The 57,671-nt window shown below is 63.5% G+C and carries 48 protein-coding genes and 1 pseudogene (2 of these 49 running past the window's edge); 18 read left to right on the top strand and 31 right to left on the bottom strand.

Translation table 11 applies throughout. The annotated features are described in order from the left end of the window. Window positions 1–832: the 3' portion of a porin gene (locus tag RMET_RS24810; RefSeq protein ID WP_011519260.1), read on the top strand. 230 nt of this gene lie to the left of the window's left edge; 832 of the gene's 1,062 nt are visible here — the last part of the coding sequence; the start codon falls outside the window, past its left edge; its stop codon occupies window positions 830–832. Between the two features lie 126 nt (window positions 833–958). Here RMET_RS24810 and RMET_RS24805 read toward each other — a convergent pair whose 3' ends face one another. Further along, a complete protein-coding gene (locus RMET_RS24805; protein ID WP_008641381.1) occupies window positions 959–1,273 on the bottom strand; it encodes a hypothetical protein in 315 nt (104 codons plus the stop codon). 519 nt (window positions 1,274–1,792) lie between these two features. Between RMET_RS24805 and RMET_RS33740 the strand changes: the two genes are divergently transcribed. Further along, window positions 1,793–1,945 carry a hypothetical protein gene (locus RMET_RS33740; RefSeq protein ID WP_155714383.1) on the top strand — a complete coding sequence of 51 codons (153 nt, stop codon included), beginning with the start codon at window positions 1,793–1,795 and terminating at the stop codon, window positions 1,943–1,945. Between the two features lie 4 nt (window positions 1,946–1,949). On the opposite strand, the gene RMET_RS24800 is transcribed toward RMET_RS33740, so the two are convergent. From RMET_RS24800 to RMET_RS24785, 4 genes are read right to left on the bottom strand one after another with little or no spacing between them, the layout of a single operon-like run. Further along, complete coding sequence (locus RMET_RS24800) at window positions 1,950–2,603, bottom strand: DUF2459 domain-containing protein (protein ID WP_035822426.1); 654 nt, start codon at window positions 2,601–2,603, stop codon at window positions 1,950–1,952. 4 nt (window positions 2,604–2,607) lie between these two features. Next, a complete protein-coding gene (gene chrA, locus RMET_RS24795) occupies window positions 2,608–3,834 on the bottom strand; it encodes a chromate efflux transporter (RefSeq protein ID WP_011519256.1) in 1,227 nt (408 codons plus the stop codon). Window positions 3,835–3,882: 48 nt separating this feature from the next. After that, window positions 3,883–5,256, bottom strand: a complete 1,374-nt coding sequence (locus tag RMET_RS24790) for an ATP-binding protein (RefSeq protein ID WP_011519255.1) — start codon at window positions 5,254–5,256, stop codon at window positions 3,883–3,885. Next, on the bottom strand, window positions 5,253–5,960 hold the full coding sequence (locus RMET_RS24785; RefSeq protein WP_011519254.1) for a response regulator: 708 nt from the start codon (window positions 5,958–5,960) through the stop codon (window positions 5,253–5,255). The genes RMET_RS24790 and RMET_RS24785 overlap by 4 nt, the downstream gene beginning before the upstream one ends. 238 nt (window positions 5,961–6,198) lie before the next feature. On the opposite strand from RMET_RS24785, the gene RMET_RS24780 reads away from it, so the two are divergent. From RMET_RS24780 to mdtD, 3 genes are all read left to right on the top strand, one after another. Further along, a complete protein-coding gene (locus RMET_RS24780; protein ID WP_011519253.1) occupies window positions 6,199–7,926 on the top strand; it encodes a glycosyltransferase family 39 protein in 1,728 nt (575 codons plus the stop codon). Window positions 7,927–7,994: 68 nt separating this feature from the next. Next, window positions 7,995–9,053, top strand: a complete 1,059-nt coding sequence (locus RMET_RS24775; RefSeq protein WP_011519252.1) for a bifunctional UDP-4-keto-pentose/UDP-xylose synthase — start codon at window positions 7,995–7,997, stop codon at window positions 9,051–9,053. Window positions 9,054–9,221: 168 nt separating this feature from the next. Then, window positions 9,222–10,676, top strand: coding sequence for a multidrug transporter subunit MdtD (gene mdtD / locus RMET_RS24770; RefSeq protein ID WP_011519251.1), 1,455 nt, complete (start codon window positions 9,222–9,224; stop codon window positions 10,674–10,676). Between the two features lie 62 nt (window positions 10,677–10,738). Here the strand turns inward: mdtD and RMET_RS24765 are convergent, their stop codons facing one another. Genes RMET_RS24765 through RMET_RS24755 form a run of 3 tightly spaced genes read right to left on the bottom strand, consistent with a single transcriptional unit; the run spans window position 10,739 to window position 13,327 of the window. After that, window positions 10,739–11,707: a threo-3-hydroxy-L-aspartate ammonia-lyase gene (locus RMET_RS24765; protein WP_011519250.1), complete on the bottom strand. Its 969-nt coding sequence runs from the start codon at window positions 11,705–11,707 to the stop codon at window positions 10,739–10,741. 23 nt (window positions 11,708–11,730) lie between these two features. Further along, window positions 11,731–12,711 carry an ornithine cyclodeaminase family protein gene (locus tag RMET_RS24760; RefSeq protein WP_011519249.1) on the bottom strand — a complete coding sequence of 327 codons (981 nt, stop codon included), beginning with the start codon at window positions 12,709–12,711 and terminating at the stop codon, window positions 11,731–11,733. After that, on the bottom strand, window positions 12,701–13,327 hold the full coding sequence (locus tag RMET_RS24755; RefSeq protein ID WP_011519248.1) for a helix-turn-helix transcriptional regulator: 627 nt from the start codon (window positions 13,325–13,327) through the stop codon (window positions 12,701–12,703). Before RMET_RS24755 ends, RMET_RS24760 begins: the two co-directional genes overlap by 11 nt. Window positions 13,328–13,870: 543 nt before the next feature. On the opposite strand from RMET_RS24755, the gene RMET_RS24750 reads away from it, so the two are divergent. Then, window positions 13,871–16,075, top strand: coding sequence for an OsmC domain/YcaO domain-containing protein (locus tag RMET_RS24750; protein WP_011519247.1), 2,205 nt, complete (start codon window positions 13,871–13,873; stop codon window positions 16,073–16,075). A 200-nt stretch (window positions 16,076–16,275) separates the two neighbouring features. Here RMET_RS24750 and RMET_RS24745 read toward each other — a convergent pair whose 3' ends face one another. The 6 genes from RMET_RS24745 to RMET_RS24720 all read right to left on the bottom strand — a co-directional run bounded on the left by RMET_RS24745 (window position 16,276) and on the right by RMET_RS24720 (window position 25,459). Further along, window positions 16,276–19,023, bottom strand: coding sequence for a nitrate reductase (locus RMET_RS24745; RefSeq protein ID WP_011519246.1), 2,748 nt, complete (start codon window positions 19,021–19,023; stop codon window positions 16,276–16,278). Between the two features lie 18 nt (window positions 19,024–19,041). Beyond that, window positions 19,042–20,283, bottom strand: a complete 1,242-nt coding sequence (locus RMET_RS24740) for an NAD(P)/FAD-dependent oxidoreductase (protein ID WP_011519245.1) — start codon at window positions 20,281–20,283, stop codon at window positions 19,042–19,044. Window positions 20,284–20,336: 53 nt separating this feature from the next. Beyond that, window positions 20,337–20,738, bottom strand: coding sequence for a nitrite reductase small subunit NirD (gene nirD / locus RMET_RS24735; RefSeq protein ID WP_011519244.1), 402 nt, complete (start codon window positions 20,736–20,738; stop codon window positions 20,337–20,339). A gap of 25 nt (window positions 20,739–20,763) precedes the next feature. Further along, the gene (nirB, locus tag RMET_RS24730) at window positions 20,764–23,325 is read right to left on the bottom strand and encodes a nitrite reductase large subunit NirB (protein ID WP_011519243.1); all 2,562 of its coding nucleotides are present in this window, start codon (window positions 23,323–23,325) and stop codon (window positions 20,764–20,766) included. A 37-nt stretch (window positions 23,326–23,362) separates the two neighbouring features. Next, window positions 23,363–24,676: an MFS transporter gene (locus RMET_RS24725; RefSeq protein WP_011519242.1), complete on the bottom strand. Its 1,314-nt coding sequence runs from the start codon at window positions 24,674–24,676 to the stop codon at window positions 23,363–23,365. A gap of 312 nt (window positions 24,677–24,988) precedes the next feature. Next, window positions 24,989–25,459 carry a winged helix-turn-helix transcriptional regulator gene (locus RMET_RS24720; protein WP_029310155.1) on the bottom strand — a complete coding sequence of 157 codons (471 nt, stop codon included), beginning with the start codon at window positions 25,457–25,459 and terminating at the stop codon, window positions 24,989–24,991. A gap of 88 nt (window positions 25,460–25,547) precedes the next feature. On the opposite strand from RMET_RS24720, the gene RMET_RS24715 reads away from it, so the two are divergent. Continuing rightward, a complete protein-coding gene (locus RMET_RS24715) occupies window positions 25,548–26,153 on the top strand; it encodes a GNAT family N-acetyltransferase (RefSeq protein ID WP_011519240.1) in 606 nt (201 codons plus the stop codon). Here RMET_RS24715 and RMET_RS24710 read toward each other — a convergent pair. Further along, window positions 26,150–27,016 carry an EamA family transporter gene (locus RMET_RS24710; RefSeq protein WP_011519239.1) on the bottom strand — a complete coding sequence of 289 codons (867 nt, stop codon included), beginning with the start codon at window positions 27,014–27,016 and terminating at the stop codon, window positions 26,150–26,152. The genes RMET_RS24715 and RMET_RS24710 overlap by 4 nt on opposite strands. A gap of 179 nt (window positions 27,017–27,195) precedes the next feature. Here RMET_RS24710 and RMET_RS24705 point away from each other — a divergent pair, with 179 nt between their 5' ends. Next, on the top strand, window positions 27,196–27,915 hold the full coding sequence (locus RMET_RS24705) for an SDR family NAD(P)-dependent oxidoreductase (protein WP_011519238.1): 720 nt from the start codon (window positions 27,196–27,198) through the stop codon (window positions 27,913–27,915). A gap of 305 nt (window positions 27,916–28,220) precedes the next feature. On the opposite strand, the gene RMET_RS24700 is transcribed toward RMET_RS24705, so the two are convergent. From RMET_RS24700 to acpA, 4 genes are all read right to left on the bottom strand, one after another. Beyond that, a complete protein-coding gene (locus RMET_RS24700; RefSeq protein WP_049799808.1) occupies window positions 28,221–28,523 on the bottom strand; it encodes a PIN domain-containing protein in 303 nt (100 codons plus the stop codon). Next, the gene (locus RMET_RS24695; RefSeq protein ID WP_029306367.1) at window positions 28,520–28,711 is read right to left on the bottom strand and encodes a hypothetical protein; all 192 of its coding nucleotides are present in this window, start codon (window positions 28,709–28,711) and stop codon (window positions 28,520–28,522) included. Before RMET_RS24695 ends, RMET_RS24700 begins: the two co-directional genes overlap by 4 nt. A gap of 120 nt (window positions 28,712–28,831) precedes the next feature. Next, window positions 28,832–30,292 carry an MFS transporter gene (locus RMET_RS24690; RefSeq protein ID WP_409365168.1) on the bottom strand — a complete coding sequence of 487 codons (1,461 nt, stop codon included), beginning with the start codon at window positions 30,290–30,292 and terminating at the stop codon, window positions 28,832–28,834. 157 nt (window positions 30,293–30,449) lie between these two features. Then, a complete protein-coding gene (acpA, locus tag RMET_RS24685) occupies window positions 30,450–32,579 on the bottom strand; it encodes an acid phosphatase (RefSeq protein WP_011519236.1) in 2,130 nt (709 codons plus the stop codon). Between the two features lie 239 nt (window positions 32,580–32,818). Between acpA and RMET_RS24680 the strand changes: the two genes are divergently transcribed. Further along, window positions 32,819–34,186, top strand: a complete 1,368-nt coding sequence (locus RMET_RS24680; protein WP_011519235.1) for a cytochrome-c peroxidase — start codon at window positions 32,819–32,821, stop codon at window positions 34,184–34,186. A 36-nt stretch (window positions 34,187–34,222) separates the two neighbouring features. On the opposite strand, the gene RMET_RS24675 is transcribed toward RMET_RS24680, so the two are convergent. Together RMET_RS24675 and RMET_RS24670 are read right to left on the bottom strand one after the other, a co-directional pair. Further along, a complete protein-coding gene (locus tag RMET_RS24675; RefSeq protein ID WP_029306363.1) occupies window positions 34,223–34,456 on the bottom strand; it encodes a hypothetical protein in 234 nt (77 codons plus the stop codon). A 336-nt stretch (window positions 34,457–34,792) separates the two neighbouring features. Continuing rightward, window positions 34,793–35,398: a helix-turn-helix domain-containing protein gene (locus RMET_RS24670; protein ID WP_029310158.1), complete on the bottom strand. Its 606-nt coding sequence runs from the start codon at window positions 35,396–35,398 to the stop codon at window positions 34,793–34,795. 99 nt (window positions 35,399–35,497) lie between these two features. Between RMET_RS24670 and kbl the strand changes: the two genes are divergently transcribed. Together kbl and RMET_RS24660 are read left to right on the top strand one after the other, a co-directional pair. Next, entirely contained in the window at window positions 35,498–36,700 is a 1,203-nt protein-coding gene (gene kbl / locus RMET_RS24665; protein ID WP_011519232.1) for a glycine C-acetyltransferase, read from the top strand. Next, window positions 36,697–37,698, top strand: coding sequence for an NAD-dependent epimerase/dehydratase family protein (locus RMET_RS24660; protein WP_011519231.1), 1,002 nt, complete (start codon window positions 36,697–36,699; stop codon window positions 37,696–37,698). Before kbl ends, RMET_RS24660 begins: the two co-directional genes overlap by 4 nt. Window positions 37,699–37,715: 17 nt before the next feature. Here RMET_RS24660 and RMET_RS24655 read toward each other — a convergent pair whose 3' ends face one another. The 9 genes and pseudogenes from RMET_RS24655 to RMET_RS33730 form a co-directional block, all read right to left on the bottom strand. Continuing rightward, window positions 37,716–38,339 carry a hypothetical protein gene (locus tag RMET_RS24655; protein ID WP_011519230.1) on the bottom strand — a complete coding sequence of 208 codons (624 nt, stop codon included), beginning with the start codon at window positions 38,337–38,339 and terminating at the stop codon, window positions 37,716–37,718. Between the two features lie 539 nt (window positions 38,340–38,878). Then, on the bottom strand, window positions 38,879–39,145 hold the full coding sequence (locus tag RMET_RS24650) for a PAAR domain-containing protein (RefSeq protein WP_011519228.1): 267 nt from the start codon (window positions 39,143–39,145) through the stop codon (window positions 38,879–38,881). A 31-nt stretch (window positions 39,146–39,176) separates the two neighbouring features. After that, entirely contained in the window at window positions 39,177–39,524 is a 348-nt protein-coding gene (locus tag RMET_RS24645) for a hypothetical protein (RefSeq protein ID WP_049799807.1), read from the bottom strand. Window positions 39,525–39,622: 98 nt separating this feature from the next. Beyond that, the gene (locus RMET_RS32840; RefSeq protein ID WP_011519226.1) at window positions 39,623–40,156 is read right to left on the bottom strand and encodes a hypothetical protein; all 534 of its coding nucleotides are present in this window, start codon (window positions 40,154–40,156) and stop codon (window positions 39,623–39,625) included. Continuing rightward, a pseudogene (locus tag RMET_RS34565) lies at window positions 40,089–40,616 on the bottom strand (RHS repeat-associated core domain-containing protein); the annotation flags it as partial. The gene RMET_RS32840 and the pseudogene RMET_RS34565, both read right to left, overlap by 68 nt. Before the next feature lie 82 nt (window positions 40,617–40,698). Continuing rightward, window positions 40,699–40,947 carry a hypothetical protein gene (locus tag RMET_RS33735; RefSeq protein ID WP_152560267.1) on the bottom strand — a complete coding sequence of 83 codons (249 nt, stop codon included), beginning with the start codon at window positions 40,945–40,947 and terminating at the stop codon, window positions 40,699–40,701. Window positions 40,948–40,958: 11 nt separating this feature from the next. Then, window positions 40,959–45,839 carry an RHS repeat-associated core domain-containing protein gene (locus RMET_RS24640; protein WP_011519225.1) on the bottom strand — a complete coding sequence of 1,627 codons (4,881 nt, stop codon included), beginning with the start codon at window positions 45,837–45,839 and terminating at the stop codon, window positions 40,959–40,961. Between the two features lie 50 nt (window positions 45,840–45,889). Continuing rightward, a complete protein-coding gene (locus tag RMET_RS24635; RefSeq protein ID WP_011519224.1) occupies window positions 45,890–48,625 on the bottom strand; it encodes a type VI secretion system Vgr family protein in 2,736 nt (911 codons plus the stop codon). Window positions 48,626–48,920: 295 nt separating this feature from the next. Further along, window positions 48,921–49,352 (bottom strand): type II secretion system protein G, encoded by a 432-nt coding sequence (locus RMET_RS33730; protein WP_029310161.1) that lies wholly within the window; start codon window positions 49,350–49,352, stop codon window positions 48,921–48,923. 270 nt (window positions 49,353–49,622) lie between these two features. Between RMET_RS33730 and RMET_RS24625 the strand changes: the two genes are divergently transcribed. From RMET_RS24625 to msuE, 7 genes are all read left to right on the top strand, one after another. Further along, window positions 49,623–50,081: a MarR family winged helix-turn-helix transcriptional regulator gene (locus RMET_RS24625; protein ID WP_008651197.1), complete on the top strand. Its 459-nt coding sequence runs from the start codon at window positions 49,623–49,625 to the stop codon at window positions 50,079–50,081. Between the two features lie 5 nt (window positions 50,082–50,086). After that, window positions 50,087–52,066, top strand: coding sequence for an FUSC family protein (locus tag RMET_RS24620; RefSeq protein WP_011519222.1), 1,980 nt, complete (start codon window positions 50,087–50,089; stop codon window positions 52,064–52,066). After that, window positions 52,066–52,275: a DUF1656 domain-containing protein gene (locus RMET_RS24615; RefSeq protein ID WP_008651199.1), complete on the top strand. Its 210-nt coding sequence runs from the start codon at window positions 52,066–52,068 to the stop codon at window positions 52,273–52,275. The genes RMET_RS24620 and RMET_RS24615 overlap by 1 nt, the downstream gene beginning before the upstream one ends. Next, window positions 52,272–53,258 carry an efflux RND transporter periplasmic adaptor subunit gene (locus RMET_RS24610; protein ID WP_011519220.1) on the top strand — a complete coding sequence of 329 codons (987 nt, stop codon included), beginning with the start codon at window positions 52,272–52,274 and terminating at the stop codon, window positions 53,256–53,258. The genes RMET_RS24615 and RMET_RS24610 overlap by 4 nt, the downstream gene beginning before the upstream one ends. After that, a complete protein-coding gene (locus RMET_RS24605) occupies window positions 53,255–54,745 on the top strand; it encodes an efflux transporter outer membrane subunit (protein ID WP_011519219.1) in 1,491 nt (496 codons plus the stop codon). Before RMET_RS24610 ends, RMET_RS24605 begins: the two co-directional genes overlap by 4 nt. A 231-nt stretch (window positions 54,746–54,976) precedes the next feature. Next, window positions 54,977–55,789: a MetQ/NlpA family ABC transporter substrate-binding protein gene (locus RMET_RS24600; protein WP_008651202.1), complete on the top strand. Its 813-nt coding sequence runs from the start codon at window positions 54,977–54,979 to the stop codon at window positions 55,787–55,789. A 339-nt stretch (window positions 55,790–56,128) separates the two neighbouring features. Continuing rightward, window positions 56,129–56,692, top strand: a complete 564-nt coding sequence (gene msuE / locus RMET_RS24595) for an FMN reductase (protein WP_008651203.1) — start codon at window positions 56,129–56,131, stop codon at window positions 56,690–56,692. Window positions 56,693–56,746: 54 nt separating this feature from the next. Here msuE and RMET_RS24590 read toward each other — a convergent pair whose 3' ends face one another. After that, window positions 56,747–57,671, bottom strand: the 3' portion of a protein-coding gene (locus tag RMET_RS24590; protein ID WP_029309901.1) for an amidase. 551 nt of this gene lie beyond the right edge of the window; the window shows 925 of its 1,476 coding nt (coding positions 552–1,476); its start codon lies beyond the right edge, outside the window; the stop codon is at window positions 56,747–56,749.

The following is a 57,671-nucleotide window of genomic DNA, read 5'->3' as shown; positions in this document are numbered from 1 at the left end:
GAAGGGTATCTTCACGCTCGAGTCGGGCTTCGACATCGACACCGGTTTGTCCGGCCAGAGCAGCCGACTGTTCGGTCGCCAGGCCTTTGTGGGCCTGCAGGGCGGCTTTGGTGCTGTGACCCTGGGCCGCCAGCAGAACGCGTTGTATGACCTGTTCGGTGCCTACGACCCGATGGGCGTGGGTCCGAAGTACTCGCTGAACTCGGTTGACTCGGGCTTCAATGGCCGCGCCGACAACTCGCTCAAGTACACGGGCAAGTTCGGTGGCCTGACCGGCACCGGGTACTACAGCACGGGTGCCAACAATAACGGCGAAGTGCCGGGCAACTACAAGGCTGGTCGCGCATTCGGCGCCGGCCTGGCCTACACCGCCGGCGCCTTCTCGGTCGGCACCGCCTATGACCAGACTCAGAGCGGCACGCCGGCCATCTCGGACCGCGCCATCAAACGTCTGGCCGTCGGTACGTCCTACGACTTTGGCCCGGCCAAGGTGTTCGCCGGCTATCGCTGGATGCGTGACGATGGCGTGGCCACGGCTGCTACTGCCGCCGCGCGCAACAATGTCTACTGGCTCGGCGGCCTGTACCGCGTGACCCCGGCCCTGTCCCTGACTGGTGCCGCGTACTACACTGATGCGCATGAGAGCAACAACGATTCGTGGATGTTCGTGCTGTCGGCCGATTACGCCTTCTCGAAGCGCACCGATGCCTATCTGAACGTGGGCTACGTGACCAACAAGGGCGCATCGAACCTGGGCCTCAACGGTGCTGGCACGGCTATCGCCGGTGCCAACCAGACTGGCGCCATCGCAGGCATCCGTCACCGCTTCTAAGCATCCACGATCCGGCTAAAGGGAGGCACCGACAGGCGGGGCCTTTCCCCCCGTCCTGCCGGATAAAAAAACGCCCCTGGACCGACTTGGCGGCCCAGGGGCGTTCTTCGTTTTCAGCGGGGGCTTTTACTGGGCGGGGGGCAGCGCGGCGCGCGCATCATGATCGCGCAGGCGCTCCAGCGCGCGTGTCAGGCGGGCACCTTCCTCCACGTCTGTGGTCGTGTGCAGCGTTTGCACCGCGTGCAGCAACTGCTTCTTGTCGGTCGCATTCATCTTGCCACCGGCTTCCATCGCTTCGAGTTCTTTGTCCACGCGCTTGCCAAGCTTGCGTACGAATTCGGGATCGAGCTGCCCCTGACTGGCACTGTGGGCAATGTGATAGATCAGGGCGGCCAGCCCCTCTGGAGTTGTCTCGGTCACGGCAACGGCATCGCGTTTCATACGTACTCTCCGGGAAGCAGGTTGTTTCATTCTAGCGAGTGGATGGCGCCACGATAACGGACGCAACAGAAATAAGCGTGGATCTGATCCACGTGTGCGGTATCAGGCTCGGCAGCGTCTTATTTCCGAAATATTGCAGCGTCAGAATGTCATCCGTTGTTGGCCCGCTGAATAAGTCGGGAATCCAGATGCGACCGGAGGGGTTGCCGCGGGCCGACTTCGCTATCGCCGGTATCGTCCATGGAGGCCCGCAGAGACACCAGGATGGGCAGGTGGCGAATTGACACAAAGTACGCGGGGCATGGAGCCGTCTTCCGAGACGGCTCTATTTGTTTCCGGACCGCCACAGCCGGCTCGGCACTCTCTTTTCACGGCGCTACCAACGCCACTTGCCAGCGTCTTCTTGTTCACCCGCTGTAGGAGATAGGCCGATGGCGGCGCCCAAGGACCGCTATCTAAACTGGCCGCGTATTGTTTTTTTGTTCTTTTGTTCTTTTGCACATCCAGGAGGGACACACCATGTCCAGACTCATCATGATCCTGATGCTGCCGATCTGCGTTGCCGGTTGCGTGTCGTTCAGCAGCAGCGATCCCAGTCCTCCACAGAAGACTACCGTGGTGACGCCGGCCCCGGGTACCACGACAACGATCTGCAGTCCGGCGCCGTGCTAGTGGCCTAGCGCGCGGGCTGCGCGATCTGCCGGACCTGTCGCATGACACCGTCGGCGAACAGCACGGGACCAAGAATCGGGATGCCAGCCGCGCGCAAGGCGTCGGCGGTCCAGGTATTGCACGTATAGAAGCCGTCATAGTCCGCCGTGGCGCCGAAGTAGAGGCCACCTGGATAGGGGCCCTCTCCAAGGCTGATCGGCGCACCGGTATCGTTGGTCTGCACGGCGTTGCCCAGGAATTCCCGTAGCCGTTCCATGCCGGGCTCGCTGACGTCGAGCCGCACCACGTTGTCCGCGCCGAATGCGGCGGCCGGCGTATCGCGCAAGACCGTCAGCAGGATGGCGCCTGCGCCGGGGAGCAGCGCCGAGAGCAGCGTCATCGGGCCGCGCTCCCGACTGAGCAGGTAGTGTCGATCGCCAAAGCCGAAACATAGGTAACGCGAGTCCCCGTACCCGATCACCAGCCGCATCAGGCGCGTATCCGCATCCTCGGTGCGGATGCAGACGTCGGTGTGCCAGTCGCGCTCGACCACGTCGATGGTGGTGGCCGGGTCATTCGCAGCAGGGGTTTCGGTGGAGGCGGCGCAGCCCGACAGCAGTGTGATCAGCGCGGCGATTGCCACGCGGGCGCAAGGGCGAGCCAGCCCCGCGCGCTTCATTGGCTCAGGCCACCCCGCCCACATGCATCCCCCAGCCCGCCAGCGCGCAACCCGTCACCACGGCCCACGGCGGCACGCGCCACACGGTCAGCGCAGCCAGAGCGAGCAGTGCCAACGCGAAATCGGCGGGGGCATGGATCGCGCTGGTCCAGACCGGCTGATAGAGCGCGGACAGCAGCAGGCCCACCACGGCCGCGTTGACACCCGCGAGCGCCGCACGCGTGCCCGCGTGGCGGCGCAATCGCTCCCAGAACGGCAGGGCGCCAAAGACCAGCAGGAAGGAGGGCGCGAAAATCGCCAGCAGACACACGATGCCGCCGATCCAGCCAGTCGGCGCGGGCCCACCGGCTGCGCCGAGGAACGCCGCGAACGTGAACAGGGGACCCGGTACCGCCTGCGCGGCGCCATAGCCGGCCAGGAAGGTGTCATTGTTCACCCAGCCTGTGGGTACCACTGTCGCCTGCAGCAGCGGCAGTACGACGTGTCCGCCGCCGAACACCAACGCGCCGGCACGGTAGAACGCATCGACCAGCGCCAGGGCATGGTTCGGAATCAAGCTGGCAACCACGGGCAGGCCGGCCAGCAGTCCCGCGAACAGCAGCAGGAATCCGATTGCCGCGCCATGCCCAACGGGTATCGACAGTGGTTCGTGTGGCGGGACCTGTGCGGTGCGGAAGCGCTGCGCGCCGACCATCCCGGCGACCACCATCACACCGACCTGGCACCACGGCGAGGGGATCAGTGTCACGGCCACGGCGGCGAGAATCATCAGCGTGATGCGCGGAGCGTCGGGGCACAGCGAGCGCGCCATGCCCCAGACCGCCTGCGCGACCACCGCCACCGCCGCCACCTTGAGCCCGTGCAGCGCGCTCGGTGGCACCAGATTGCCATAGTGCGACAGGCCCAGCGCGAACAGGATCAATGCGATTGCCGATGGCAGTGTGAAGCCGACCCACGCGGCCAGCGCGCCGGGGTAGCCGGCCCGCGACAGACCGACCACCATGCCTACCTGGCTGCTGGCCGGGCCGGGCAGGAACTGGCATAGCGCGACGATATCGGAATAAGCGTGTTCGGTGAGCCAGCGACGGCGCGTGACGAAGGCGTCGCGGAAGTAGCCCAGATGGGCGACCGGCCCGCCAAAGGAGGTGAGACCGAGCCGCAGGAAGACAAGGAAGACCTCCCAGGCGCTTTGGCTGGCGCGATGGGTTTCGGTGGCGCGGAGCGTGCTCATGCCGGATGCTGGTTCTGACGATTTCCCGTCATTGTGGGCCAATGCCGATCAATACATGCCATTGAGGCGGATGGCAGCCACCAGTCCACTGCCGTCGCCGGCCTGACGGTTGGCGAACTCCAGCGCGAGCCCATGAAGCACGGCCACACGGCGCGCGATCGAAATCCCGAGTCCGTTACCTTGCTCCTGCTGGCCTGCGGCGCGGAAGAAGCGGTCGCCGAGCCGCCGCAGCAGTTCCGGTGCTACGCCCGGGCCACGATCGGACACGGTAATCCGGTCAGGTTCGAACGCCAGCGTCACCACCGTGCCAGCCGGACTATAGCGGATGGCGTTGTCCATCAGATTACGAAGCATCGTGCCGAGCAGTGTTGGGTCGCCGTTGACAGGTAGCGGTTGCTGGCCTGCCGGAGGCCACAGCACTTCCATGTCGACGTTGCGCCGTTCGGATAGCAGCAGGCAATCCGACAGCACCTGCCGCGACACCTCCCGCCAGTCCACCGGGCCACGCGTGGGCGGCGCCTCTTCGTCCTCGAGCCTGCTCATCGTCAACAGTTGCGAGACCAGCCGGCTCATACCGTCGATGCCGGCCTCGACGTTGGCGGCGGCGCGGGAGCGCTCGGTCGGATCGTCGGAGCGGCGTGCGACTTCCCACTGGGCCTTCAGGGCCGCCAGCGGCGTGCGCAGTTCGTGCGCGGCATCGGCGGTCAGGCGGCGTTCATGTTCGAGCAGCGCCGTGGCGCGGCTCAGCAGCTTGTTCATTTCCGTCACCAGCGGCACGAGTTCGCGCGGCACCTCATGCAGTGTCAGCGGGGTAGGATCGCCCGGCACGCGCGCGGCAATGGCCTGCGACAGCGTCAGCACGGGATGCAGGGCGCGGCTCACGCCCCAGAGCAGCAGCGTGGTCAGCAGCGGCAGACCAAAGACCCAAGGCAATACCTGCGCCTGCAGATACGCGACGATCAGTTCGCCACGCTCGGCCTTGACCTGACCGACGCATACGCGCCAGCCTTGTGCCGGGTCGTTCAGGTAGTAGAGCCGCCAGGGCACGCCGTCGATCTTGCGCTCGGTGAACCCCTGGACGTCGGGCAGCCGGGGCAGGTGATCTCCGTCCGGGTCGATGTGCAGGGGCTCCCCGTCGGGGCGCCATGCGGCGATCGCCAGATCACCAAGCCCGGCCGACCCCTCGTCGACCAGATCGGCATCTCCGGGGATCGGCCCGTTCGCCGCCGGCGGCGCCGGCGAGGTTTGCGTATGCACGCGCGGCAGCAGGGCCTGCATCTGCTGGGCCATGCGGACCATCGCGGTGTCATAGAGCTCGTTGATTTCTTCCTGGGCGCTCAGGTAGATCAATGCGCTGGTCAGTACCCATGCAAACGTCACGGCGGCCAGGACGGCCAGGATCAGCCGCCGCCGCAGCGTCATGCGCGATCCCCGCCCTCGGGTTCCGAGGTGCCGATCTCGATCGCCTCGAGCGTGCCCAGGGTGTAGCCGGCGCCGCGCAGCGTGCGCACGATGCCGGGATGGAGCTTCTTGCGCAGGTGATGGATGTGGACTTCCAGCGTGTTGCTTTCGGAGCCTTTGTCCCAGTCATAGAGCTTGTCGCGCAGGAATTCGCGCGTCAGCACACGGTTGGGGTAGGTCAGCAACAGTTCCAGCAGCATGGATTCCCGGCTGGTCAGGTCCACGGCCTTGCCGTGCCAGAGCGCCAGGCGCGCAGCGGGCTGGTACTCGAGTGGGCCATGACGCCAGACGGGCTCGGGCATCCCGGCCGCGCGGCGGGTGACTGCGCGAAGCCGGGCGGCCAGCTCGTCCAGTTCCACTGGCTTGACCAGGTAGTCATCGGCGCCGGCGTCTAGCCCGGAGATCCGGCTGGCCACGGCATCGCGCGCGGTCAGCACCACGACTGGCATCTGCCGGCCCTGCTGGCGCCAACGGCCAAGCAACGCCACGCCATCGTCGTCTGGCAGACCAAGGTCCAGCACTACGGCGTCGTAGTGCATCATGCCAATGGCACGGTCGGCTTCGGCGGCGGTGCCAAACCAGTCCACGGCATGACCTATCAGTTTCAGGCCGCGCTGGAGCCCGTCGCCGAGCATCGGGTCGTCTTCAACAATCAGGATTCGCATCTTATAGTGACTGAAACGGCTGTTTGAGATATTGGCATTAATCGCGCCGTAAGGTCCATATCAGCCGGTGGAAAGCGTAGCATCGCAGGCTGTGTGTCGCATTATTAATCTGACGTTAACGTTTCTCTCATAATCTGCGCGCTATTTTTAGCCGGTGTCATCGCGAGCGCCGGCTTTTCTGGGCATGGCGTCGCGCCAGAGATTTCCCTGATAGCCCACCTACCCATCCCTCCCTTTCATGCCGCAACCCACCTCTCAGCAACGCGCGTCCGTCGCATCCTCGCAGTCGACCCAAGGGGCGGTCGGCTGGTCGGCCGCCACAGGCTGGGTCGTGCTGTTTGTCGCCGTGGCCCTGGTGGTCTGGTTCGTCTCGCTGGACATGCGCCATCTGGTCGGGCCCGACGAAGGGCGCTATGCGGAGATTTCGCGCGAGATGTTCGCCTCGGGTGACTGGGTGACGATTCGTTATAACGCGCTGAAGTATTTCGAGAAGCCGCCATTCCATATGTGGGTAACGGTGGTGGGCTACGAACTCTTCGGGCTGGGCGAGTGGCAGGCACGGCTGGCCGTGGCGCTGTCCGGGTTGCTCGGCATCGGCGTGTCGATGATGGCCGCGCGTCGCTGGTTTGGCGCGCGTGCCGCGGCCTTCACCGGCCTTGCCCTGCTGGCCGCGCCGATGTGGAGCGTGGCGGCCCATTTCAATACGCTCGACATGACCCTGGCGGGCGTGATGTCCTGCGTGCTGGCCTTCATGCTGATGGGCCAGCATCCGGACGCCTCCGTGGCGGCGCGGCGCGGCTGGATGGTCGCCTGCTGGGCCGCGATGGGCGTGGCCATCCTGACCAAGGGGCTGGTGGGCATCGCGCTCCCGGGGCTGGTGCTGGTGGTCTATACGCTGGTGACGCGGGATTGGGGCCTCTGGCGCCGCCTGCATCTGGCGCTGGGCGTCGTGGTGATGCTCGTGATCACGGTACCGTGGTTCTATCTGGTATCGGTCCGTAACCCCGAATTTCCGAACTTCTTCTTCATTCACGAGCACTGGCAGCGCTACACGTCGAATATCCACTCGCGGTCGGGCTCGGTTTTCTACTTCCTGCCGCTGGTCATCGGCGGGTTCCTGCCGTGGGCGGGCATCTTCCCGAAGCTGTGGACCGCCATGCGCGCGCCGGTCGAAGGCACGCAGGCACGCTTCCGTCCGGCGCTGATGGCCGGCATCTGGGCCATCGCGATCTTCGTGTTCTTCAGCATTTCCCGCTCGAAGCTGCCAGGTTATATCGTGCCGGTGATCCCCGCACTGGGCATTCTCGCCGGGGTGGCGCTCGATCGCCTGAGCCCGCGTAGCTGGGGCAAGCAACTCATCGGCATGGCCATCGTGGCGGCTTGCGGGCTGCTGGCCAGTCCCGTGGTGGCCACACTCAATGCCAACCACATTCCCAATTCGTTCTACCGCGCCTACGCAGTCTGGGTGGCCGTGGCCTTTGTCGTGATGCTGCTGGGCATCGCGGTGGCCCGCCTGCTGCTGCGCCGTGGCGTGCTGCCCAGCGTGGCGGTCTACGCGATGGGCATGTACCTGGGCTTCACCGTGGCGCTGCTTGGCCACGAGACGGTCGGCCGCCCGGCGTCGGGCGCCGATATCGCGCCGCAGATCGCGCAGAAGCTGACGCCGGAGATGCCGCTCTACGGCGTGCAGATGCTCGACCATACGTTGCCGTTCTACCTGCGTCATCCGCTGATGATGGTGGGGCAAGCCGACGAACTGACGTTTGGCGCGACGGTGGAGCCGCAGCGCGTGGTGCCCGATGTCGACAGTTTCACCAAGCTCTGGAAGAACGGCCAGCCGGCCATGGCCGTGATGTCCCCGGACACCTATCTGGCGCTCGCGCCGACCTTGTCGATGTACGTGGTGGCGCGTGACTGGCGTCGCGTGGTGGTGGCGAACGTGGCATCGCTTGCCGGGCCCCAGTAAAACCTGCTCCGAATAACTCCCCGGCTGGCTTCAGGTCGGTCACTATCAATTTGGTTTCATATATATCCATGCAGCAGAAGCGAGTCCTGATTCTTGGCATCAACGGCTTCATCGGCCACCACCTGACGCGCCGCATCCTGGAAACGACGCAATGGGAGGTCTACGGCATGGATATGTCGTCGGACCGCCTGGGCGATCTGGTGAACCACCCGCGCATGCACTTCTTCGAGGGTGACATCACCATCAACAAGGAGTGGATCGAGTACAACATCCGCAAGTGCGATGTGGTGCTGCCGCTGGTGGCCATCGCCACGCCGGCCACGTACGTGCGCGAGCCGCTGCGCGTGTTCGAACTGGACTTCGAGGCCAACCTGCCGATCGTGCGCGCCGCGGTGAAGTACGGCAAGCATCTGGTGTTCCCGTCGACCTCGGAGGTGTACGGCATGTGCGCCGACGAAGAGTTCGACCCGGAAGCCTCGCCGCTGATCTACGGCCCGATCAACAAGCCGCGCTGGATCTACGCCTGCTCCAAGCAGCTGATGGACCGCGTGATCCACGCCTACGGGATGCAGGAAGGGCTGAACTACACGCTGTTCCGTCCGTTCAACTGGATCGGCGCGGGGCTGGACTCGATTTTCGAATCGAAGGAAGGTTCGTCGCGGGTGGTCACGCAGTTCCTGGGCCATATCGTGCGTGGCGAGCCGATCAAGCTGGTGGACGGTGGCGCGCAGCAGCGTGCGTTCGCCGATATTTCGGACGGCATCTCGGCGCTGATGCGCATCATCGAGAACAAGGACGGCGTGGCCAACGGCAAGATCTTCAACATCGGTAACCCGGGCAACATCCACTCGGTGCGTGAGCTGGCGGAGATGATGCTGAAGATGGCGGCCGAGTATCCGGAGTACGCCGAGGAAGCGCGCAAGACGAAGATCGTGGAGACGTCGTCGGGCGACTTCTACGGCAAGGGCTATCAGGACGTGCAGCACCGCGTGCCGAAGATCGACAACACGATCGGGGAACTGGGCTGGAAGCCGGAGGTGTCGATGGAGCAGGCGCTGCGCCGGATCTTCGAGGCGTATCGCGACAAGGTGGTCGAGGCACGCACGCTGGTCGACGCCAGCAACTGAGCGTCGCCCCGGACGGGGTGCGGCAGGCCATCAAAGAGGCTGCCGGGCCCCGGTTTTCGGGATGCCGGCGCGCACCCGCACGGCTTGTGGACTTGCCAGCGCGGCCGTGCGAGCCTATGGTTGCGGTTCGTCCCGTGCGCAGTAGGGCGCACGCACCGCCTCCAGCCCATGTCCACAGCCACGCCTGCCGACCACCCGTCCACGATGCCCATCGACCGCCGCCTGCGCTTCATGCTGTGGGTGGTGGCGGTGGGCTTCTTCATGCAGACGCTCGACTCGACGATCGTCAACACCGCCTTGCCGTCGATGGCGCACAGCCTTGGCGAGAGCCCGTTGCGGATGCAATCGGTGATCATCGCCTACTCGCTGACCATGGCGGTCATCATTCCTGCTTCGGGCTGGCTGGCGGACAAATTCGGCACAAGAACCATCTTCCAGATCGCGATCGTGTTGTTCGTGGCCGGATCCCTGCTTTGCGCCGCGGCGCCTTCGCTGCCGTTCCTGACCGCGGCCCGCGTGGTGCAGGGGGCGGGCGGGGCGATGCTGCTGCCCGTGGGGCGACTCTCCGTACTGCGTACGTTTCCGCGCGAGCAGTATCTGCAGGCGCTGAGTTTCGTGGCCATCCCAGGCATGATCGGTCCGCTCATCGGCCCGACGCTGGGCGGTTGGATTACCCAGACCTTCTCCTGGCACTGGATCTTCCTGATCAACGTGCCGGTCGGCCTGCTGGGCGTGCTGGCCACCATCCGCTATATGCCGAACTCGCGCTTGCCCGGCATCGGCACGTTCGATGCGGTTGGCTATGCGTTCCTGGCAATTGCCATGGTGACGTTGTCGTTCTCGCTCGACGGACTCGCGGAGATGGGCTTTCAGCACGCCACGGTGCTGATGCTGCTGATCGCCAGCATGGCCGCGCTCAGCGCGTACGTGCTCCACGCCAACAAGCGCAAGCAGCCGCTGTTCCCGCTGAGGCTGTTCCGCATTCATTCGTTCAGCGTGGGCCTGCTTGGCAACCTGTTCGCGCGTATCGGCAATGGCGCCATGCCGTTCCTGATTCCACTGACCCTGCAGGTCAGCCTCGGCTATTCCCCGTTCGATGCCGGCCTGATGATGCTGCCTGTCACGGCCGCCGGCATGGCGTCGAAGCGCCTGGCCACGTGGCTGATCGAACGGCACGGCTATCGCCGCGTGCTGGTGACGAACACATTCGTGGTCGGACTGGTCATGGCGTCGTTCGCGCTGATCACGCCGACGCGCCCATTGGCGCTCATCGTGGTGCTACTGGCGATTTTTGGCGCGGTTAATTCGATCCAGTTCACCGCGATGAATACCGTGACGCTCAAGGATCTGAGTGGTACCCGGGCGAGCAGCGGCAACAGCATGTTGTCGATGGTGCAGATGTTGTCGATGAGTCTGGCGGTGACATCCGCCGGCGCATTGCTGGCGACGTTCCAGGAGGGCATCGGCGAGCATCACCTGGACGTCCTGCCTGCGTTTCACGCGACGTTCGTCTGCGTCGGGCTCATTACGTCGGCATCGGCGTGGATCTTCATGCAGCTTTCGCCCGAGAAGGCGGAGCGGCACAAGGCCAGGGAAGACGTGAAGCAGGGTGGGGAGGTTTGAAGCAGGCCGGGGATGCGATTCCCGGCCCGAGTGCCTGACGTTCGGTTTGATGCGCGGAAGGATCAGGCTGACAGCAGCGAGCAGAATCGCTCCAGGTCGACGTTGCCGCCGCTGATCACTACGCCCACGCGCTTGCCCTTGAGCGCGTCCTTCATCTGCATGACCGCCGCCAGGCCCAGGCAGCCGGTCGGCTCGACAATCATCTTCATCCGTTCGGCGTAGAAGCGCATGGCCTCGACCAGTTGCGCGTCTGTTGCGGTCAGGATATCAGTCACGTCACGCTTGATGATGCTGAACGTGTACTGACCCAGGTGCTGCGTCTGAGCGCCATCGGCAATGGTCTGCGGGGTGTCGATATGGACGATCGAACCACTGCGGAACGATTGCTGGCCGTCGTTGCCCGCCTCGGGCTCCACGCCGTAGATCTGGCACTGTGGCGCCAGCGCGCGCGTGGTCAATGCGGTGCCGGAGAGCAGTCCGCCGCCGCCCAGCGGGGTGAAGATGGCGTCGAGCGCGCCCACTTCCTCGAACAGTTCCTTGGCGGCGGTGCCCTGGCCCGTCAGCACATCCGGATGGTCATACGGCGGGATCAGCGTCATGCCGTGCTTTTCGGCCAGATCGCGGCCGATGGCTTCACGGTCTTCCTTGTAGCGGTCATAGCTCACCACGGTCGCGCCATACCCCCGCGTCGCCGCTACCTTCAAGGCCGGAGCGTCGTGGGGCATCACGATCGTGGCGGGCATGTTCAGCAGCTTCGCGGACAGCGCGATGCCCTGCGCGTGATTGCCGGACGAGAACGCGACCACGCCGCCACGGCGTTGCTCGGCGGTGAACTTCGCCAGCGCGTTGAACGCGCCTCGGAACTTGAAGGCGCCCATGCGCTGGAAGTTCTCGCACTTGAAGAAGACTTCCGCGCCGAGCATTTCGTTGAGCGTGCGCGACGTGTTGACCGGCGTGCGGTTGGCAAAGCCTTCGATCCGTTTGGCGGCGGCTTCGACGTCGGCGTAGGTGGGCAGTTGCAGGGTCGTCATGATGGGCAGGGAGAGGAGAGTTGTTACCAGGGCCAGGCCAGGCGTGTGCCGGTGCCGTCGGCCCGCGCGCGTTGGTCCAGGAAGCGGGCGACCGTCAGGTCCTGCAGGGCCAGTCCGGTCATGTCGAATACGGTGATATCGGCGGGCTCGCGCGTGATCGTGGCCTTGCCGGTCAGCAGGTCGCCAATCTCGATGCATGGGAGATCGGGGGCCCATTGGCATTCGCCGATGCGGCGCGCCTGTTCGCTGTCGTCCACGACGATGCGCGCGCGTTCCAGCACGCCCGCAGGCAGTTCGCGCTTGCCGGTGGTATCGGCGCCGACACAGGTCAGGTGCGTGCCCGGCCGCACGGCCTGGGCGTCGAACAAGGGGCCGCCGCCCGGGGTGGCGGTGATTACCACGTCGCTGTTGGCCACGGCGTCATCGCGGTCCGTCGCCAGTTGGATGTCACACCGGTCCTGGAAGGCTGCTTCAAACGCCGCGTGGCGCTGGCCACTGCTCGAAACATAGCGCACCGTTTGCAAGGTGGGCATCAGGAGCAAGGCAAATTCGAGCTGAATGCGGGCCTGGACGCCGGTGCCAAAGACGCAGACGCGCGTGCTGTCGGGCCGGGCCAGTTGTTGCAGGCCGATGCCGCCGGCGGCGCCGGTACGTGCCGTGGTGATGGCGTTGCCGTCAACGATGCAGAGGGGCCGCCCCGTGGCGGGGTCGATCAGGACGATCGTGGCCTGGTGGGTGTCTCCGCCCAACTGGCGGTTGCCAGGCCAGAACCCGGCAGCCTTGAAGCCAAGCAGGTTCTGGCTGCCCACGTCGCCGGCCTTGATGCCGAACACCCCGCCTGTCGCCAGCTTTTCCCGCACCACAGGGAAGACGCGTCCCTCACGCTGGCTGTGCAGCACGAATGCCTCGCGCACGGCGGCCAGCACGTCGTCGGGCAGCAGCGCCGCTTCCACGGCGTGCTTGTCGAGCAGAAGCAGCTCTGCGGATCGTTGATTAGCGGACATAGCTGTAGACGGCTGCGCGCGACACGCCCAGATGGGCCGCGACGGTTTCCATGGCGCGTCGAACATCGAGCAGCCCCGATGCCTTCAACTCACCCAGCAGCGCGCGCCGCTCCTCGGTTTTCAAGGCGCGCGGCGTGGTGGCCAGCCGCGCGGCGAAGGCGTCGATGCGGTCGCGCAGCGCGTCGGTGCCTGCAGGATCGAGCGTTTCCTTCGGACCGTCCGTGGCGGTCTGGACGAACTGGCCCATGGCCATCTGCAGGCTGCGGAATAGCGTCAGGTCGACATTCATGCACAGCGCGGCAATGTAGTTGCCGCTGGCGTCCTTGATGCCGATCGACGTGCTTTTTGCCTGACGACCGTCCGCGAACTGGTTCGCGTAGTTGGCCAGAACCTGCGGGTAGTCGGGATCGGTGATGCGTGCCTGACCAAGCTCGGTGGTCGGATCGCCAACGGCGCGGCCGGACAGGTTGTTGTGGATGGCCAGGATCGACTGCTCGGGCTCCAGCAGGTCATGAACCACGACCTCGCAGAACGGCGCAAGCGTCTGGCCGAGGCCATCGGCAATCTGCTTGATCTGGTCGAGCAGGACACGCTGCTCGGCGGTGCGTTTGACCATGTCAGGCGGTCTCGGTGTATGAAGCCATGATTCTGGACAGTTTGTATAGAAATGGAATAAATGTCAAGAAATGGGCGAAAAAGAAGGTTCATCGCCGATTTCCGGGAAAGGCTGAAGATCCGACGGCTGAGGCCGGCCAGAAGGCGACGCTACTAAACAGGCCGTCGGATGTCCCTTCCGGTCGTTAGAGGCCATTCGCGCGCACGGATGTGGGGCGATGGCAAAGAGTTTCGGCAGTCCCGCCATGGGCGCTTTCGTTGTGGACTGTGTGGCCCTGCAGCATGGCATCCAGGGCAGAGCCGGGTGTTTGCCCAGGAACAGGGATCGACGACGCGTGGGCGCGCCGCAGAACCACGGGAGCTCGACGGGCCGAGACCGGCCATGAAGGGACATTCGCCTTTGTGGCGAAAATCCTGGCAATCGCGATTCGAACATGCCGGGCGATAACGCTTGCAGAAAGCTTGGCCATATTACAATACGCACCAGCGCGGCATCGAAAATAGCGACCGCATCACATTTTTGGCATCGTTTTTGGAATTCCTCATGGAAATTAAGGTCGACTTTCTCGATAAGCTGCGTCTTGAAGCTAAGTTCGATGATTTCACGGTAATAGCTGACCAGCCTATCCGTTATAAAGGCGATGGTTCCGCACCTGGTCCGTTCGATTATTTTCTCGCCTCGTCGGCTTTGTGTGCGGCCTACTTTGTCAAAGTGTACTGTGTGGCCCGCAATATTCCCACCGATAATATCCGCCTGTCGCAGAATAATATTGTTGATCCGGAAAACAGATATCAGCAGATTTTCAAGATCCAGGTCGAATTGCCAGCAGATATTTCTGCCAAGGACCGCCAGGGTATCTTGCGATCCATCGATCGCTGCACGGTAAAAAAGGTGGTGCAAACCGGACCCGAGTTTGTGATCGAAGAGGTGGAGAACCTGGACGCCGATGCTCAATCGTTGCTGACGTTGAAGCCGGCGTCTGGCGCCAGCACCTATATTTCAGGCAAGGATCTCCCATTGGAGCAAACTATCGCCAATATGTCAGGCATTTTGGCGGGCCTGGGGATGAAGATTGAAATCGCGTCATGGCGCAATATCGTTCCCAATGTCTGGTCGCTACATATCCGTGACGCGCACTCGTCAATGTGTTTCACCAACGGCAAGGGAGCAACCAAGGAAAGCGCATTGGCGTCGGCGTTGGGTGAATTTATCGAACGCCTGAATTGCAACCATTTTTATGCCGGTACATTCTGGGGCGAAGATCTCGCCAATGCGGCGTTTGTACACTACCCGAACGAGCGCTGGTTCAAGCCGGGACGCAAAGATGCGCTACCCGTTGAAATTCTCGATGAATACTGCCTGCCTATATACAATCCCGATGGCGAGTTACGCGGCTCGCATCTGTACGAGACCAACTCGGGGAATGTGCAGCGTGGTATCTGTTCGCTGCCCTTCGTACGCCAGTCAGACGGCGAAGTGGTGTATTTCCCCTCCAATCTGGTCGAAAATCTTTACGCCAGCAATGGCATGAGTGCAGGCAATACACTGGCCGAAGCACAGGTGCAATGCTTGTCGGAGATTTTCGAGCGGGCGGTAAAGCGCGAGATTCTGGAGGGCGAAATGGCACTGCCTGATGTGCCCCAGGAAGTGCTGGCGAAATATCCTGGCATTATGGCTGGCATTCAGGTGCTGGAAGAGCAAGGTTTTCCGATATTGGTGAAGGATGCATCGTTGGGTGGAATCTATCCGGTGATGTGCGTCACCTTGATGAACCCACGCACTGGCGGTGTCTTTGCTTCGTTCGGTGCGCACCCAAGCTTCGAGGTGGCGCTGGAACGGAGTTTGACGGAATTGCTGCAGGGTCGTAGTTTTGAAGGCCTGAACGATCTACCACGGCCCAGCTTTGTCAGTAATGCCGTGACTGAGCCAAACAATTTTGTCGAGCACTTCATTGACTCCAGCGGCGTGGTGTCGTGGCGCTTTTTCAGCGCCAAATCGGATTTCGATTTTGTCGAGTGGGATTTTTCTGGCCAGGGCAAGAATTCCAATACCGAGGAAGCAGCAACCTTGCTCAGCATCCTGGAAGGCATGGGCAAGGAAGTGTATATGGCGGTGTATGACCAGCTCGGCTCCGTTGCTTGCCGGATATTGGTTCCTGGCTATTCGGAAGTTTATCCTGTCGAGGATCTGATCTGGGATAACACAAACAAGGCACTGTCGTTCCGCGCAGACATTTTGAACTTGCATCGCCTGGACGACGAAAGCCTGGAGGCCCTGCTTGAGCGCCTGGATAACAGTGAGCTCGATGAATACGCCGACATCGCCACGCTGATCGGCATAGAGTTTGACGAGAATACCGATTGGGGCCAGCTGACAGTGTTGGAGTTGAAGCTGCTCATTCATCTCGCGTTGCAGCAATTTGAGGCGGCGCACGAACTGGTGGGCGCCTTCTTGCAATACAACGACAACACGCTCGAGCGCGGACTGTTTTACCAAGCCTTGGATGTGGTGCTGGAGGTGCTGTTGGATGACGACCTTGACCTGGAAGACTACAAGGTCAACTTCCGTCGGATGTATGGCAATGCGCGGATGGACGCGGTGCTCGGTTCAGTTGACGGCAGCGTGCGTTTCTTTGGTTTGACGCCAACCAGCATGAAATTGGAGGGGCTCGACAGGCACCACCGCCTGATTGACAGCTACAAGAAATTGCACGCCGCGCGGGCAAATGCAGCGGCTGCAGCCAGTTAAGGCCGAGGATGAAGACGGCGGTGAGGGCCTCCAGCGGGAAGCGCTCACCGTCAGTTCCGCTGTCGAGAAAGCTGAAAGGCCGCTCAGGGTCGTTCTGCGACTGTCAGTCAACCCGCAAATCGGCGATGAACCAAAAGAACGGACGAAAGAAAGGCGCGGAGGACACATGGCCCGCCGCGCCTTTGTCGTCTGCGTATCTGTTAAGCCGCTTCCACCACCCGGATTTCCACCAGCAGCTTGCGCAACTCCGGCACGCAGGAGCCGCAATTGCCGCCGGCCTTCACGCAAGCCGTGATCTCCGCTGGTGTCTTGAGGTCGTGTTGGCGCACCGCGTCGCAGATCGTGTTGCGGCCCACGCCGAAGCACGAGCAGACCGTGGGGCCCGCATCGGCTGTCTTTTCGAGTGGCTGGCCCAGTAGCAGGCCGATGCGATCGCTGTCTTCCAGGCGTGCCTGGCCGAAAAGCTGAGATAGCCAGGCGCGCGACGGCAGGTCGGGGCGGGTCGAGAGATAGACGCAAGCCTCAAGCCGGTCATCGACGATATAGCCAGCGTGATAGACGCCCGCGGCGCGATCCTCGAATTCGAGCCAATCCGCGTCGGGCGCCTGCGCTCCCAGTCGCTCACGTGCCCACGCGGCACGATCCGTGATGACATCGCGGCCCGCGAACTCGTGGCGATGGAAATGCTTGCCCTGGATGCGGGTCCACCAGGTCAGCGCGTCAGCGGGAAGCACCTTGCGGCTCAGCACGAAGCCGTGCCACGACACGCGGAATTCCTCCACTCGCACGGGCGTGTGCTTGAACTCGGGCTCGCCTGACACTGGATCGACGGCCGGATTGACCACCGCGCCAACGCGCGCGTCGGAGCTGAACTGGTCGTTCCAGTGGATTGGCACGAAGACGCTGCCGCGCGGAATGCCCCCGCCAAAACGGACTCGGCCGATCATCATGCCCCAACGGCTGGTCACGCGTGCGAGCTTGCCTTCGCCCACACCACAGAGCAGTGCGTCCTGCGGATGCATGTCGACAAATGGCTCGGGCAGGTGGTCCGACAGGCGGGCGGCTTTGCCCGTCCGGGTCATTGTGTGCCATTGATCGCGCACGCGACCGGTGTTCAGGATCAGCGGGAACTCATCGTCGGTGGCATGGACGGGCGCGCGCGCCGCCGTGGCGACGAAGCGTGCCCGGCCATCGGCGAAGGCAAAGCGGGCATTCTCGAACAGGCGTTGCTTGCCTGACGAAGCCATGACGGGCAGCGGCCATTGCACGGGCAACATGGCGTCGTACGCGGCCTGGTCCATGCCGGCGAGGCCGCCGATGTCGAACATGCGCGGTGCGTGCGCCGCATCGTCGCCGCTATCGTCACCATTGCGCCAGGCGCTGAGACGCGCGTGCTCGTCGAAGATTTCATGCTGGCCGGCGTAGTCGAAGCCGGCGAATCCCATGCGGCGCGCCACGTCGCAGAGGATGTCCCAGTCCGCGCGGGCTTCGCCGGGAGCGGGCAGGAACGCACGCTGGCGCGAGATGCGGCGCTCGGAGTTGGTGACCGTGCCGTCTTTCTCGCCCCAGCCCAGCGCGGGCAGCAGGATATGCGCGGCGTCGTTGGTGTCCGTGCGGGTGACGATGTCCGACGTCACCACGAGTTCGCAGCGGGCCAGCGCGCGCCGGGCCTGATCGGCATCCGGCAGGCTGACCACCGGATTGGTGGCGATCACCCACACGGCCTTGACCTTGCCTTGTTCGATGGCCTGGAACAGGTCCACCGCCTTCAGGCCGGGTTTGTCCGCCATGGCTGGCGAGTGCCAGAAGTCCTGCACGATGTCGCGATGGCGCGGGTCGCCCAGTTCCATGTGAGCCGCGAGCATATTCGCCAGTCCGCCGACTTCGCGTCCGCCCATGGCGTTGGGCTGGCCCGTGAGCGAGAAGGGCCCCATGCCGGGACGGCCGATCCGGCCGGTCAGCAGGTGGCAATTGATGATGCTGTTGACCTTGTCCGTGCCGGCCGACGATTGGTTCACGCCCATCGAGAACGCGGTGACGACCTTCGTCGTGGCGGCGAACAGTTCGTAGAACGCCTGCACATCCTGCGGAGCAAGCTTGCACGCGCGTGCCACGGCGGCGATATCGGCACCGTCGGCGTCGGCCACGGCCAGCGCATCGTTAAGGCCAGCGGTATGGTCCGCCACGAAGACGTCATCGCCATGACCGTGACGCGCGAGGTAGCTCAACAACCCATTGAACAGCCGCACATCGGTACCGGCGCGCAGCGGCAGGTGCAGGTCCGCCAGTTCGCAGGTGGCGGTTCGACGCGGGTCGATCGCGACGATTTTCATCTCGGGGCGCGCTTCCTTGGCGCGGGTCAGGCGCTGGAACAGGATCGGGTGGCACCACGCGGTATTGGAGCCCACCAGGATTACGAGATCGGCCAGTTCGAGGTCCTCGTAGCTGCACGGGACAAGGTCCTCGCCAAACGCGCGTTTGTGGCCAGCGACCGCCGACGACATGCACAGGCGCGAGTTGGTGTCGATGTTCGCCGTGCCGATGAAGCCCTTCATCAGCTTGTTGGCGACGTAGTAGTCCTCGGTCAGAAGCTGGCCCGACACGTAGAGCGCAACGGCGTCGGGGCCGTGCCTGGCGATGATCTCCGTGAAGCCACGGGCGACCTTGTCGAGGGCTTCGTCCCAGTCCACGCGGCGCAGCGAGCCATCGGCATCGCGCACTTGCGGATGCAGCAGCCGCCCGTTCAGGTCGAGCGTTTCGCCCAGCGCAGAGCCCTTGACGCAGAGCCGCCCGGCGTTGGAAGCATGATCGGCATCGCCGGCAATGTCGACCAGACCATCGGCACGCACGGTGGCGCGCACGCCGCAGCCTACGCCGCAGTAGGGGCAGGTCGTGGAGATTGTCTTGGTGGGGGTGGTGGCGACCACCGCGATATCTGACAGGTTCACGTCGATGTCCCGGAAAAACTACGCCGCAAGGGCTTCGCATTGCGCCTTGCCGAACAGCAGGCGCTGACGCAATGCGGCCACCGGCTGGCCGGTCTGGATCAGGTCGAAGTACCACGGGCCGTCCTGGACGTCGCCATAGAGCACGGCACCGACGAGCCGGCCACCTTGCAGCACCAGACGTTTGTAGACGCCTCGGCGCGGATCGCGCAGCACGAGGTCTTCGCTGTTGTCGCCGCCGATGAAGTCGCCGGCCGAATACAGGTCCACGCCCGTGACCTTGAGCTTGGTAGCCGTGGCTTGCTGGACATAGCGGCGGTGGCCGGCACCTGCCAGGTGGGCGGCGCACACCCGTGCCTGATCCCAGATCGGCGCCACCAGCCCGAACGTGGCCTGGCGGTGCTGCACGCATTCGCCCACGGCGTAGATGCGCGGGTCGAAGGTCTGCAGCGTGTCGTCAACGACGATCGCGCGCTCGCAGCGCAGCCCCGCGCTGGCGGCCAGTTCGATGTTCGGGCGCACCCCGGCGGTCATCACCACAAGGTCCGCCGGGATCTGGGTGCCGTCTTTGAACAGCACGCCCGTGACCCGCTCGCTGCCGAGCACGGCGGCGGTCTGCGCGCTGAGCAGGAACCGCAGACCCTTGCGTTCCAGCGCTGCCTTGAGCAGTTCGGCGGCAGGTTTGTCGAGCTGGCGCTCCATCAGGCTATCGGCCAGGTGCACCACGGTGACGTCCATGCCCTGACGCATCAGCCCGTTGGCCGCTTCGAGGCCAAGCAGGCCGCCGCCGATCACCACCGCATGGCGATGATTGCGAGCGGCGTGGAGCATTGTTTCCACGTCCTGGATATCGCGGAACGCGATCACGCCGTCGAGCGTGTGGCCGGGGACGGGGATGATGAACGGCTTGGAGCCGGTGGCCAGCAGCAGGCGGTCATAGCGGACTTCCTTGCCGGACGCGGAACGCACCAGCCGGCGCGGCCGGTCGATTGCAACGACCGGATCGCCGGCCAGCAACTCGATGCCATGCTGGCCATACCAGGCTCGGGTGTTCAGCATGATGTCGTCGACGGTCTTTTCGCCGGCGAGCACCGGGGACAGCAGAATGCGGTTGTAGTTGCCGTGCGGCTCGGCGCCGAACACTGTGATGTCATACAGGTCCGGCGCCAGCTTCAGCAGTTCCTCGACCGTGCGCATTCCGGCCATGCCATTGCCGACGACGACCAGTCGCGGCTTGGCGTGGGACGAGACGGGGGGCGTCATGAGCGTCTTCCTGATTCTGGCTGTTGGCGTGGGCGAGGGGTGTCGATCGAAGGTCAGGCGGCCAGTTCTTCCTCGGCCTCCGCCTCTGCCTCCACCTCGCGGGCCGTGGCTGCGGTGGCCACCCAGACCTTGCCGTCGTAGACCCGCGCGGTATAAGCATCCACCGAGTGCTCGGGCGCTTCGAGGCATTCGCCGGTGCGCAGATCGAAGTGGTGCTTGTAGATCGGCGACGCCACCACGGTGCGCGGGCCAAGGTTGCCGACCAGACCACGCGACAGCACGTTTGCCTGCGCGTTCGGGTCGAAGTTGGCCAGCGCGTAGACCTCCTCGCCGCGGCCGATGCGGAAGACGGCGACCTGCTTTCTGTCGACCAGGGCGCAGACACCAGTATTGGGCACGATATCGCGCAAGGTGCAAATCGCGGTCCAGGTCTCTGGGTGGTGGGCTTGGCTCATCACGTTCTCCTTGAAATCGGGGGCTTCACGCTGCTTTTGCGGGCACGGCAACCACGGGGATGTGGCTCAGGCGGGAACGTTGCAAGTTTCGTTCCTCCTGCGTGGCGGGGCGAACCTGGCCACGCTCCTCCAGGAACATGAGGTTGTCGTCGCGCAGGTCGCTGTTGACGAAGTGGCGGAAGCGCTTGCGCGTCTCGGGGTCGGTGACGGCGCGCTTCCACTCGTCTTCGTACGTATCCACCACGTGCTGCATCTCGGCTTCGAGTTCGGCGCCGATGCCGAGCTTGTCGTCGATGATCACGGACTTCAGGTAATCCAGGCCGCCTTCGAGGTTGTCGCGCCACGTGCTGGTGCGTTGCAGGCGGTCCGCTGTGCGCACGTAGAACATCAGGAAGCGGTCGACGTAACGGATCAGCGTTTCGCGGTCCAGATCGCCCGCCAGCAGTTCGGCATGGCGTGGCTTCATGCCGCCGTTGCCGCACACGTAGAGGTTCCAGCCGCGCTCCGTGGCGATGATGCCAACGTCCTTGCCTTGCGCCTCGGCGCATTCGCGCGTGCAGCCCGAGACGCCGAACTTGATCTTGTGCGGCGCGCGCAGGCCCTTGTAGCGGTTCTCGATGTCGATGGCCAGGCCGACGGAGTCGTCCACGCCATAGCGGCACCACGTGGAGCCCACGCACGATTTCACCGTGCGCAACGATTTGCCGTAGGCATGGCCCGATTCGAAGCCGGCCGCGATCAGTTCTTCCCAGATCAGCGGCAGTTCCTCCAGCCGCGCGCCGAACATGTCGACCCGCGCGCCGCCAGTGATCTTGGTGTAGAGACCGTACTTCTTTGCGATCTGCCCGACCGCGATCAGGCCATCGGGCGTGACTTCGCCGCCGGGCATGCGCGGGACCACCGAGTAGGTGCCGTCTTTCTGGATGTTGGCCAGGAAGTAATCGTTCGAATCCTGCAGGCTGGCATGTTCTTCCTTGAGCACGAATTCGTTCCAGCACGACGCCAGGATGCTGCCGACGGTCGGCTTGCAGATGTCGCAACCCAGCCCGGAGCCGTGCGCGGCCAGCAGGTCGTCGAAGGACTTGAACTTGCCGACGCGCACCAGGTGGTACAGCTCCTGACGCGAGTACGGAAAGTGCTCGCAGACATGGTTGTTCACGGCCATGCCTTGCTTTTTCATTTCCGCCTTCATGATCTGCGTGACCAGCGGCACGCAGCCACCGCACGCGGTGCCGGCCTTGGTGCACGATTTCAGCGCGCCGATGGTGGTGGCGCCATCGCACACGGCGCCGCAGATCTCGCCCTTGCTGACGTTGTTGCACGAGCAGATCTGGGCGGTATCCGGCAGCGCGTCGGCGCCGAGCGCAGGCCGGGCCTTTCCATCGGAGGCAGGAAGGATCAGGAACTCCGGAGATTCCGGCAGTTCGATCCGGTTCAGCATCATCTGCAGCAGCGTGCCGTACTCGGCGGCATCGCCAACCAGCACGCCGCCGAGCAGGAACTTCCCGCACTCGGATACCACCAGCTTCTTGTAGATCTGCTTGCGTTCGTCGGTGAACTGGTATGAGCGGCTACCCGGTTCGTTGCCGTGCGGGTCGCCGATGCTGGCCACGTCCACGCCCATCAGCTTGAGCTTGGTGCTCATGTCGGCGCCAGCGAACTCCGAGGCTTCGCCGCGCAGATGCCGGGCGGCTACGCGGGCCATGTCGTAGCCCGGGGCCACCAGGCCATAGATCTTGCCGTCCCACAGCGCGCACTCGCCGATGGCGTAGACGTGCGGGTCCGAGGTCAGGCAGTTGTTGTCGATCACGATGCCGCCGCGCACGCCGATCGTCAGGCCGCTGGCGCGTGCCAGCTCGTCGCGCGGGCGGATGCCGGCCGAGAACACGATCATGTCAGTGTCCAGGTGCGTGCCATCGGCGAAGTTCATGCGATGCGTGCCTTCGGTGCCATCGACGATCTCCAGCGTGTTCTTGCCGGTGTGCGCCGTCACGCCCAGTTCCTCGATCTTCTGGCGCAGCATCCGGCCACCGCCGTCATCGACCTGCACCGCCATCAGGCGCGGGGCGAACTCCACAACGTGGGTCTGCAGACCCATGTCGCGCAGCGCCTTGGCGCACTCCAGGCCAAGCAGGCCGCCGCCGATCACCACGCCCGACGTCGCGCGCTGGCCGCATTCGAGCATCGCCTCGAGGTCCTCGATCGTGCGGTAGACGAAAGTGTCCTTGCGATCCTTGCCGGGCAGCGGAGGTACAAACGGATAGGAGCCGGTGGCGAGCACGAGCTTGTCGTAGCCGAGCGTCTCGCCGGTGGCGGTGGTGACCGTCTTCGCGGCTGTGTCGATGGCCGTGGCCTTCGCGTTCAGGCGCAGCAGCATGTTGTTGTGCTGGGCGAAGAAGCCTTCAGGCACCAGCGACAGATCCTCGGCGGACTTGCCGGCGAAGAACTCGGACAGGTGGACGCGATCGTAGGCGGGGCGGGGCTCCTCGCAAAGCACCGTCACATCGAGGTCCTTCGCGCCGGCGTCCGCGAGGCATTCCAGGAACTTGTGGCCGACCATGCCATGCCCGACGATGATGATCTTCATGATGCTTTCCTTGTCCGAAGGGAATGTCTTGTGGAATTCAGTTGGCGAGCGCGCTGTCGTAGAGCGCCTGCTCCTGGGCCTTGTGCTCGGCACTGAAGCGCACCGCAATCGCGCACAGGGCGGCCAGCGTGGCGGCCACGCCGAGCCACGTCAGGGTCTGCTGCAGGTCGCCGAGGCCCTTCATCAGGAAGCCCGCCGCCACTGCGCCCACATTGCCGCCGGCGCCGATGATGCCGGCAACGCCGCCAAGTGCCTTGCGATCGATGAACGGCACCAGCGCGTACGTCGCACCGCAGGCCATGTGCGTGAACAGCCCGAAAACCAGCATCGCTGCTACCGCAGTGGTGGCCGTGGAGGCGTGAGCGAAACCGAGCAGGCCCAGACCCTCGCCGAGGATGAAGACGAACAGGATCAGGGAGCGGGCGTCGAGGCCGCGACGCATGGCCAGCTTGTCCGATACGTAGCCGCCCAGCGCGCGGGCAAACAGGGCCAGCAGACCGAAGCTCGCGGCGGCCATGCCGGCGGCCGAAAGCGACAGGCCGAAGCGATCGACATAGAACGTGGCGGCCACGTTGTGAATGAAGATTTCCACGCCGAAGCAGGCGCCGTACGTGATGAACAGCATCCAGACGCGGTAGTTGGCGCTGGCGGCGCGGAAGCTGGCCCAGCCGCCACCGCCCTTGCCACCGCTGACGGCGATGCCACGGGCACGCAGTTCGGAGAAGTTGCCTTCGGGGCAGTCCTGCGTGAAGCGCCAGTAGACGACGGCCATGACCAGCATCAGGATGCCAGGCACCAGCAGCGCCACGCGCCAGCCCATCGTGTGATCGACGCCGAGAAACAGGATCGTGGCCAGCAGCAGCGGCATCAGACCTTGCGCGGCGCCGCCACCAGCGTTGCCCCAGCCAGCGGACGCCGCATTGGCGGTGCCCACCACGTTCGGTGCGAACATTACCGACGTGTGGTACTGGGTGATCACGAAGCTGGCGCCAACCGCGCCGATCAGCAGGCGAAAGAACAGGAAGGTCTCGTAGTTCTGGGCGAAGGCCACGCCGAGCACGGGCAGGGCGCCAATCGCCAGCAGGCCGGTGTAGGTCTTGCGCGGGCCAAAGCGGTCGCACAGCGGGCCGATCACCAGTCGCACCAGGATGGTCACGGCGACGGCGGCGATATTGATATTGGCGATCTGGTTCGGTGTCAGGCCGAATTCGCCCTTGAGCACCGGCATGAGCGGCGCGCAGGCAAACCACGCAAAGAAACAGACGAAAAAGGCCATCCAGGTCAGGTGGAAGGCGCGCATCTGCGGCGTCTTGAAACTCAGCAGATCGATCCGGGTGGCTTTGCCGTTCATCCTTTTGCTCCAAAACCAAAAGGCGTCCCGAGAGTCCGACCCGATGGGCCAGTTCTGGGGACGCCGTTGTCCTGCCGGCGGCTCTCAAAAGGAGCTGCGGCTGTGTGGGGTGGGCGGATCGCCGTTGACCGGCCCGCGCTTAGTAACGCAAGCGTCGTGCCAGCGTGCGCGAATGCCGATTCGGAGGCTTATCGGGGCGTGGCCCGATCATCGAGTGGAAGGGCGTGCACATTGACGCGACATGGTGCAGCGCCAGTATTGGGCGTCCGCACGGCAATGGTGCGGTGCAATGTGTGCAAGCGGTGCGTTTGCTTAGGCGGCCGTGTCGGTGGAGGCGGGGACGGCCAGCAGTTGCATGTCCGAGGGTGAGACAGTCTCCCCAGCCTCGTCGATCAATGCGGCACGCACCTTGAGTCCGGAGAGTTTGGAGCGGACTTCGGCCGGGCCGCTACCGTCGTCTGCCATATGGGCATCGCCCCATTGCATCAGTCCGACCAGGACGGGAAGCAGATCGACCGCCGCGCGCGTTGGATGGTAGGCGAAGCGCTCCCGCTCTCCAGGCTCCTTGTAGCTGACCTTGCGCAGCAATCCTGCCTCGGTCAGCGTCTTGAGCCGTGCCGACAGTACGGCCGGCGAGCATTGCAGGCGCTCGAGGAAGTCATCGAAGCGGCGTACTCCGGAGAACACATCGCGCAAGATAAGAATCGTCCACTTCTCGCCAATCAACGAGAGCGTGGCGGCAATCGAGCAGTTCGTGAGGTCGACGGGCGGTGGCGTGGTCATGCTTTGAGCATAGCAGCCTAACTTCATTTGCAAAAGTTAGGGTTTCGACTATAGTCCTGACTATACAAAACGTAGTCAGGAGCGGACCATGAGCCGTGTCGAAGACGACAACCAGGTGGCGACACCGATCAGTGAAGAAAACTGGACCGGCCGCAGCGGCGTTCGGTTGACGCTTCGGGCCGCGCGCGGGGCAGATCAGGCCGGGTTGCGGATGTTTGTCGACAGCTTGTCACGCGAAAGCCGCTACTTCCGCTTCCTGACTGGTGGGCGGGTGACTGACGAGATCGTTCAAGGCTTCGTGAGCCATCGGAAGGCGCGGGATGTGGCGCTCGTGGTGACGTACCGCGAGGCGGATGGTGCCGAAACCATCGTCGCCAATGCCGAATATGTGGTGAACGAGGAGGATGTTGCCGAACTGGCCGTTGTGGTCGCCGATGCGTGGCAGGGCCAGGGTCTGGGTCGCCGGCTGATACAGCGGCTGCAGCAACTGGCCGGATCGGGGCAACTGCGTGGAATGCGGGGCGACGTTCTCAGCGAGAACCGCCGGATGCTGGCGATCATGCGGGATTGCGGATTTTCCGCACGCCGCAACCCCGAGGACAGCTTCCTGCATGAGGTCAGCCTGACCCTGGCAGAGGCGCGGGCGTCAGCGCGGGAACACCGGATGCCGCGCGACTGGTTCGCCGCCCATTAACGCTTGCTTTTCGACGTAGCCGTACAACCAATCGACGCGACGATGATCGCGGCAATCGCTACCCACTGAATCGGCGTCAGTTGTTCGTTCAGGAATGCCAGGCCCGCCAGGGCGCCCATGGCTGGCTCCAGACTCAACAAGATGCCGAACGTGCGCCGGGGGAGCCGCTTGAGGGCTACCATTTCCAGCGAATACGGGATCGCGCTGGAAAGAATGCCGACCGCCAAGCCGGAAAGCAGAAGAGCCGGGCTGAACATCTCCAGTCCGGCGTGGCCCAGTCCGAATGGCAAGGCGACCAATGCCGCCATGGTCATCCCCAGGGACGTGGCCTGGCCGCCATGGGCGTTGCCCGCCATCTGGCCGAACACGATATACAGCGCCCAGCCCACACCTGCGGCGAGGGCGAAGCCAATGCCTACGGGGTCGAGGTGCGTGGCGGCTTCGCCAAGCGGCAGCAGCAGAATCAGTCCGGTGACCGCGCAGCCAATCCACAGAAAGTCGATCGCGCGGCGTGACGAAAGCACGGCAACCGCCAGCGGACCGGTGAATTCGATGGCGATCGCCAGCCCGAGCGGGATCGTCCGCAACGACATGTAGAACAGCAGGTTGGTCCCGCCCAGCGCGGCGCCATAAAGGGCGATGGCGCGGGCATTCTTGCCGGAGAGCGGAAAACGCCAGGGGCGCCAGACGCAGATCAGGATTACCGCCGCAAAGCTCACTCGCAGCGCGGTGGTGCCCTGTGCGCCGATCGACGCAAACAGGCTTTTGGCAAATGATGTGCCGATGCAGAGCGACGCCATCGAGCCGATCAGGGCCAGCACAGCCAGCAGGCTGTCGCTTTGTTTTATGCGCGAGAGAGGCAATTCTTGTCCAGGGAATCAGTCCCCAATTGGGGCGGTGCGGCATCATGCCTGAGCGCTACGTCGGGTGCCATACACAGATGACGGTTGCACGCGCTGTACAGTTTCTCTTGCGACGTAGTATTTTTGCGAGACGGGCGGCAGAGGGCTATCGTTTAAGAACCCTCACCCTGGAGCGTTTCATGGACTCGACCGCTGCCCGTCGTCATGTCGTCATCACCGGAGCCGCCGGCGCGCTAGGCCGTGCAGTGGCCAGCCGCTTTGCCGCCGAGGGTGCCAGATTGGCGCTGATCGACCGGGACCTGCAGCACTTGCAAAGCGTATTCGCTCATCCCGAGCCCGATCACGGCGGCACGCTGCTTCACGCGGCCGATGTCACGTCGGACACCGCGATGGCACCGGTTGCGGCGGCAATCCTCGACGCCTTCGGTACGGTAGACGTACTGGTGCATGTGGCCGGCGGCTTTGAAATGGGCGAGGCCACTCACGCCATGAGCCGGGAATCGTGGATGCGGATGATGGACCTGAATGCGTGGTCGTTCGTTGCGGTCACCAGCCACTTCATTCCCGCCATGCTGTTCCAGAGGCACGGCAAAGTCGTTGCGGTGTCGGCGCGTGGTGCCATGGCCGGCGCGGCGACGATGGCGGCCTATGCGGCATCCAAGAGCGCGCTGCAACGGCTCGTGGAAAGCCTGTCGCATGAGGTAAGGGGTGCAGGCATCAACGTGAACAGCGTCGCCCCGAGTATCCTCGATACCCCGGCCAATCGTCAGGCCATGCCCTCGGTCGACCATACGCGCTGGGTATCGACCGGCGCCGCGGCACGGGCGGTGGCGTTCCTGGCCTCTGATGCGGCAGAAGCGGTTCATGGGCAGCATATGGTGCTGGATGGGTTGAGTTGATCTGGGTCTCGGACGATTTCACTGGGAATAGGGCAGTTAGAAGCCGTTTCAAAAAGATCCTGGCGTCGTTGCGGGGCCTTGCCTTACTACTTGTGCTGTCTGCTGCCCCCGCCTAGCCAGAACCGCTTCGCTTCATTTTGAAACTGCTTCTTAGCCAAAGGCATCGCTCTCAGTGATCGAACAGGATAGAGCAGTTCGGACTTCCCTTTATCTTGCTGATAGCAACACGAACCCTTGATCTCGGGCGGCCACCTTGTCAAAGGTCAGAGTGACGCTGCAGCCGAATTCGTTGCCCGCACGTTCAATCAGGCAGTCGGCAAATCGCACGAAACCTTCGCGAACCGGTGCGCCGCGCGTTGCACGATGTCATGTGCCTCTATCAGCAGAGCTGGCCAACCGAGGAGGGATTCGACCACGCGCTGGATCTCCCGGCGCGTGGCGTGGTAAGAGCGAGCCAGTACCCAGGCGAGTTCCGTAATCGCAATCAGCGAAACAAAGCCCGGGTGTTCTGGCGTCAGTTGACGGAGTAGCGCATGTGCCAGCTGTCCTTCAGCACTAGTTTCCTGAGCGATGAATCGAACCAGCACATTCGTGTCGAGTCCGATCATCGAGCAGATGTTCCGGCTTCCGCGATGATCTCGTTCATACGCTCAATGGTCAGTGGAACATTGGTCGGATTGATAAACCAACCGGCCATGTCAAAGATGTCCTTGACGTTGTCGAGCAAGCTTTCGTCGCGCTCAATGACCGGTCCTGGGGTTGCAGTTTCAAGTATGTTCTGGCCGGAATATCTCATTGCGTAGCTCCAGTAATCCCCATGCCCAATTGCATGGCTTCCCAGTCTGGAGCCTGCGAAATCTGCGCGATATGGGACGGTTCTCAAAATGCCCGCCCACGCCATGCTCTGTCGCCACGCTCACTCGTCATCGGTCCCCAATGGCGGCGCGACTTCCTCCAGCGGCTTTCGCTCGGCATCCACCCCGTACTTCAGGGCCATCGCCCCCGCCACGATGACCAGGGTTGCGCCGATGGCGTAGCCTACCGCCACGGCGCCTCGGCTACCTGTTTCGATCAACGCCCCGAACAGCACGGGTGCGATGAACCCACCGACGCCCGTGCCCACCGCGTAGAACACGGAGATTGCCAGCGCCCGCATTTCGAGCGGGAAGACTTCGCTGGCGGTCAGGTAGGCCGAACTGGCCGCGGCTGAGGCAAGGAAGAACACTGCGGACCAGCACAGCGCTTGCGATCTGGCGTCGAGCCAGCCGGACATGAATGCCCATCCGGTGGCGGCCAGCCCGATGCCGGAGAGCACATAGGTCAGCGCAATCATCTTGCGGCGGCCGATGCGATCGAACAGCGGGCCGAGCAACAAGGGCCCCAAGGCGTTGCCGATTGCGAACGGAAAGATATAGAGCGCGACGCGTTCCTCCGGCACGCCCAGGAAGCGTGTCAGCACCAGGGCGTAAGTAAAGAAGATCGCATTGTAGAAGAAGGCCTGCGCCACCATCAGGGCGAAGGTGACGGCGCTGCGTGTCCGGTAGCGACGGACCAGCAACCGCACGACGTCGCGCAGGGGAGGCACGGGTTTGCCCCCGTAGTAGACCAGCACCGCGTCATGGACCGGGGGCAGCGGACCGTGCCGTCGGGTGATCGCAGCCTCGATACCTGCGATCACCTGCTCGGCCTCGGCATGGCGGCCGTGCGTGGCCAGCCAGCGCGGGCTTTCCGGCACATGGCGCCGGATCAACACGATCGCCACTGCCAGCAGCGCGCCCAGCGCGAAGCATGCGCGCCAGCCCCATACGGGGCCCAGCACCCGTGGATCCAGAAGAAGCAGACTCAGGCCGGCACCGAGTGCCGCACCCAGCCAGAAACTGCCGTTGATCGCCAGATTGACCCTGCCGCGCACGCGGGCAGGAATCAGTTCGTCGATCGCCGAATTTATGGCTGCGTACTCGCCGCCGATGCCAAGCCCGGTCACGAAGCGGCAGGCCGCGAAGAACGCGAAGTTGGGGGAGAACGCGGTTGCCAGCGTCGCCGCCATGTAGACGAACAGCGTGGCCAGGAACAGCTTCTTGCGGCCGAGCCTGTCAGCCATGCGGCCGAAGGCAAGCGCGCCGATCACGGCGCCGAGCACGTAAAGCGAACCGGACCAGCCGACCTGCGTGGCATTGAGCGCAAGTGTGTCCGGCCGCTCGAGCACCGCGCCGACCGAGCCGACCAGCGTGACTTCGAGGCCGTCCAGCACCCAGGCGATGCCTAGCGCGATCGCGACGCGCCAGTGCCAGGCGGACCATGGCAGGCGATCGAGGCGTGCGGGAATGTCGGATTGCCGGCCGGGGATGGAGGGCTCCTTTCCGGGTGTGTTTTGCACACTATAGTGCTTTGCGTGCTGATCCTCTTCCTGCCGGGCAGGTTCCCGCGGGCGGAAAAGGGGCGCGACCGGACTTTCGACCATCCAATAGACAAGGGGGCGGCCCCTCGTGGAGCCGCCCCCTTTTCAGCGCGAAGGCAATGCCTTCGCGCCCTGCTTACTGCGCCGGGAATGTCAGCGCATTGGTCAGGTCGCCCATCGCCGGCTTGCCGTTTGCGATCAGCGAATCGTCACGCAGCTTCAGGCCAGGCAGCGTCGGCAGCGCGAAGCGGTGCGTGATGAAACGCAGCACCGAAGCGGTGTCGTATTGCGTGTGATCGACGAAGCCGCGCTTGGCGAACGGCGAGATCACGATGGCAGGGATACGGGTACCCGGGCCCCAGCGGTCGGCCTTAGGCACCGGTGCGTGGTCATAGAAGCCACCGTTCTCGTCGTACGTCACCACGATCAGCATGTTGTTCCACTGCGGGCTCTTCTGAAGCTGGGCGATCACGTTGGCGATGTGGGCATCGCCGTCGGTCACGTTGGCATAGCCGGCGTGCTGGTTCAGGTTGCCTTGCGGCTTGTAGAACGAGACGGCCGGCAGCTTGCCCGCTGCCGCATCAGCCAGGAACGACGAGTCGTAGTCCTTCAGGTGAGCCGCGCGATAGTCTGCGTGATCGATCGGGCTGAAGGCCGAGTAGTAGTTGAACGGCTGGTGGTGCGGCTGGAAGTTCGGCGTGGTGTTGTTGTAAATCAGCGCGCTATTGGCGGTCACGGCGCTCCATGCGCCCGAGTACCAGGCCCAGCTGATGCCGCGGCGGTCCAGCAGCGAGGCGATCGTGTCCTGGGTCTGGGCAGGCAGCGTGGTGGCCTTGGTCGGGTCGGCCAGCAGCTTGGTCGAGTCCGTCGACGCAGGTGCGTTGCCGCTCGGCTGGTACGGCGGCTGCATCGTGTTGACCGCGTAGTAGACGCCGGTGCCGTCCTTGGCGGTCAGCGTGCTGTCGTTCACGTACTGGGCGGTGCCGGTCTGGATGCTGGCGGGGCTCGTGGGCTTGAGCGACAGGCTCTTGAAGTTGCCGTTGGCGTCCGTGTCGACGACCGAAATCGAACCCGAGGCCACCGAGGTTTCGGCATTCGGGTAGACCGGCGCGCAGGCGCAGACCAGGTACTGGTGGTTCAGGAACGAGCCGCCGAACGCGCCCATGAAGAAGTTGTCGGCCAGCGTGTACTGCTGGGCGAGCTTCCACATCGACATGGCGCTGCCGTCGTAGTAGCCCATGACCAGGCCGCCGGCGTCGGAGAACGCCGTGAACTTGTCGTTCTTGCCGCCGTTGATCTGCATCTGGTTGTTATAGAAGCGGTGCACCAGGTCACGCGTGATCACGTTCTGGCCCACCACCACGCCCGTGCCGTTCACGCCGGCCGGGTCGTCGATACGGAACGGCTTGTTGGCCCAGCCCACGGTGCTGGCCTGCGGGAGCGTGACAGTCTGGCCGCTGGCGGTGAAGCCGCCCCAGGTCGGGGGCAGCGAGGCCAGCGTCGAGCCGTCAAAGTCCTTCTGCGGTTCCACGGTACCCACGGCCGTCGGGTTCACGCCTGGAATGCCGTTGGCGCCGGGGAACAGGCCGTAGAGGTTGTCGAAGCCGCGGTTCTCGGCGTAGATCACCACGACGTTCTTGATGTTCTGCAGCGCGACGCGCTTGGTCACGCCATCACGGATCGCGGTGCCGATGTCGCCGCCCGATGCCACGGCCGTGGCGATCAGGTCGATCGCCTGCTCGATCTCGGCCTGCAGCGTGGCCTTGATGTTGCTGTCGGTTTCCTTATTGTGGTCTTCCAGCAGTTTGTCGGCGGTGACGCCCAGGCGGGTAGCCAGTTGATTGCGTGCGTCGTCGAGCTTGCCGCCGTTGCTGTCCATCAGCGCGGCCAGTTCGGTCGAGATTGCGCTCACCACGGCATTGGCGCCGGCCGGGGCGCGGAACACGAGCTTGCGCGTCACGGCGTTGTGGGCGCCCGTGTCGTCGTTGCGGAAGGCATCCGTGCCGATCTCGGCCACCACGGCGCCCTGGCCCGTCAGCGTGAAAGCGCCCTTGGCATCGGTATAGGTCGATGCTTCGCCGCTATCGCACTGGGCGTTGGCGTTGGCGTCGATACAGACTTTCGCGTGCTCGAAGTAGCTGCCAGTCACAACGCCGGAGGTGGTGGCGGCGGGGGTGCTGGCGGTGCCGGAATCGCTGCCACCGCAGGCGGTCAGCGATGCGGCGGCGATTGCGGCCAATGGCCACAGACGAGTGAGACGGCTCATGGTTTTCCTCTTTCTTATGTGTGGGTATTCAATGCTTGGAAAGCAGAGGGGTACTACTGGGTGCGCCGCGAGTGTGTATGCGGTATGTGTCAAGTTGATGATGAGGCGGAAACCGGCGGTGGCGGCCGCCGCGAGTGGGGTGCCTGATGTCATTTCGATGACCTGACACGTGTGTGTCACGGATGTGACGTAGCCTCGCTGCGCCACTCAACCCTCATCCTTGCCGTCATCGTTCCGTCATGACCCTGCCGCCGCTGCTTTGGAATGCCGCGTTTCCCTCGCCGATCACGTGGCTGCGTGCCGCAGGCGGTCTGTTGATCGCGCTTCTGGTCAGCCTGACCTCGGGCTGCGGCAAGCAGGAGGCGGCTGCGGGCACGCCGGCCGCCGCAGCGCAACCGGTGGCAGTCGTCAGCACGGCAAGCGCGCCGAAGCCCGCAAGTCCGAAGCCGTTCTACGCAATGATGGCCGAGCGTCGGCCCAACATCCCGGCCCTGACGGCTCTCGGCAAGACGCTCTTCTTCGATCCGGCGCTCTCGGCGTCGGGCAAGCAGTCGTGCGCGAGTTGCCATAGCCCCGATCACGCCTATGGGCCGCCGAATGATCTGTCCGTGCAACTCGGCGGCGTTGACATGAGCCGCACGGGCGTGCGTGCCGCGCCGTCACTGCGTTACGTGCAGAACGTGCCGGCCTATACCGACCACTATCACGAGAACGACGGCAACGACGCCGAGGATCAGGGTCCGACCGGTGGGCACAACTGGGATGGTCGCGCGAACTCCGCGCACGAGCAGGCGCGCATCCCGTTGCTGTCGCCGCACGAGATGGCCAATGGCGAGCCGCGCGTGGTGGTCGAGAAGATCCGGAAGGGGCCCCATGCCGAGACTTTCCGCAAGGTGCTGGGGCAGGATGTGCTTGACGATGACGATACCGCGTTCAATGCAGTGCTGATGGCCCTGGAGGTATTCCAGGAGACGCCGTCGGAGTTCTATCCCTATACCAGCAAGTACGACGCCGTGCTGCGCGGGCAGGCAAAGCTGACCCCCCAGGAGGCACGCGGCCTGCGCGTCTTCAACGATCCGAACAAGGGCAACTGCGCCGCGTGCCATCCGGGCGATATTCGCGAGGGCGCATTCCCGGCTTTCTCGGATTTCGGATTCATCGCCGTGGGTGCGCCACGCAATCGCAAGCTTGCCGGCAATGCCGATCCAGAATTCCACGATTTGGGGCTCTGCGGCCCGGATCGCACCGATCTCAAGGATCGTGCCGACTATTGCGGCCTGTTCCGGACGCCGTCACTGCGCAACGTTGCACTGCGTCATGCGTTTTTCCACAATGGTGTATTCCATTCTCTGGACGAGGTGCTGCACTTCTACGCCGAACGCGATGTGAAGCCGCAGAAGTGGTACCCGCGCGGCAAGGACGGCAAGGTGTGGAAGTTCGATGACCTGCCCGAGCCCTATCAGGCCAACGTCAACATGGAAGCCCCGTTCGGCGGCAAGCCTGGCGACAAGCCCTTGATGACCGAAGGGGAAATGCGCGACGTGATCGCGTTTCTGAATACGTTGACGGATGGATACAAGGTGCCGGCAGCAGCGTCGGTGCGATGATGCCGGCCCAGGTACCCGGGGGCTGCGGTTGAAGCGTTAGTTCAGACGCCCTACGGCTTTGAGCATCGACATGCCGTGCGCGGTGATTTGCGGGCAGGCAATCCGCCCGCTATCGTCCTGGATGGACTCCAGCACGACGAGCCGTTGGGCGATCAGGGCGTCAAGATCCACGGGATCGATTTCCCGTGCGTGGGTCGCGGCGGTGTCGTCGCGGGTGTGGGGGCCATTGCCGATCAGCATCAGCGTGGCCAATTCATGTGGACTCAGCACAGTCATCTCCTTGGCGAGAGGGGAGCGGTTGCTGGGGACTCGGGGGCGCATCTGCAGTGCACGCCCTCGGCGGGATGTTGAGCCATCTTCACGAACCGTTCACGCTGCATCGCATCGTGATGGCCGGTCGACAGTCAAGGGGTTGGACGGGACCGCCGGCTACGGGTTCCGGCCGATACACGACGGATACATGTCAAAACGTTTCAGCGGGTACTCATGTGATACGCGCTTGTCGAGTGCCCACCAGGCGCGTATCCGTCGCATGCGGATGATCATACGGCCGATCAAAAAACCTCAGCCGGCGCAGGGACATACGTGGCGGGCGCGATGTCCGGATCAGGTCCCCGGATGAACTACGACCAGCAAGGCCGTTGCCACGCTTTTGCCCGGATTACCAATGGCATGCGCCACATCCGCGCCGTAGCGTGCGGTATCGCCGTGCTTCAGCTTCTTCTCGTCGCCACCTGACCGGACGGTCATCGACCCGGTCAGCACCGACAGATGCTCCTGCGTGCCTGCTTCATGTGGCTCCGACGCCAGCACGCCGCCCGGCTGGATCGACAGCTCATACCATTCGAAGCGCCCCGCCATGTCGATCGGACCAAGGATGCGTAGCTCGCAGCGGGTATCGGGGCTCTTGAGCGCCGGTGTGGCATGGGGTGGCACCACGGTGATGGCGGGCGCCTGTGGCGCTGCAGTCCCTTGTGCCAGGAAGTCCGTCAGGCTGACGCCGAGCGCGTTGGCCAGCCGCCACAGCACCGCCACGGTCGGGTTCGCCAGGTTCCGTTCGATCTGCGAAAGCATAGACTTGGAGACACCGGCGCGGCGCGACAGCTCGTCCAGGGACAGTTGCTGGCTCTGCCGAAGCGCCTGCAGCGCGCTGCCTACGGCTGGCGGCCCCTCGGCCGTCATCGGCGTTTTGGAGGGGGAGGGTTGCGACATCGTCATCTGTTCGTTATAGTGCACGACATGTTCGTTATATAGAACACGTTCGATTTATCGAATTGAGCGTTCCGAGACACTACCACCGGGAGTCTGGCCATGTCGAGTGCCGAGGCCTTTTATGCATCCATCCGCGCGGAGCTGGATTCGATCCGCGCCGCGGGCCTGTACAAGCGCGAGCGCGTCATCGCCACGCCGCAGGGCGCCAAGATCCGCACGGCGGACGGTCGCGAGGTGATCAACCTGTGCGCCAACAACTACCTTGGGCTGTCGTCGCACCCCAAGGTCATCGAAGCCGCGCACGAGGCGCTGCGCACGCATGGCTATGGGCTGTCGTCGGTACGCTTTATCTGCGGCACGCAGGATCTGCACAAGGAACTGGAGGGGCGTCTGGCCCGGTTCCTGGGCACCGAGGACACCATCCTCTATGGCTCGGCCTTCGATGCGAACGGTGGGCTGTTCGAGACCATCCTCGGCCCCGAAGACGCCGTGATCAGTGATGAACTGAACCACGCGTCGATCATCGACGGCATCCGCCTGTCCAAGGCGCGACGCCTTCGCTACCGGCACAACGATCTGGACGACCTGCGCGCCCAATTGCGGCAGGCCGATGCGGATGGCGCACGCTTCAAGCTCGTCTTTAGCGATGGCGTGTTCTCGATGGACGGCACCGTTGCGCGGCTGGACGAGATCCGGAAGATCTGCGACGAGCATGGCGCGCTGCTCGGCATTGACGAATGCCACGCCACGGGCTTCATGGGCGCGCGTGGGCGAGGCACGCACGAGGCGCGCGGGGTGTTCGGCAAGATCGACATCATCACGGGCACGCTGGGCAAGGCGCTCGGTGGCGCATCGGGCGGCTTTACCTCCGGGCGCAAGGAAGTCGTCGAGCTCTTGCGCCAGCGTTCCCGACCCTATCTTTTTTCGAATACCGTGGCGCCGGCCATCGTTGGCGGCAGCATTGCCGTGCTCGATATCCTGGAAGGCAGTACCGAGCTGCGGGACCGGCTGGAGCAGAACACCCAGTTCTTCCGCGAAGGCATCGCGAAGCTTGGCTTCGACATCAAGCCCGGCGACCATCCGATCGTGCCGATTATGGTCTATGACGCCGAAAAGGCGCAGCAGCTGGCTGACAGACTGCTGGAACTCGGTGTGTACGTAGTCGGTTTCTTCTATCCCGTGGTCCCGAAGGGACAGGCACGTATCCGCGTGCAGATGAGCGCTGTGCACGATGCGGTGACGCTGCAGTCCGCTCTTGATGCCTTCGGCCAGGCAGGCCGTGAATTGGGGCTGATTCGATGACAGCCGCCACAACAGCCGTGCCGAAAATCCTGATCATTGGCGCAAACGGGCAACTTGGATCGGAGCTGGCTCTGGCATTGGCGGAACGTCATGGGCGTGAGCAGGTGGTGACGTCGGACGTGGTACCGACCGGCCGCCACGTCCATATCGCGCACGAGATGCTTAACGTGACGGATCGCGGTGAACTGACGACTGTGATCGAGCGGCACGGCATCACGCAGATTTATCTGCTGGCGGCCGCGCTGTCGGCGACGGGGGAGAAGGCGCCCCAATGGGCCTGGAACCTGAACATGACAGGCCTGCTGAACGTGCTGGAAGCCGCGCGGCACCATGGCATTGAGCGGGTGTTCTGGCCCAGTTCGATTGCCGCGTTTGGGCCCACCACGCCGAGCATCGACACGCCGCAGAAGACGGTCATGGAACCGACCACCGTGTACGGCATCTCGAAACAGGCTGGGGAAGGTTGGTGTCGCTGGTACTTCGAGAACCATGGCGTCGACGTTCGCAGCGTGCGGTATCCCGGGCTGATCTCGCACAAGACCCCGCCGGGCGGCGGCACGACCGACTATGCCGTCGACATCTTCCACCATGCCGTACGCAGTGAGCCCTACACCTGCTTCTTGAAGGAAGACGAACGGCTACCGATGATGTACATGCCCGATGCCATCCGGGCCACGCTGGAACTGATGGAGGCGCCACGCGAACAGGTGCGCGAACGTGGCAGCTACAACCTGGCCGCAGTGAGTTTCACGCCGGCCGAAATCGCGGCGGCGATCCGGCTACGCGTGCCTGAATTTGAAGTCCACTACGCGCCTGACTACCGGCAGGCGATTGCACAGGGCTGGCCCGATTCGATCGACGACAGCGCGGCGCGTGCGGACTGGGGCTGGCAGCCACGGTTCGGCCTGCAGGAGATGGTCGACGACATGCTCGACAATCTGCGCAAGAGCTTCGCCGTCGAGCTGGCCCCCGTAGCCCCGGTAGCGACAGCGGTTTGAAGCCGCCGTCGCAGGGGTCAACGCATACCGGTGGCGTCGGCGAACGATGAGAGTGTCCAGCCCTGGCCCAGCAGGATCATGCGAGTGTGCAGATCGGCTTGCACGGTCTCGCTGACGGACTCGCCGAGATAGGTCATCGACTTGTCGCGTAGATCCACGTAGCCGCGGGTGTGACGCCTGGCCAGCGTCCCCCACAAGGCATTGGCGCCGGCAGACTGCCGCGCGCCGCTGATCAGGCAGAGACCGCCGTCCAGCGCCCAGCCGTAGATGGACGTGGCCAGGCCGCAGCGCTGATAGGCCGGACCGAGCTTTGTGTGGGGCGCGCGTACCAGACGGTCCGTGCGTCGGCTGACCTCGATCAGACGGTTGAACACCGTATAGCCGGCGATGCGTCCATATCGTGTGTCTTCGACGTACACGTAATACTCGCCATCGGCTTCGCGATAACGCAGGCGCACGCCCGGCAGTGCGGTTGGCACCGCCGGCATATCGTGCAGCTTGTCACCTGGCTGGCGGATGCGGTCATGCAGCGTGTCGAGTTCGCGCTCCACTTCGCCGGGCGACAAACTGACGTCGATGCGCAGTTCGAGTATGCGTGCCAGTACCTGCCCCCAGGAGGGCATTGCAAGCGTGAGTGTCATGAGGCGCCTCTTCCGTCAGCTATTGATCAGGACGTAGAGCGCGGCGACGGCCACGATGGCGCAGATGGTCTTTCGGTAGATGGGGGTCATGGCTTTCTCCAGGATGCACGATGAATTGCGGCGCCAGGGGTGGCGTCCAAATGCAAAGTGCCGTGCGGGAAAGCTCAGGTCCGGATGCCGGTGTCCCGAGTTGCCCGCACGGCCAGGAAAAGCACGGCGCGCGGGACCGGGGCGGTCAGGTGTGTGGCGGCAATGCCAGCCTGCATTCCACGGGCGCACGCAGTCCTGCCATGCGTAGCACGGCGGGAAACTGTGGCGAGGCGCTGGAAGCGGGACATTGGCTTTCTATTCGGGGGCGCTCGACTGGTAGTCAGCCGGCGTCAGGCGTTATGGGGCAATGGGTCTTATGCCATATTGCCCGGGGAAAGTCCAGCCCGGTTGCCCGGTGCTGCTTGCGATCTGCGGATGGTTCTTGGCGCGGACCCGGTCGAGGATGGCTCACTGTGGGGACCAATATCGACGATATCTGACGCGCGAGGTCACTTGCGAATCGTGGCATCCGTGCTCAGCGCAATCAGCGTGCAGCCGCACGCGGTCCGGTGTCCGTGCAGGGCAATCGCCTTGCCGTTGTCTGTCAGCATGTCGGAGCCTTCGATGATTGGATTGATGCCATGACCAGGTAGCGGGCAGGACACGAGGTCGCCCACCCGCGCAGCCTTGCGTCCCATGACGATCATGGTATCCGAGCCTGTGAGGATGACGCCGCCGTGAGTTGTGGCGTCGCCGACGAAAGCAATAGAGGTCATGGAATTACCTTTGTAAGTGCGAGGTCATTGTTCAGGCACGGAGGGTGCCGAAGACTACGATCGTCCCGTCCGGACTGGCTTCTAGATGGACACACCGTCCGCTGATCTCGTAGCCACGCCCATTGACGGCATGCATGTAGGACAGCACACCTCCACCGGCGAAATGTAGTGTGTGGGACACCGTGTCGTACACATGGGCGATGTCGTGTCGCTCAACCTGGGACACGTCCGCAATGGTGAGCATGCGTATCGACGGCACGTTGCCTTCAATATTGCCGTTTGGCAACCGGCGAACCGACAGGCCGTCCCCGGTCGGCATCGTATAGCCGCCGTCGATGTAGCTACCGTGATCAGGTGGGGCTTTGGGCGCCTGGTTCATTGGGGTAGCGGAAAATTTCGAGAGTAATGTCAGCCACGAACCGTAAAACGTACCGACACTGGGCCACAGTGTCGATGCATCTCTTGGCACAGGCCGGTTCATTGTTCCCATTCGATGACATCGACTAACGTGTCACCATTAATCTCAAAGTAATCCAGACTTATCGCTTTCTCCATGCCAACATCTATGAATATTAGGTCATTGATAATCTTGGGACCGAATCGAAACTCCTTGTTTATCATCCACGATTCGGCAATCCGTAATGCACCACAATATCTCCAGTCCTCGTCAATGAAAATGTAGGCGCCACCCTTGTATGTTTTGCTTATGGTTTCCAGAACCTCCTGTATCTCATGCGGAGAAATACGTCTCCTAAATTCCAGAAGTGCTGTTCTACGCGAATTAAATTCGACAAGTAAACTGTCAGTTTCCTCCAGTGAAATGAGGTTTTTATGATCGCTAGAGGGGCAAATTTCGGCGACCTTATGAAGATGACTGCTGATAATTTTCCTCCCGTTCGCACGTCTATAAAGCAGTGCTTTCCGGTACGCAGAAGTATCAGAATTATTCATAGCACCTTCTGTAGGACGCTTTGCCTTTTGGATTTGCGATTTTTGGTCTTCCGTAGTCATTCATCCTGGTTTCTCCGGAAATAGGATCGACCTTTACTTTACCTGCTTCCCAGTGGGGATCATCCATGTGGCTTATGTCCATCGTTTGCTGCTGGACTGTGGCCTGCACCATTCCTCCCCCCGATCGCGGAACCTCATACCTGTACTCCCGACCAGAACTGTTTTTCGATTAACTGATACGTTGCTGGCTTGTGGGAATTCCGGCTTGACGCATCGCCTCACGACGAGCGGCGGGAGATGAGAGAGCAGTTTGACATTTGAGCCCTAAAGGATCAATCCACCCCACCGGATTCGGCGCATACGCATAAACATTGATCCCACCCGCCAACCCAATAGGATCTTTGGAAATGAACCGCCCACTGCTCGGATCGTAATACCGGTGCCGGTTGTAGTGCAGCCCCGTCTCGACATCATGGTACTGCCCCTGGAACCGGATGGCGTTGGTGGCCTCGGTCGGGTCTGTCTGTCCATAGTGACAAAGTTCCCATCACCACGCCGCCATGGTCGGTCAGATCGCCGGCTCGAATGATTTCTCCCAGAATTTATTCGCTCCCTGACAAGGGTTTTAGTTGCTCTTTCAAAAAAAGCCTCAACTCCGTTTCTGATAGCTCAAACTCCGGTCCCGCATCCATTCCTTGTAGAAAATTTACTACGTGATTTAAATCTGGATCGTCAAAATCGAAATCTAAATAAAACTCATGTGCATAACGAGCAATTTTATACGGAGAATAACCACTCGAATTGATGATTAAATTTAGACCATCAATAAATTTATCTCTCATATTAGGCAAGATTGTTCTCCTTAGGTGCAGCCTCTTATAACCCTACCGGACGGCGTCGCTTTGCCTTGCTCAATATCGGATTTTGTTGGTGGATAGTGAGGCAATTCCAACACCTCGCCATTATTCATCTTAGGATGAACTCGGTTAACTTCACCAGCGTGGTTATATGTTTCCTCCCATGATCGAACCTGCCCTGTTGCTGGATTCCACTCGGTTACATGTGACCGTCCCCGTGTAGGTCCCTGCGTTAATGCCGGAACTTCTGTGTCGTAATATCTGATTCGACCATCAGGAAATCCTCGCGCGGAGGCGGCATTTCCCTGTGCTTTTTGAAGTGCTCGCAGTTTACGTGCGAGTTTATCCGCAGGACTATCGCATCGCAGCCCAAGCGGATCAACCCACCCCACCGGATTGGGCGCATACGTATAAACATTAATCCCACCCGCCAACCCAACCGGATCTTTGGAAATGAACCGCCCACTACCCGGATCGTAATACCGGTGCCGGTTGTAGTGCAGGCCCGTCTCGACATCATGGTACTGCCCCGGGAACCGGATGGCGTTGGTGGTCTCGGTCGGGTCTGTCGACTTGCGTGGGGTCTTTAGTCCGCCCCAGGCTTTGTACCGGGCGAGCCACACGACCTTGCCCGACTCGTCGACCAGTTCCTGCGGGGTGCCCAGGTGGTCGTTCAGGTAGAAGAGCGTCGCATGCCGGCTCTTGGCCGGCACCTGCACATACCGTCCATCGGTGCCCGTCGCCATGAAGGCTGGTTCCACTAGCGTCTCGTCCAGCCGCGCCAGCGGCACGAAGCTGTCTGGCTCGTGCAGATATAGCGAAGCTCCTTGCCACTGGTGGGATTGCGCCAGCGTGTGCTGGCGCTGCGCCACCGGCACCGAGTGCGCATCTTCGGGATGCTCCCGGATGACCGGGATCGGCTGGTATTCGTGCGGGGTGAACGCTTGCGGCTTTGCCTGGAGGAAGCGTTCCTCCATCAGCAGCACGTCGCCGTCCCACGTAAAGAAGGTGCGCTCAAGGCGGCCGGCCCGCTCGACCGCCTTGAGCGTGCGTCGCCCGAACGCGTCATACAGGAAGCGCACCTGCATGTCGGGTTCGACCCTGGCCGGGAAGGCGTGCAGCACGCCATCCGGGGTGCGCTCGATGCGCTTCAGTGCTTCAGCCGGCGGTGGCGTGGCGTAGCGGTCGGCCCGCTCCAGCCGGTTGGCGGCATCGTACTGGTACAGCCACGTCACGCCGTTGGGCTCGGTGCGCCGCACGAGATTGCCATACGCATCGTGCGCGTAGCGCGTGCGCGAGAGTTCGCGCAGCACGTTGCCCACGCAGCGCGGCAGCGACGCCTCCCAGGCTTTCAGCTTCTCCCTGTCCCGCGAGGTCCGCTCATCCCAGCGCAGCGGCGCATACTTCTCGCCCGGATGCTCGCGCAGCCACGCGGCATCCTCGGCGGCCTCCCGCGCGTGGCGCAGCACCTTGTCCGGCTTGCTCTCGACCTCCGGGCGTGGGGCTACCTTGTCCGGGTCCACCGGATTGCCCGCCGGATCGAAGGCAAACACCTCGGTCAGGTCCGGCGACACGGCCTTGAGCAGACGCCCGACCGGATCGTAGGTGTAGTCGGTCACGCCGCGCGCATGGTCCTGGATGCGCGCGAGATGGCCGGTCTGGCTGTACAGGAACTGGCGCTGGGCGATCCACGCGCCCGGCACGTCGATGTTTCCCTTTCCCTCTCCCGTTCCCGCGTGCACGGCGATCCTGTCCAGCCGCCCGTTGACATCGTAGGCGCGCGTCTGGCGCCAGCCCCGATGCTGGCGGGCGACTTCCCGATGCAGTCCGTCGCGCTCAACATCCAGCAGCGCCTGCCCATCGAGTTGCACGCCGTGCAGATGGCCAGAGCCGTAGCGCAGCCAGTCCACCGTGCGCGTGTTCGGCAGGGTGGTTCGGGTGCGATGGCCCAGCGCGTCGTACTCGTGACGGCTGACCGTGACGTAACCGCTCCCCGCACTCCCATAACGCTGCTGCTCGGCCACCAGGTTGCCGGCGTCGTCGTAGTGCAAGTGCACGGTGCTCACGCCGCTCGTGGCGGTGACCAGCCGCCCTTGCGCGTCGTAATGGAAATGCTCGTCCACGGACGAGCGCAGCCCCTCGGCACGTACGCTACGGCGGGTCAACCGTCCCAGCGGATCGCGCTCGTAGTCCGTGCGCATCTCGCCCTCGACGGTACCGACCAGGCGGCCTGCTGCGTCGTAGGCATACTGCACCGTGCGGTCATCGAAACCGGTTTGCTTCACGAGTTGGCCCACCGCGTCGTAGGTGAAGCGTGTTGCCTCGCCAGCCTCGTTCTGCAGGCGTGCCAGCCGCCATTGCTTGTCGTAGAAGTACCAAAGTTCACGGCCTGCGGCGTCGCGCCGCAGGGTCGGCTGGTGGCGCGCGTTATAGCTGTACTCGGTCACCTGGCCTGCAGCGTCGGTGTAAGCGGTGAGGTTGCCTTCGTGGTCGTAGGTAAAGCGCTCTTCGCTCTTGTCCGGGTGCGTCCGCGTCAGCAACTGCCCGCTGGCGTCATGTCGGTAGCCGGTGCTGTGGCCTTCGGCGTCGATCCGTTGCAGCAGAAAGCCGTTGGCGTCGTACGAATACCGGGTCTCGTGGCCCGAACAGTCCTGTACGCAGGTAAGCCGTCCGCCGTGGTCGTAGGTGAACGTCTGCACGCCCCCCTTTGGGTCGGTGAGCGCGAGCAGCAGTCCCGCGCCGCTCCAGGCGTATTGGGTCATGCGTCCGGCCGGATCGGTCACTGATACCGGGTGGCCCAGTTCGTCGTACGCGGTCTGCGTGACTTCGCCAGTCGGCGCCGTGACCTTGACGGGTAGTCCTGCGGCGTCGTATTCGGTACGCGTCGTGTTGCCCAGTGCATCGGTCACGGCGGTCGCGCGGCCCTGCTCGTCATAGGCAAAGCGCTGCACCTGACCCTCGGCGTTGGTCACGCCCACCACGTTGTTGTGGTCATCCCACTCGAAGCGCTCGCTGCTGCCGTCGGGGTGCTCGACCATCACGATCCGGTTGTGATAGTCATAGCGCTGATAGGTGATGCCGCCGTCCGCATCGGTGACCTTGGTGTACCAATGCTCGCGGTGATATTCGAAGCGCGTGTCCTCGCGTGGGTCGTCCGCGTGTTTGCCAATCCACGTCCGCACGCATTTTGCATCGGCTGGTGCCGGCAGGCCATGCGCGCGCCCAGGCCAGGACCACTCGAGGTGATGCGCGTTGCCGTTGAAATCGGTGTATTGGGTGAGCAGGTGCTGCACGTAGGCAAAGCTACGCGTATGACCCAGCACGTTCTCATGCCGTACGAGGTCGCCGGCCCGGTCATAGCGATAGCGCGCCAGGGTCAGCTGGATATCGCCATTGAGGTCCACCCGGTGGATGGCCGACACCCGGCCTTCGACATAGTCCAGCCGGATGGTGGCCTCGGCCCCGCCGGTCATGCCGATCAAATTGCCGTGGTTGTCATAAGACAGCATCAGCGCCATCCCGTCGCGCCGGCTGCGCGTGGTGAGGCGGTAGCGCGCGCCGTGCAGCGTGTAGGCCTCCGCGGCGCCATCGGGATAGGTGAGCCGCACCTGTCGCCCATCCGGTCGATGCAGGGTCAACTGCTCGCCCGGCACCTCGACCGACTCGCCCAGCTCAACCGCCGGCAGCGGCACCGGACGATTGTCCGGGTCGAAGAAGAGGAACGACCCATCGTCCTGCGGCGCGAGCGACAGGTGATAGGGGCTGCTCCAGCGCGCGCCCAGGGGGCTGTTGTCGTAGGCGCAAAGGCTGGAGCGGTAACGCCGCGTCCACACGATGGGTACGATGCCATCGAGCACGAAATCGGTTTGCGCCAGGTTCTCGTCGCCCATGGCGTAGTTGACCGGCTTGGGACTCGCCGTTACCGGGCAGCCGCAGCCGTCCCTGGCCGGTGTCTTGCCCGGCTTCGCGGGCTTCTGCGTGGTATCGCGGTGCTCCCCAGGCTTGCGGTGCGGCTCGGTCAATTCGCCTGGCGCAGCCTGGGCGGTGTGTGAGGGTGTCTTGCCACGCGCGCGCCGCGTCTTGATTTCCGCCACGATTTGCGCCGCCATGAACAGCAACGTGCCGGCCTTGGCCGCGTCGCCCAGCGCCGCGCGGATCATTGGCTCGGTATTGCGTTCGAACTCGTCCAGCCACGCCAGAATGGCGGTGCGCTGGCCGGACAGCTTGAGCAGTTCATCAATGCCGTATAACGCCACCTCCTCGGTGGACGGCACCCACGACCAGAAGCCCTTGTTCTTGCGGATCACGCCCATCTGCTCGGCGGCCGATATGGGGTTCTGCACAAAGGTGCGAATCGTGCGGGTCGCCTGTTGCACGCCCTTGATGATGTCCGCTTGCCAGCGCTTGAGGTGTTCGTCCAGATGCGCCATGAACTCGATCACATCACCGCCGGCGGTGGCCCAGAACAGATCCACCAGGACAGCGGTGCTTTGCCCCTTGGCGAAGGCGAGCAACACCTCCTTGACCACGGCGCGCGCAGGGCGGCTCGCATTGCCGGCGGCTGGCACCACCCCGATGGCGTCGATGACGAGAATGCCCCACTCGAACAGATTCCTGGCTGCACTCGGTTGGCTGCACAGCCGGTAGACGTCGGTGCCCACATCCCACAGTGACATGGCATTGCCCACGACGGGAACCATGTACAGGCACTGAATGAAGAGTTCGTGGCTGTGATCGGCCACCGAGTCAATGGCGCCATGGACTAGCGTGGGCGCGGTGACAGGTGCCGGGACAGGACTGAGGACCACGCGCCTGGCCTGGGCATTGTCGTGAACGGCCTGGGGAATCTGACGGGCGGGACTATGAGGCGTCTCGGTGGCGGCCATGGTGACGGGATCGGTGAAGAGAAGTGTTGTCAGGAATGCGTGTGGGCGGGTTACGTCAGTCTCTTTGCCTGAGCAGGCCGGCCTGCGGTCGTTGCCGTGCCAGTGCTGGCGTCTGCTACAGCCTTGTCGAGCGTGGCAACGACCTTCGCAGCCTTGCCGGTTGCGGCGCCAAGCGCGGACTTGGTCAGCGCTGGGCCGGCAACCGATTGCGCCTGACTGGCGGCGGTCGCCATGATTGGCCCGGTGAGGCTTGGCAAACCGTTGTTAGCGCCTGCAGGCATTGGCAGCGCGTTGGCGTTGAACTGAGGCTCCCGCCATTTCCTGGCCCGGCTCTCCAGGTCGCCGGGTTCTTCGAAATAGTGGACTGTGCCGCCGCCACGCGGCACGTTAGCCAGGGTGCCGCGTCCATTGGCATCCAGGGTGCCGTAGCGCGTGGTGCCGTCAGGAAACTGCACCACATAGCTGGCGTTCTTGACTGGCTCACCGTTCGGGTAGGCATGCCAGAGTTGCAGCCCGGTTTGTTTCTGCGTCGGCAACTGCGGCAGCGCCTGATGCCGTCCGGCCGATGGCCCGATGCGCAGCGGGCCATGGCACTGGATGTCACTGGTGCTGCCGATGGTGACCAGGCCCTGTGCCAGCTTGATGTAGGCACCGCCGCACATCAGCGTGAGCGCTTTGTCGGCAACGAGCGTGACAGAGTCGCTGGTGCTGGCAATCGTGACGCCCTTGAGCGCGGTAAGGCTCATCGCATCGCCCTGGGCCTGTACATCGACGGGTCCTGCCCCGGCATAGAATTTCATGCCCTTGGCGCAGGCAAAGAGCGAAACGGCATCGCTGGCGGCCACGGTGTAGTTGCCACCAACAGCCGCGTCGGCATTGCCCCCGGCCGTCGTGAAAAGGTGGCCTGCCGACGAGAACTGCATGTGCCCGCCGCTGGTCAGCGCAAGCCCTTGCGGGGCACTGCCGAGTAGCACCGCCTGCTGCAAGTCCTTGAGCTGGGTCTCCAGCATCGTCTTCTGCGCCTCGCAGTCGGCGACGACCGCTTTCGCCTCGCGTACCGCGTCGGACAGACTTTGCATGCGCGATTGAGCGGCGTGCAATTGCTCTAGCGCGGCGCTCATGTCAAGGACCTGTCCGCCCGCGCTAGCCTGTTTGTCGGCGCTCAGGAACAGTCCCTTGCCGCTGCGCACGGCCCCCCAGGCGTCGGTGCGCAGTTCGAATCCTTCGCCGCGCTTCTCGCGCTTGCCGTTGACGATGTGGCCGAGTGTGAGTTGGCTCTTGCCCGAATGCTCGGTGGAGACCTTGACGTGCTCCTGACCTTCCCAATCTTCTGCTTCGAACTCGTTGTCGCTCTGCGTGCGGAGGACGTTGCGCGACATCCACCGGTCCTGATTGGTGATCAGTTCGGGGTGCTGGCTGGTGTGTTGCGCGCTTAGAATGTATGGCTTGTCGGGGTTGCCGTCACGGAAGGCCACGTCTACGTACGTGCCGTCGATGAGCGGGAAGTGGAAGCCCGTTTGGTTCGCGCCAGCGAACGGCTTGGCGAACCACAGCGGCACGCTTTCGCCGCCGTTGGGCCAGGTGTCGAAATCGAAATCGAAGCGGACGATGTACTGACCCTGCTGCGTCAGGTAGGCGTATTTGTAGTCGCCGGGGGAGGTAATTCTTGCACTTAGCGTGCCGGAAATGCGCGGCCAATTGGCCTCGTCCAGCGGCAGGCGGAAGCGCCGGTCCGAGGGAATGGCCTTGTAGGTGTTGCGATACGCGGCGTCGCGGGCACCGGTGTGAACGACTTCCGTGATGACCTGCCCGTTGGGCGCATCGGGCAACGCCAGGTCGAGGCGCAGGATGCGCGCCGGGCACAGCGCGAGTACATTGCTTTCGCCCGCGTAGACCAGTTGTTCGGCGTACTTCGCCTCATGCCGCAGCAGCGCTTCCCACTTGGCCTCATCAAAGTCCAGATGGTTCGTGCCGAAGACATAGGACTGGCCGTAGGTATTCTCCTTGCGTGCGACGTTGGCGTCGCCGGTGAGCCGCTCCCACGCCTTGTTCTGGTTGTAGTCCGCCACCCGGAACGATTCGGGGATGGTCTTCGCATGGGTCTTGAGCGAGAAGACTGTCTCCTGCCCTGATTCGAGTCCGGCCGTCTCGCGGTACGGCACGATCCGTTGCGGCAGGTAGATGTAGTGGTCGATGTCGTCGCCGAAGACGATCTGCTCCCCGAACTTGCCCGGCGCGAAATAGCAATAGATCCCGTTTTGCTCCATCAGCAGCCGGATATAGTCCCAGTCCGAAAGCTGGTGTTGCATTCGGAAACCAAGCTGCGGATATTTGCGCCGCAGATTGAATGCGAACTGATGGCCCTTGAGGTCGTGGCGGCGCAGGACGGCCTCAATAATCTGCGGGGCGGTCTTCTGCTGGTAGATGCGGCTGGCCTGCGTGAGCCTCAGGCGCGACACTAGCGGCTCGACCACGATCTCGTAGCCACAGAAGTCGCGAGTTTGGCGGGTCTTCGAGAACTCGGAGATCCATCCCGCGAACTTACGGGGTTCGCTGTCATCGCCCGCATGGATGACGAAGGTGGCGTTCCGGTTCAGGTACTCAGCCCGATCCAGATCCACCGGGTGCGTCAGTTGGACGGTGACCCTGTAGGGATCTCCCAGCCGTTCGACGGCTTCGAACGACACGACTGAAAGCTCTGCCGCGCTCGATGCGCCAGGGACCTCCAGAAAATAGACTTGCCTGCCTGCTACCAGCTTCGCAGTGTCATTCCAACCTTCGACCATGTCGATGTCCTTGTCTCAGGAGCGCGCCGGGATGACGGCATCCTGTATCAGGCAATCACAGGCGAGGGGAGGGCCCAGATCGCCTGATCTGGGCGCGAATCATGGCGAAGTTGACCCGACGTGAATATCGGTTTTCTACGATTTTGGAATCGCTGGATCCTGGATTCAGAAAATGCTGAAGCGGGCACGCAGCGCTGGCCCCGCATCGCTTCCGCCCACGTGGTTGTTCACTGTGGGAGTGGCTACCTTTCCCGCTGCAAACACCAAAGCCAAGACGCTCAGCAGAATTAGGAATCTAAAGCTCGCGATACGGGGTGCCTTCATGCGTTACGCCGAGCGCTCCGCTGCGGACATCGAATACGCCCGCAATCGCGCGGTCTTCCAGCATCGTTGGTGATTGTGGATCGATTGGCGGCGGTACGATTTCCCAGTTGTCCGCGGTATGGGTGATTGGGTCCTGCGGAATCCTGTGCAAATAGGCGCGTTGCACTAGGGTGTCGAGGGACTGCGGATAGTGGCCATGGTCTACGTGGAATCGGGTGATCGCCTCTCTCATTGCCAACAGGTTGTTGCGGAGCGCCACTTCCTGGGAGGGTTCTGCCTCTGCGGTGAGGTGGGGCGCTATCAGCGCTATCTGCGCTATCAACCCAATCCCGATCAGCGCTGCGAGCAGTGTCGCCAGCGTGAACCTTGCTCGGCGCCGGGCGGTCGCCATGCTGATTGTCATCGTCAGTCCTTGTGGGCAGGCCATGTGGGTCTGGTTGGGGACTGTATTTCTATGAAGTTGAGGCGGATATCGCCGATCTGCGGAAGTGCCCGTAACGTTGCTGCCGACGGATGTTTTCAGATGTTTCTGAGGCGCTGCCAGTGGTGCCGAGGCGACGATTGCGTCCCATCTCCAAATTTCTGCACAGCACTGAGAGTCTCTTGATACACATGAACTAGTTCGCAAAGAAATCATTTGCATCCTAATAGATTCACATCTATCATTCTGCCCATGCCAAAGATCGATGCCCTTCTTTTCGCCTTCACCGGCCAGTTGATGCTGGCTGGGCGCCAGTGGCGGCAGATCAGCCAGGCCGCTGTGACCGCGCACGGGATTTCCGCTGCGGCCGCCGCGCCGTTGCTGTTCATTCGCCGTCTGGGCGGTGGTGTGCGCCAGGTGACTCTGGCCGATTACGTGGGCGTGGAAGGCGCGACGCTGGTGCGTCTGGTCGACCAACTCAGCGCGGCCGGGCTGGTGCGTCGCGAGGTGGATTCGAGTGATCGCCGGGCCAATGTGCTGTCCCTGACGGAAGAGGGCGAGCGCATGGCGGAGTTGATCGAGGTGGCGCTGAAACAACTGCGGACCGAGGTGTTCGCCGATATCAGCGAATCGGACATGGCGGCCACGTTGCGTGTGTTCGACGCCCTGGCGCGCGCGGCTGCATCTACATCGGGCAAGCAGGAGTCCTGAGCAACATGGGTAGTTGGCCGTCCGCGAGAGATTGGGTCTTTTCCATCAAGGCCTTCGTCGCAGCGATGCTGGCATTGTGGATTGCGATGTATCTCGGCCTGCCGCGCCCCTACTGGGCGATGGGCTCCGTCTATATCGTGGCGCATCCGCTGACCGGCGCCACGCGCTCCAAGGCGCTGTATCGCGTGCTGGGCACGCTGCTGGGCGCCGCCGCTGGCATTCTGATGGTCCCGCCACTGGTCAACGCGCCGCCTCTGCTGATGGGCGCCGTGGCGATCTGGACCGCCTGCCTCTTGTACGTGGCGCTGCTGCATCGCACGCCGCGCAGCTATGTCTTCATGTTGGCGGCCTATACGTTGCCGCTCGTCGCGCTGCCTTCGGTCGATAATCCAGCCGGTATCTTCGATCTTGCCGTCGCGCGGTCCGAGGAAATCTGCCTGGGCATCCTGTGCGCCAGCGTGGTTGGCGCGGTCGTGTTTCCGGCCAGCGTAGCCAATGTGCTGCGCGACAAGTCTCGCCAATGGATGGCCGATGCGACGCTGTGGGCGAGTGACATGCTGTCGGCAAGCCCCGGCAAGCAGGTGTCGCGCCACCATAGTCGCCATCGTCTGGCCGCCGATATCCTGGCGCTGGACCAACTCATCAGCCAACTGAGCTACGACGCCGAAAGTGCCCAGCGTGTGCGTGCCGCGCGTGAGCTGCGTGGCCGCATGACGATGCTGCTGCCCGTGATGTCGTCGCTGGCGACCGTCGTCGAATCGATGCAGTCCGCCGGCGGCGTGCCGGAACCCCTGGCCGCGCAGATGCGGGCGGTGAAGGCCTGGATTCAGGCGGGCGCCGCGGAAGGGGAGCGTCCCGAACTGACGTCCACGCCCGTCCAGGCGGGTTGGGATGCCGCCTTGGTCGCAGCAGCCGAAGATCGTCTGCAACAGATGGCGGCCTTGTGGCACGACTGCGTCTCGCTGTGCCGCCGCCTTGGTGAAAAGCACATCGAAGGCGAATGGCTGCCGGAGTTCCTGCGTTGGGATGTTGGCCGCGCCCGCCACTACGACCACGGCATGCTGCTGTTCTCGACCGTGACGGTGGCGCTGGCCATCTTCGCGATGGGCATGATCTGGATTCACACTGGCTGGGCCGATGGAGCTGGTGCTGTGGCGCTTGGCGCAATCTCGTGCTGTTTCTTCGCCGCGCTCGACGAGCCCGCGCCGATGATCCAGTCGTTCTTCAACTGGAACGTGGTTTGCCTGCTGATCTCGATGGTGATGCTGTTCGCGGTCCTGCCGATCGCGCACGATTTCGAGATGCTGGTGCTGATGTTCGCGGTGCCGTACCTGATCATCGGCCTGCTGGTGGCGCAGCCGCGCCTGGCGATGATCGGGATGCCGCTGGCCGTGGTTACGGCAAACGACATCGGTATCTCGGGCGCCTACAGCGCGAATTTCCAGAGTTTCTTCAACAGCAACCTGGCAGGTATCGCCGGGATTGCGTTCGCCCTGGTCTGGACGTTGGCGGTGCGGCCTTTCGGTACGCGAGCCGCAACGCGCCGGCTGGTGCGCTCCGGCTGGAGTGACATCGCCGAGAACGCCGTGAGTACGCGTCCGGAGTCTCATTCGACGCTGCGCGCGCGGATGCTCGATCGTCTGGCACAACTCGTGCCCCGGCTGGCTGCGAGCGAAAGCGAAGTATCTGCCGACGGCTTCAGCGAAGTGCGTGTGGAACTCTGCACGCTGGCGCTGCAACGCGAGATGGCGGAGCTGGAAGCCGATGAGCAGCATGCAGTGAATCGCGTGCTGCGCAGCGTGTCCGGCTATTACCAGTCACGTTTGAAAGGTGCCATCGATGCGCCGCCGCCGGCGTTGCTGACGCGACTGGGCAAGGCCCAGCAGAAGGTGCGTTCGCGTATCGCACTGGCGGCTCTCGTGGACCTTCAGGTTGCCCTGTTTCCGCCGGTCGTGGTGCCGGCAACCGTTTCCGGAAAAGCATGATGCCCGGTGAAATCAGTATCTATGGCGTGTACATCCCCAGCTTGCTGGTGTGGATGCTTGCCGCCTTCGTCATTACGAGCGCCGCGCGGGCGGTGCTGACGCGTGTCGGCTTCTACAAGCTCGTGTGGCACCGTTCCCTCTTCAACCTGGCGCTATATGCGATCGTCCTCGGTGGGGTGGTTGCGTTGGTGCCCTCGCTGCAATCATGAAACTGAGACTCTCCTCGCTCGGGCCAGTTGTGCTGACGCTGGCCGTCACCGCCGTTGGCGCGGTCGTCGTCAAACACCTGTGGGACTACTACACCGTGGCGCCGTGGACGCGCGACGGTCACATTCGCGCCGAGGTGGTGCAGGTGGCGCCCGATGTCTCCGGGCTGGTCACGCGGATCGCGGTCAAGGACAACCAGCATGTGAAGGCAGGCGACGTCCTGTTCGAGATCGACCACGAGCGCTATGCGCTGGCGCTGCGTCAGGCGGAAGCCACGGCGGCGGCGGTGCGCGCCAATCTGGCCCAGGCACGCCGCGAGGCGAAGCGCAGCCAGACGCTTTCCGAGGTGGTTTCCAAGGAAATCGTCGAAGAGGGGCTGGCCAAGGTGCAGCAGGGCGAGGCCCAGCTGGCACAGGCCGAGGCCGCGATCGGCGTGGCGAAGCTGAATCTGGAGCGCACCCACGTGGTGAGCCCGGTGGAAGGCTACGTCAACGACCGCCTGCCGCGTCTGGGGGATTACGTCGTGACCGGCAAGCCGGTGCTGTCGATGGTCGATTCGAACTCGTTCCACGTGGAAGGCTACTTCGAGGAAACCAAGCTGAAGGGTATCCATATCGGCAGCCCCGTCGATATCCGCGTCATGGGCGAGAAGCGCGTGCTGCACGGCCATGTGCAGAGCATCGCAGCCGGTATCGAAGACCGTGATCGCACCAATGGCTCGAACCTGCTGCCGAACGTGAATCCGACGTTCAACTGGGTGCGTCTGGCGCAGCGCGTGCCGGTGCGCATCCAGTTCGACCAGATGCCCGAGGATGTGCGCCTGGTGGCAGGACGCACGGCCACCGTATCGGTGAAGGCCGATGACGAGAAGAACATCGGGGAAACGGGAGACAAGCCGACCGCGCCGGCGGCCGGCCGTAGTGCCTCGCAGGACAAGGTTGCGCTGGCCGGCAAGCGCGCGCCCTCAACCGGAGCAGTGCAGTGAAACGCTTTGCCCGTGCCTCGCTGGCGGCGATGTTGCCGCTTGCGCTGGCCGCTTGCATGACCGTCGGCCCTGATCACAAGGTGCCCGACGATGCGGTCGTGAAGTCATCGGCCGCCAATGGACCGTTTGCCGGCACCGACAGCGATGCGGTGTCGATCGGCGACGTTCCGAACGACTGGTGGCGTCTGTACGACGATCCCCGTATCGACGAGCTGGTGCAGCAAGCGCTGGTGGCCAACACCGACCTGCGTGTGGCCGCCGCCAATCTGAAGCGCTCGATCGCCGTGTATCACGAGGTGGAAGCCGAGAATCTGCCGGAAACGAAGTTCCGGGCCAGTGCGGAGCGCGGCCAGATCGCTGGCGAACCGCTGCTGCACGAAGAGAAGATTCCGGTGATGAACTTCGGCGACATTGGTCTCAATGTTTCGTACCTGATTGACTTCTGGGGCAAGCTCAAGCGTGCCGACGAAGCCGCCTTGGCATCGGCGCAGGCCAGCCATGCGGCGCTGGACCAAGCTCGTGTGGGCGTGGTGGCGGAGACCGTGCGTGCGTATGTGCAAGGATGCACAGCCACGCACGAACTACATGTGGCCGCGCATCAGCTCGACCTGCAGGAACGCGGCGTGAAGCTGGCGCAGAAACTGGTCGATGCTGGCCGAGGTCAGCCGACCGATCTGCTGCGCGCCGAGGCGCAAGCCGACACCCTGCGTTCGGCACTGCCGAAGTATCGTGCGGAGCAGGAAGGCGCGGCATACCGCCTGGCGGTAATGCTGGGCAAGCCGCCGACTGCGCTCGATGTCAGCAGCGTGGCGTGCGAGCACGTACCGGCGTTGAAGCAGGCGCTGCCCGTTGGCGATGGCATGGCGCTGCTCAAGCGCCGACCGGACGTTCGCCAGGCCGAGCGCGAGCTGGCATCGGCAACGGCCAAGATCGGCGTGGCTACCGCTGACCTGTTCCCGCAGATTCGCATCGGTGCATCGGCAGGTTTCACCGGTATCCTCGACCACCTTGGTCAGGCGCCGACCGCGCACTGGGGCTGGGGCCCCGCGATCTCGTGGACGATCCCGACCAGCGGCACGCGCGCGCGCATCCACAACATGGAGTACGGGGCCGAAGGGGCGCTGGCTCATTTCGACGGCGTGGTGCTGAAGGCGCTGCGCGAGACGCAGACTGCGCTGTCGGCCTATACGCACGAACTGGACCGGAACGCGTCGCTGCGCTCGGCGCGCGACAAGGCCAATGAGGCAGCCCGCCAGAACCGGCTGCTGTGGCAGGCAGGCCGATCGCCGTATCTGCAGAGCCTGGATGCCGACCGCACGCTGGCCAATACCGATGCCGCGCTGGCCGCATCCGACGCGCAGGTTGCGATGGATCAGATCAACCTGTTCCTGGCGCTTGGTGGTGGATGGCAGGATGCGCCGGCCATTGCCAGTCATCCGGTGGGCAAGGAGCCCGGACAGGCCACGGAACACACCGAGGAGCACTGAGGAGCGCCGAGGAACAATAAGGTAAGCTTCGGCCTCGGCCACGCCTTGGCTGCACTATCGAACTGATTCCGGCGTCGTTGCGCGGCTTCGCCGTACGATTTGTACTGGCTGCGGCCAGGCGCCAAGCCAGAGCCGCTTCGCTTCAGTTTGATAGCGCCGCTTACCCGGCGAGGCCCGACCGCCATGACATCTGCGCTTGGCGGCTCCTCGATTCCCAGGAAAACAAGACCTATGAAAATGCTCTCGATTTCAAAGACCCTGGCTGCCGCAACCGTGGCGCTGGGTATCGTAGCCGCCGGCAACGCGGCGGCTCAGGAACAGACGATCCGCGTGGGCACCGTCAGTGGCCCCGACGCCGAAGTCTGGCAAGTGGTGCAGAAGGTGGCCAAGAAGAACGGCCTGAACGTGAAGGTGGTCGAGTTCAACGACTACGTGCAGCCGAACGCCGCGCTCGACGCGGGCGACCTCGACGCCAACAGCTTCCAGCACCAGCCGTATCTGGACAGCCAGATCAAGCAGCGTGGCTACAAGATGACCAGCGTCGGCTACACCTATATCTCGCCGCTGGGCATTTATTCGAAGAACCTGAAGTCGTCGAAGGATCTGCCGCAGGGCGCCAAGGTGGCCGTGCCGAACGACCCGTCGAACGAGAACCGCGCATTGCTGCTTCTGGCCGCCCAGGGCGCGATCAAGCTCAAGCCGGGCGTGGGCACGAATGGCGTCAACGCCACGCCGCTCGACGTGGCCGAGAACCCGAAGAAGCTGAAGATCGTGGAACTCGACGCAGCCCAGCTCGCCCGCGCGCTGCCTGACGTGGCCGCCGCCGTGATCAATACCAACTACGCGCTGGCCGCCGGCCTGCAGCCGACGAAGGACGCGATCGCGCTGGAAGACATCCACAGCCCCTACGCCAACATCATCGTCGTGCGCACGCAGGACAAGGACAAGCCGTGGGTGAAGAAGCTCGTGGCCGCCTATCAGTCGGAAGAAGTGCGCCAGTTCATGAAGGCCCAGTACAAGGGCGCCATGGTGCCGTCCTTCTAAGAAGCCGCTTCAAAGAGATTCTGGCGTCGTTGCGGGGCCTTGCCGTACTACTTGTACTGTCTGCGGCCCCGCCCTTGCAGGGCGCGCATGTGCTTGCAGGCACATGCCGTTCCGCAGGCGGCTCGCATGCGAGCCGAAACCCCTGCTTCACCCTAGCCAGAACCGCTTCGCTTCATTTTGAAGCAGCTTCCAAGCAGCAAAGTCCCATTACCTTGGCTTGATGCGGAACGGCGGCCAATGGTCGCCGTTTTTGCATCTATCCATAGTCGAATTGCTTCGTTCGCAACGCACGGACGGGGCGCTAAGGTAGGGGACCGATTCCCGCCCCGGAGACTTACCGTGTCAACCCCGCTCAAAGTCGTTGCCGTCAATGGCAGTGCTCATCAACCGTCCCGCACGCTCGTACTGGTGCAGGCACTGCTGGCCGAACTCGATCAACGGCTCGTGCTGGATACGCAGATTGTCGACCTCAGCGAGATCGCCCGACCGCTCGGCGCGTCGCTGACCCGCGACGAACTGCCGCCCGACATCGAGGCACAACTGGCCGCGATCGAATCGGCTGATCTCGTGATTGCCGCGGCGCCGGTGTATCGCGGTTCGTTCCCCGGTCACTTCAAGCATCTGTTTGACCTGGTGGGCATGGATGCGCTGGCAGGCAAGCCGGTACTGCTGGCAGCCACCGGTGGCAGTGACCGTCATGCGCTTGTGCTCGAGCACCAACTGCGTCCGCTGTTCAGCTTCCTGCAGGCGCTGACGCTGCCAATCGGTGTGTACGCTTCCACGGCGGATTTCGATGGGTATCAGGTGGGCAGCAAGTCGCTGGCCGACAGGATCACCCTCGCGGTCGAACGTGCCGCGCCGTTGTTTGCCAATGCAGCGAGGCAGTTGCGGCGGGTGGCCTGAAGTACCGTACGGTTTTCTCCCCTCCCTGCACGACGTGAGAGGGGAGCAGAACCCTCAGCCTTCGATAGCCGGCGGCAGGCGATCATTGACCCAGTCGCGCACCTTCTCATAGGCCGCTGCGAGTTGCAGCACACCCAGATCGTCGCGCGGCCTGCCGATCAGTTGCATCCCCATTGGCAATCCGTCCGCGCTGAATCCCACCGGCACGCTGATCACAGGGCAGCCCGATAGCGTCCACGCGACCACCACTTCCATCCAGCGATGGTACGTGTCCATCTGCCTGTCGGCGATCTGCTTCGGCCAGTGTTGCGTGACGTCGAACGGAAACACCTGTGCGGTGGGCACGGCGATGTAGTCGAACTGGGTGAACGTCCGTTGCAGCGCCTGGTACCACGCACTGCGATCGGTGCTGGCGGCGTACAGATCGCTGGCCTTGAGGTCCAGCGAGCCTTCGATTTCCCATATCGCCTCGGACTTGAGCTGCGCACGCGTGGACGGATTGGTGTACAGCCCCAGACGCGAATTCCCAGTCAGGAAATGGCGATAGACAAGCCAGGTTTGCCAGATTTTCTCGGGCGGGTAGGGTGCTTTGATGGCCTCGACGTCCACGCCGAAATCCGGGAAGAAGCGCAGCGCCTGCTCGCAGAGCGACAGGATGCCGTCTTCCATCGGCAGGTAACCACCCCAGTCGCCCAGCCATGCAACACGCTTGCCGGTGAGATCCGTTTTCAGTATGTCCGCGACGTTTGCCGGTGTCAGCGAAGCCAGCATCGGATCGTGTGGCAGCGCCTGCGGCGTGCGCGCGTCGGGGCCGGATTGCGTGGCCAGCAGTAGCGCGAGATCCTCGACATTGCGTGCCATCGGCCCTTCGCTGCCCAACTGGGGCAGAAACAACTCCGGCGTCGGGCCGTAAGGCACGCGTCCCGCTGAAGGCCGGAACCCATAGACATTGCAGAACGCAGCGGGATTGCGCAGCGAC

Source organism: Cupriavidus metallidurans CH34 (genome assembly GCF_000196015.1).
GTDB classification, from domain to species: domain Bacteria; phylum Pseudomonadota; class Gammaproteobacteria; order Burkholderiales; family Burkholderiaceae; genus Cupriavidus; species Cupriavidus metallidurans.
Note: the sequence above shows the minus strand (reverse complement) of the source record. Positions and strands in the feature narration are given on the sequence as shown.

What these genes read in the sequence shown, in the direction of transcription:
- RMET_RS24705 (WP_011519238.1), top strand. Translation starts at nt 27,196, where the DNA reads ATGGACTCGACCGCTGCCCGTCGTCATGTCGTCATCACCGGAGCCGCC.
- nirB (WP_011519243.1), bottom strand. Translation starts at nt 23,325, where the DNA reads ATGAAGATCATCATCGTCGGGCATGGCATGGTCGGCCACAAGTTCCTG.
- mdtD (WP_011519251.1), top strand. Translation starts at nt 9,222, where the DNA reads ATGTCCACAGCCACGCCTGCCGACCACCCGTCCACGATGCCCATCGAC.
- RMET_RS24780 (WP_011519253.1), top strand. Translation starts at nt 6,199, where the DNA reads ATGCCGCAACCCACCTCTCAGCAACGCGCGTCCGTCGCATCCTCGCAG.
- RMET_RS24600 (WP_008651202.1), top strand. Translation starts at nt 54,977, where the DNA reads ATGAAAATGCTCTCGATTTCAAAGACCCTGGCTGCCGCAACCGTGGCG.
- RMET_RS24790 (WP_011519255.1), bottom strand. Translation starts at nt 5,256, where the DNA reads ATGACGCTGCGGCGGCGGCTGATCCTGGCCGTCCTGGCCGCCGTGACG.
- chrA (WP_011519256.1), bottom strand. Translation starts at nt 3,834, where the DNA reads ATGAGCACGCTCCGCGCCACCGAAACCCATCGCGCCAGCCAAAGCGCC.
- RMET_RS24775 (WP_011519252.1), top strand. Translation starts at nt 7,995, where the DNA reads ATGCAGCAGAAGCGAGTCCTGATTCTTGGCATCAACGGCTTCATCGGC.
- RMET_RS24610 (WP_011519220.1), top strand. Translation starts at nt 52,272, where the DNA reads ATGAAACTGAGACTCTCCTCGCTCGGGCCAGTTGTGCTGACGCTGGCC.
- RMET_RS24650 (WP_011519228.1), bottom strand. Translation starts at nt 39,145, where the DNA reads ATGACCTCTATTGCTTTCGTCGGCGACGCCACAACTCACGGCGGCGTC.
- RMET_RS24695 (WP_029306367.1), bottom strand. Translation starts at nt 28,711, where the DNA reads ATGAGATATTCCGGCCAGAACATACTTGAAACTGCAACCCCAGGACCG.
- nirD (WP_011519244.1), bottom strand. Translation starts at nt 20,738, where the DNA reads ATGAGCCAAGCCCACCACCCAGAGACCTGGACCGCGATTTGCACCTTG.
- RMET_RS24755 (WP_011519248.1), bottom strand. Translation starts at nt 13,327, where the DNA reads ATGGTCAAACGCACCGCCGAGCAGCGTGTCCTGCTCGACCAGATCAAG.
- RMET_RS24640 (WP_011519225.1), bottom strand. Translation starts at nt 45,839, where the DNA reads ATGGCCGCCACCGAGACGCCTCATAGTCCCGCCCGTCAGATTCCCCAG.
- RMET_RS24740 (WP_011519245.1), bottom strand. Translation starts at nt 20,283, where the DNA reads ATGACGCCCCCCGTCTCGTCCCACGCCAAGCCGCGACTGGTCGTCGTC.
- RMET_RS24785 (WP_011519254.1), bottom strand. Translation starts at nt 5,960, where the DNA reads ATGCGAATCCTGATTGTTGAAGACGACCCGATGCTCGGCGACGGGCTC.
- RMET_RS24660 (WP_011519231.1), top strand. Translation starts at nt 36,697, where the DNA reads ATGACAGCCGCCACAACAGCCGTGCCGAAAATCCTGATCATTGGCGCA.
- RMET_RS24680 (WP_011519235.1), top strand. Translation starts at nt 32,819, where the DNA reads ATGACCCTGCCGCCGCTGCTTTGGAATGCCGCGTTTCCCTCGCCGATC.
- RMET_RS24760 (WP_011519249.1), bottom strand. Translation starts at nt 12,711, where the DNA reads ATGTCCGCTAATCAACGATCCGCAGAGCTGCTTCTGCTCGACAAGCAC.
- RMET_RS24615 (WP_008651199.1), top strand. Translation starts at nt 52,066, where the DNA reads ATGCCCGGTGAAATCAGTATCTATGGCGTGTACATCCCCAGCTTGCTG.
- RMET_RS24655 (WP_011519230.1), bottom strand. Translation starts at nt 38,339, where the DNA reads ATGACACTCACGCTTGCAATGCCCTCCTGGGGGCAGGTACTGGCACGC.
- RMET_RS24625 (WP_008651197.1), top strand. Translation starts at nt 49,623, where the DNA reads ATGCCAAAGATCGATGCCCTTCTTTTCGCCTTCACCGGCCAGTTGATG.
- RMET_RS24720 (WP_029310155.1), bottom strand. Translation starts at nt 25,459, where the DNA reads ATGACCACGCCACCGCCCGTCGACCTCACGAACTGCTCGATTGCCGCC.
- RMET_RS33740 (WP_155714383.1), top strand. Translation starts at nt 1,793, where the DNA reads ATGTCCAGACTCATCATGATCCTGATGCTGCCGATCTGCGTTGCCGGT.
- RMET_RS24715 (WP_011519240.1), top strand. Translation starts at nt 25,548, where the DNA reads ATGAGCCGTGTCGAAGACGACAACCAGGTGGCGACACCGATCAGTGAA.
- RMET_RS24670 (WP_029310158.1), bottom strand. Translation starts at nt 35,398, where the DNA reads ATGTCGCAACCCTCCCCCTCCAAAACGCCGATGACGGCCGAGGGGCCG.
- RMET_RS24645 (WP_049799807.1), bottom strand. Translation starts at nt 39,524, where the DNA reads ATGAACCAGGCGCCCAAAGCCCCACCTGATCACGGTAGCTACATCGAC.
- RMET_RS32840 (WP_011519226.1), bottom strand. Translation starts at nt 40,156, where the DNA reads ATGACTACGGAAGACCAAAAATCGCAAATCCAAAAGGCAAAGCGTCCT.
- acpA (WP_011519236.1), bottom strand. Translation starts at nt 32,579, where the DNA reads ATGAGCCGTCTCACTCGTCTGTGGCCATTGGCCGCAATCGCCGCCGCA.
- RMET_RS24700 (WP_049799808.1), bottom strand. Translation starts at nt 28,523, where the DNA reads ATGATCGGACTCGACACGAATGTGCTGGTTCGATTCATCGCTCAGGAA.
- RMET_RS24765 (WP_011519250.1), bottom strand. Translation starts at nt 11,707, where the DNA reads ATGACGACCCTGCAACTGCCCACCTACGCCGACGTCGAAGCCGCCGCC.
- RMET_RS24725 (WP_011519242.1), bottom strand. Translation starts at nt 24,676, where the DNA reads ATGAACGGCAAAGCCACCCGGATCGATCTGCTGAGTTTCAAGACGCCG.
- RMET_RS24800 (WP_035822426.1), bottom strand. Translation starts at nt 2,603, where the DNA reads ATGAAGCGCGCGGGGCTGGCTCGCCCTTGCGCCCGCGTGGCAATCGCC.
- RMET_RS33730 (WP_029310161.1), bottom strand. Translation starts at nt 49,352, where the DNA reads ATGACAATCAGCATGGCGACCGCCCGGCGCCGAGCAAGGTTCACGCTG.
- RMET_RS24805 (WP_008641381.1), bottom strand. Translation starts at nt 1,273, where the DNA reads ATGAAACGCGATGCCGTTGCCGTGACCGAGACAACTCCAGAGGGGCTG.
- RMET_RS24620 (WP_011519222.1), top strand. Translation starts at nt 50,087, where the DNA reads ATGGGTAGTTGGCCGTCCGCGAGAGATTGGGTCTTTTCCATCAAGGCC.
- RMET_RS24635 (WP_011519224.1), bottom strand. Translation starts at nt 48,625, where the DNA reads ATGGTCGAAGGTTGGAATGACACTGCGAAGCTGGTAGCAGGCAGGCAA.
- kbl (WP_011519232.1), top strand. Translation starts at nt 35,498, where the DNA reads ATGTCGAGTGCCGAGGCCTTTTATGCATCCATCCGCGCGGAGCTGGAT.
- RMET_RS24750 (WP_011519247.1), top strand. Translation starts at nt 13,871, where the DNA reads ATGGAAATTAAGGTCGACTTTCTCGATAAGCTGCGTCTTGAAGCTAAG.